Source organism: Luteibacter sp. KNZ12-1A (genome assembly GCF_056755675.1).
Genome location: NZ_JBPGXU010000012.1, coordinates 1 through 57671 on the forward strand (window position 1 = coordinate 1; position 57671 = coordinate 57671).

A 57671-nucleotide genomic window follows, 5' to 3' on the forward strand; every position below is an offset into this window, starting at 1 on the left:
GGGGTGGGGGGGCCTCTTGGGGGTGTTTGGGGGTTTCCGCCACCCCCCCCCCCCCAAGTGGGGGGGCTCCCACCGGTTGCGGGAACGGTGGCTCACGAGGCTTTCCTCGTGCGGTTGTGGAATTCGAAGGCTCCTAGCGCGAGCGACGCGATCGCCAGTGGCCCCAGCCCGTAGATCACGCGATAGGCGAGCAAGGCCGCCAGGACCTGGGCACGCTGTTCCTGTGGAAAGGCCGCCAGCGTCAACGCTTCGAATGCCCCGATCCCACCCGGCGTATTGCTGATGATGCCGGCGATGATCGCGCCGACATAGATCGGTGCGAAATCGAGGAAGCTGCCCGCGATCTCGGCGGGAAGCAGCAAGTACATGGCGGCGATGGCGCCGATCATCTCGAGCACGCCGATGACGATCTGCGCCCCGGCCGACCGGGCCGATGGCACGGGCGTGCTGAATTTCCAGACCCGCAGTTCGTCGTGCTTGCCCGCCAGCCAGCGTAGCAACAGGACGAAGAGGCTCACGAGCGCCGCGCCCAGCCACCGGCCCCAGCCGTGCGCTATCGACGGTTCCAGCATCAGGGCGATGGCCGTCACGGCGGCGAAGCCCATGGCCACGGCGAAACCGACCAGGCCGACCACCCGTGCCACGTCGGCCGCACTCACTCCGCGTGTCGACAGGATGCGATAGCGCAGCGCGGTACCGGTGATGGCGTGGAAACCGAGCGCGTTGCAGATCGCATGCGTGGTGGCGCCGGCGAAGATCTTCATGCGCATCGACACCTTGCCCGGCACCACGGTTTCCACGGCGAAGACGTCGTAGGCGGTGAGGCAGGCCCAGCTGAGCAGGGCCGCGGCGATGGAGCCGGCGACATGCCAGCGGGGAATCCGGTCGACGGCATCGCGTACGTCGTGCCAGGCCATGCGCGCGATATACCGATGCAGCAGGAAAGCGGCGACACCGAGGATCGCCACCATCACTACGTGCTTCGCCAGCCATATGGCGATCGTCCTCAGGGACCATTTCTTGTCGTTATGCGCCACCGCTCCACTCTTATCCCATCGGGCGTTCGCCCACGAACGGCGGGCATCATCCCACGACGAGGCTCCGGCGGGGCTAGACTTGCGCCCAGCGGTTTTTCCGGAGACATCATGCTTCGCTACGAAGGTTCGCTCTGGCTGTCCGACGGTGCCCGCCGCTGGGGCGGCGCCGATCGTGTCGAACTGCTCGCGCAGATCGGCGCCACCGGCTCCATCACCGCCGCCGCCAAGGCGGTGGGGATGAGCTACAAGGGCGCATGGGATGCCGTGGAAGCCATGAACAACCTGGCTGGCGAAACCCTTGTCCTGCGCGCCACCGGAGGCCGTGGCGGTGGTGGCGCCCGCCTCACGCCGCGCGCCGAACGCCTGATCGCCGCGTTCCGCGGCATCGATGCGGAGCACCGGCGTTTCGTGGAGCGTCTCGCGGCGCTCGGCGACGAAGCCATCGACGACATCCACCTGCTGAGGCGATTCACCATGCGAACCAGCGCGCGCAACCAACTGGCCGGCGTCGTTCGCGCCATCACCGCGGGCGCGGTCAACGACACGGTGCATATCGCCTTGCCGGGTGGCACGCCGCTCGCCGCCACGGTGACGAAGGAGAGCACGGCCACCCTGGCGCTGGCGCCAGGGCGCGCGGTGATCGCCTTGGTCAAGGCCAGTTGGGTCATGCTCGGCTTGCCGGACGAACGCCTGCGCCTATCGGCGTCGAACCAGTTGCCGGGCACGGTGCTGCGGACGACGCCGGGCGCGGTGAACGCCGAGGTATCCGTCGAACTCGATGGTGGGGGCACCGTCACGGCCATCGTCACCATGGAAAGCGCGAACGCGCTGGGGCTGGCCGAGGGCTCGGCCGTCCTCGCCATCTTCGATGCCTCATCGGTGATCGTCGGCGTGACCGACTGAAGGAACGGCTACACGATCCGGCCGTCGCGTACCTCGATCGTATGCCCGTCCAGCGCCTCGACATCCGCCGGGTCATGGGTGATCACCAGCAACGGCAGGTCGAGGCGCGCCTGCAATGCCATCAGTTCACCACGCATGCGTCCGCGCAGGGCGGGGTCGAGCGCGGCGAAAGGTTCGTCGAGCAAGACGAGGCGCGGCTCCACCGCCAGCGCACGCGCCAACGCCACCCGCTGGCGCTGGCCGCCGGAGATCCGCACCGGGTAGCTGTCGGCGACGGCGGCCAGTTCGAAGGTGTCGAGCCAGTGGCGTACACGGTCGTCATGCACGCGGCGGCGGGGATTGAGCCAGCGACGCGCGAGCCCGAAGCCGATGTTCTGCGCCACCGTGAGGTGGGGAAACAGCGCGTAGTCCTGGAACACATACGCCACCCCGCGATCGCGCGGCGGCAGGTCCACGCCGGCCGCGGTATCCAGCAGCGTGCGGCCGTCGACGCGGACGTGTCCCGCGTCCGGCGTGAGCAAGCCGGCCATCGCGCGCAGCGTCAGGCTCTTGCCCGCACCCGAGGGACCGAAGATGACGATGCGCCGATGCGACGATGTGAAGGCCACGTCCAGCTCGAAGCGCCGGTCGTCGGCACGCAGCGTCTTGCGGATGGCGATGTCGACCGTCATGGACGCATCCGCCGCAGATGGGGGGGCGCCAGCCAACCCGCCAGCAACAAGGCGACGACACAGGTCACCGAAGTGACCGCCACCATGATCCCCGCGGAACGATCGTCGCCTGCCTGCACGGCGGCGTAGATCGCCACCGACAAGGTCTGTGTCCGGCCGGGAAGGTTGCCCGCGATCATCAGCGTCGCGCCGAACTCGCCCAGCGCCCGGGCGAAGGCGAGCAAGGCGCCCGCGATGATGCCGCGCGCGGCGAGCGGCAGCGAGACGCGAAAGAACACGGCGGCCTCGCGCAGCCCCAGCACCCGCGCCGCGTCCTCGAGCTGCGGATCGACTGCCTCGAAAGCGGCGCGGGCCGCTTTCTGCACGAGCGGAAAGGCGACCAGGGTCGAGGCGATCACCGCGCCCTGCCAGGTGAAGACCAGTTGGATACCCAGGCGATCGAGCCACTCGCCGAACACGCCGCGGCGGCCCAGCAGCACGAGAAGGTAGTAGCCCAACACCGTCGGAGGCAGCACCAGTGGCAAGGTCAGGATCGAATCGACCAGTTCGCGCGCATGCGAGCGCCAGCGCGACAGGCCGAAGGCGACGGCCACGCCCAGCACGAGGTTGATCGCCGTCGCCCACAGCGCGACCTTGAGCGAGAGCGCGAGAGGAATCCAGATAGCGCCCACGGGAACTCAGGGCGCCAGGAAACCGAAACGGGCGAGGATCGCCCGTCCGTCGGCCGACTGTACGAAGGCCTCGAACCGGCCCGCCTCACGAGCCTGCTTCGAACCGGCGACGACGGCGATCGGATAGGTGATCGGCAGGGGCGTGGGCACGACGGCGGCCACCGCCACCTTATCCCTCACGAGCGCTGCGTCGGTGGCGAACACGAAGCCGGCATCCACCTCCCCGCGAGCGACGTAGTCCAGGCCTTGCCGCACGTTCTGCGCCAGCACGCCTTTCGCCGATACCACGTCCCAGAGCCCCTGCCGCTCCAACGCCGCCTTCGTATACCGGCCCACGGGCACGGACGCCGGATCGCCGTAGGCGACGCGCGTCACCTTCGGGTCCTTGAGGTCGGCGGTCCCCGTCACGCGGACGCGGCCATCCTTCGGCACGACCAGCACGAGCCGGTTGCTGGCGAAGTCCTGCCGCGTGGCAGGATCGATGGCGCCCACCGCCACGGCCTTGTCCATGGCGGCCTGGTCGGCCGAGGCGAACACGTCGGCCGGGGCGCCGCTGGAAATCTGGCGCAACAGCACATCCGACGCGGCGAAATTGAGGACCACGTGGGTTTCCGGATGCGCCGCCTCATAGGCCTTGCCGACCGCCTGGAAAGCATCGGTCAGGCTGGAAGCCGCCGAAACCACGAGATCGGCCGCGGCCGCTCCGGCCGGACCGGCAAGGAAGAACAGCGCGGCGACGAACGGCCGAAGGCGCATGGCGGATTCCGGGGGGGTGGATCACCGCAATATAGAAACCTACATAGCGGTTGGTCAATGACATTCCACGCGCCGCGCCCGCGCAGGAATCGCCAAGCAAACCGGTGGCGATCGGTGGCAGCTTGGACGCCGTATCGAGGGTGGAAGGGGCCGCATGAAACACGCGCTGCGCATCATCGGGGGACTGCTGGTGCTTGGCACGCTGGCGGTGCTCCTGTTCTTCTGGCTGGACCGCACTGAAACGACCACGGACGCCTACGTGACGGGACGTATCCATCCCGTGGCCCCGCGCGTCACCGGCACCGTGCAGGTGCTACGGGTGAACGACAACCAGCACGTGAAGGCCGGGGACGTATTGCTGGAGCTGGACACGCGCGATTTCGACGTGCGCGTGGAACAGGCGCGGGCGGAGATCGACCGGGCGAAGGGCCAGCTGGCCAGCGCGGAGGCGCAGATCGCCGAGGCCGACGCGGCCATCGTCGCCGCCGAGGCGAGCGCACGGAAGACCGCCCTGGATCTCCGGCGCACGGGCGAGCTGGTGAACGAGACGCCGCGTGGCGTGTCGCAACAGGAATACGACGCGGCGAAGGCCGCCGCCGACTCGGCCGTGGCCAACCGTGCCAGCGCCGGCGCGCGCAAGGTGGCCGCGCTCGCCGCCCGGGAATCGGCCAGGGCGCAGGTCGCCACCGGTGAAGCCTCGCTGCACGACGCCTTGCTGGCCTACGGCTACACCCGGGTGATCGCCCCGGTGAGTGGCTACGTGGGACGCCGCACCGTCGAGGTCGGCGCCCGGGTCAACGCGGGACAGACCCTGCTTTCCATCGTCTCCGACGAGGTGTGGGTCGTTGCCAACTACAAGGAGACCCAGCTGCACGGGATGCGCCGCGGTACCGAGGCGCGCATGACGGTCGACGCGATTCCCGGCGTGACCTTCGTCGGCCACCTGGACAGCCTCTCGCCGGCCTCCGGATCGCAGTTCGCCCTGCTCCCACCCGACAACGCCACCGGCAACTTCACCAAGGTGGTCCAGCGCGTGCCGGTGAAGATCCTCTTCTCCGCCGAAGACCTCGGCCGCTACCGCGAGCGGCTGGCACCCGGACTGTCGACCATCGTGAAGATCCGCGCCGAAGGAGAAAAGGCGCCATGACGGCGCGGCCGCTCGTGCTGGCCGTCCTCGCCCTCGGCCTGGCCGGCTGCGTGGTCGGCCCTGACTACCGGCGCCCGGACGTCTCCACACCCGCGGGCTGGCGCGATGCGCCCGCGCCCTCCGCGCAAGTCGCCGTATTGCCGGACGCGTGGTGGAACCTCTTCGGTGACGAGGAACTCGGCCGACATGTCGAAGCGGCCCTCGCCGCGAACCAGGACCTGGCCCTGGCCCTGGCCCGCTACGACCAGAGCCGCGCCCTGCTCGGCGTCGCGCGCGCCGACGAATTTCCCGATGTCGCCCTCGATCCCGCCTTCGCACGCGGGCGCACCTCGGCGAATGTGTCCAACCGGTTGCCCGAACTGGAAACCACGCTCTGGCGCGTGCCGGTCGACGTCGCCTATGAAGTGGACCTCTGGGGCCGCGTGCGGCGCAGCGTGGAGGCCGCCGGCGCGGACGTGGAAAGCAATGCCGATGCGGTGGCGGCGCTGCGCCTGAGCCTCGCGGCCACCACGGCGTCGACCTACCTGTCCCTGCGCAGCACCGATCGCGATATCGACGTGCTCGCGCGCACGGTGAGCCTGCGCGAAGACGCCCTGCGTCTGGCGGAACGCCGTGCGCACGCCGGTGTCGTCGGCGACCTCGACGTGCTCCGCGCGCGCGCCGACCTGACCCAGACCCGCGCGGATCTCGCCGATGCGCACCGCCGGCGGGACAACCTGGAACACGCGCTGGCGGTGCTCGAAGCACGCAACGCACCGGACTTCTCGGTCGACCATCGGTCGTGGACGCCGAACGTTCCCGAGGTGCCCTCCGGCTTGCCTTCCTCGTTGCTCGAACGGCGGCCTGACGTTGCCGGCAACGAACGATCTCTGGCGGCCGCGAGCGCGCGGATCGGCGTGGCGCGAGCCGCCTTTTTCCCGCAGGTGAAACTCACCGCCTCGGGCGGCGTCGCCAGCAATGGCCTGGGCGACCTCACCGCCGCCGACAGCCGCGCATGGTCCATCGGCCCATCCGTGCACCTGCCGATCTTCGAAGGTGGCCGCAACCGTTCTCGCCTGCAAGCCGCGGAAGCGGCCTATCGCGGCGCGCTCGCGAACTGGCGGCAAAGCGGCATCGTGGCCTTCCGGGAAGTGCAGGATGCGCTCGGCGATACGCGTTGGTTGCGCGAACGCGGCGCCGCGCTCGATGCCACGGTGGAGGCCGCCATCGCCACGGCGAAGGTGTCCCGTTCGCGCTACGACCGCGGCCTTGCCGGCTACTTCGAGGTGGTGGATTCCGAGCGCCAGGCGCTGGCCAGCCAGCGCGCCGCTATCCAGAACGACCAGCAGCGCCTGCTCGCCGCCGTATCGCTTATCAAGGCATTGGGCGGTGGCTGGCAGGAAGGCGACGGCGTGCCGAGGCAGCCCGTGGCGAGCGCGGCGGGCTCGCCGTGAACACGGTCGCCGGTACCACCGCGACCGCGGCTCCCGCCCCTCCCGCGAACCTGCCCTGGCTGGGTATCGTGGCCGTGCTCGTCGGCGCGGTGGCGACGACGCTCACCTCGCGCCTCACGTCCATCGGCCTGGCCGATCTTCGCGGTGCGATCGGTGCGGGATTCGACGAGGGCGCCTGGATTCCCACGGCGTTCTCGGCGTCGCAGATGATGATCGGTCCGCTGGCGATCTTCCTCGGCCGCGCGTTCACGCCGCGGCGCGTGCTGCTGGCGGGTTGCGTCGTCTATGGCGTGGCCGAATTCCTGATTCCGTATTCGCCCGACCTGCGTACCCTCATCGTGCTGCAGATCTTCGCCGGCCTCGGCTCGGGCACCTTCATCCCGCTGACGGCGTCGTTCATCCTGCTCAGCCTGCCACGCAACCTCTGGCCCTGGGGCCTGGCTGCCTATGCGATGAACATCATCCTGGGCCTCAACGTCGCCTCGTCGCTGGAAGGCTGGTACGTCGAGCACGTGACCTGGGACTGGATCTTCTGGCAGAACACCGTGGTGGCCTTTCCCTTGTTCGTGCTGTACTGGTTCGGCCTGCGCCGCCTTCCGATCGATCGCGAGTACCTGCGCGGCGGTGATTTCCGCGGCATGCTCATCGGCGCTTCCGGCTTTACCCTCATCTTCATCGGACTCGACCAGGGCGACCGCCTGGACTGGTTCTCGTCTCCGCTGGTGGTCACGCTGCTCGCCCTCGGCGTCGTCATGCTGGGCTTGTTCCTGCTCCACGAATCGACGCTGGACACGCCGAGCGTGGACTTCGGCCTCCTGGTCCGTCGCAACGTGTTCATCCTTATCGTGCTGGTACTCGCCACCCGTTTCCTGGTGACCTCGAGCAACACGCTGGTAGCCAACTATCTTATCCAGGTACGTGGCCTGCGCCCCCTGGAGGTGGGCAACGCGCTGCTCTGGGTCGCCTTGCCGCAGCTGATCATCGCGCCCACGGTGGCCTGGCTGCTCAATCGCATCGATGCACGCTTCGCCATCGGCACCGGCTTCGCCATCGCCACCGCCGGATTCCTGCTCGCCACCGGCATCACGTCGCAATGGGCGGAGGGAAACTTCAGCGTGGCGTTGCTCTTGCAGGCGGTGGGCGAAACACTGGAACTCACCGCGGTGATCTATTTCTTCGGCCACCATGTCGGGCCGGCCGATGGCATCACCTTCGGCGCGATCATCCAGACGGCCCGGTTGTTCGGCGGCGAACTCGGCACCTCCGTGCTGATCATGTTCACTCGCAAGGCCGAACAATGGCACTCGAACCTCATCGGCCAGCACGTCATCGCCGGCGACCCGGTCACCACCGAGCGCATCGCGGCGTACGCGCGCGTGGTGGGCGCGGCGAGCCAGGGCGCGGGCGAGGCGGAGGCGCGGGGCGCCGGCCTGCTCGCCACCGCGGTGCGTGCCCAGGCCTATACGCTATCCATCCTCGACGGCTTCCTCCTCGCCTCCTGCGTGGGCGTGCTCGGGGTGGCGCTGGTATTGCTCCTGCGCGAACCGCCGGTACTCGCCACGCCAGCCGCGGTACCGCCCCTGCCGCCGCCCTGAGCCGACACGAGGGCCAGCGACACCGTGTCGCATCGCCTTCACGCGATCTCGTGAGAAGATCCCTGGACCCATGTCCAGGGTTGCAATACAGGGGCGCTCCGGTGCGTCGAGCTCGGACAAGAAGCGGTTGGTTGGCATGGATGGCGCTCGTCGCCGTCTGGCTCACCGTGCTTGCGCCGACGGCATCGCGGACGGCGGAAGTCTTCGTCTTTCCCGACCTGGGCGCGTGGTGCGAAAGCGCCCCCGGCGAGCACCACGGCAACGGGCACGAAACACGCGATGCCGGCGCGGCTTGCGGCTACTGCACCCTGTTCGCCCAGCAACCCGCGCTCGCCGGATCGTTCTTCATCGGCCATGTGCACGCATCGTCCGCTCCCGCCCAGGCCATGCCACCGGCGGTTCGCCACGGTCCGGCACCGCTCACCATCCATGCGTCACCTCGAGGTCCGCCGTCCGCCGCGCACGCCTGATCGCTACCGATCCCGACGTACGCCAACGACCACGGACCCTGCTCCCATGCCCCTGCCTCACAACCATGGACGCGCGCTCGCGCGTGCCATCGCCTGCGCCATTGGCGCTTCCTCCCTTGCCGCCCACGCCACCGGCGACGACGATCCGCAACGCGCCACGACGCTACGCGAAGTACGTGTCTCCGCCGCGAGCCATGCCAGCACCATCGATCCCGACATGCCCTCGGCCGTGGAGACCGTCAGCGCCGCGCAGCTCGACCGGCTCAACATCGTCAATACCGAAGACGCCTTGAAGTACCTGCCTTCCTTCGGCATCCGCAAACGTTTCATCGGCGACGAGAACGCCACCTTTTCTGTACGCGGCACCAGCAACCAGCAGAGCGCGCGCGGCCTGGTCTACCTGGACGGCCTGCTGCTTTCCAACCTGCTCGGCAACAACTGGGCGAACCCACCCCGCTGGTCCATGGCGTTCCCGGAAAACCTCGCGCGCGTCGAGGTGATCTACGGCGCGTATTCGGCGTTGTATCCGGGGAACGCCATCGGCGCGACCGTGCTCATGACCACGCGCATGCCCGAAAAACTGGAGGTCACCGGCCATGTGCAGGCGTTCACCCAGCATGTCGACAGCTATGGCGTGGACCGCGATTACGGCGGCAGCCGGCAGAGCGCCACGATCGGCGACCGCTCCGGACGCTTCGCCTTCCTGATCGGCGTGGCGCACCTGCAATCGAATGGACAGCCACTGGTCTATGCGACGCAGAATCGATCCACCCGGCGTGGCACGGCGAACCCCGTCACGGGTGCCGTCGCCGACACCGGCGCCAATGGCTTGCCGCGCGAAGTGCTGGGCATCAACAGCGAAGGACAGGAAGCCACCCGCCAGGACGAAGCGCACATCCGCCTGACCTACGATTTCACGCCCGAGCTTACCGGCGCGTTCACCGCCGGCTACTGGAAGCAGGACCTGTCACATCGCACGGAAACGTTCCTGCGCGACGGCAACGGCCGTCCCGTCTGGTCGGGCCCGGTCACGATCGACGGCCGCCAATACACGCTCCCCGGAAATTTCTTCGCGCCCAGCACGCGGCAAAGCCGAAACACGCTCTACGGCATTTCACTGGGAACCCACCGGAGAAGCGGATGGAACATCGAGGCCGATGCCTCGCTGTTCGACATGGGCCGCAACCGCGACCGCGTGGCTTCCGGCGTGACCGACGATGGCGCGGGCCTGCTGACCGCGGGTGACGGCAGCCGCTGGCGCACGTTCGACCTGCGTGCAAGCCATACGCCCGATGCCCTTTCGCCGAACACGCATACCGTGAGCTTCGGCTACCACTTCGACGGCTACCGGCTCGACAACGCCAGCTACGCGCTCGCCCGATGGCGCACGGGCGGCGCGGGCGCGCTTACCGCCGCCAACGGCGGCAGCACGCAGACCCAGGCGGTATACCTGCAGGATGCATGGCAGCTCGATGAGCGCTGGCGCCTGACGGTCGGCGCACGATACGAGCAATGGCGGGCCTTCGGCGGTTCACGCGCGACAGGCACCGCATCGATCGGCTATCCGGCGCGCGATGAATCGCATACCTCACCGAAGGCATCGCTGGCCTGGAGCGCGACCGACTCGATGGTGGTGCGGCTCTCCGGCGCACGCGCCTACCGCTTTCCCACGGTCAACGAATTGTTCCAGGGCAGCTTCAACGGCATTTCGCTGGTCAACAACGATCCGAACCTGAAGCCTGAAAACGACTTCTCGCGCGAGCTGTCGGTCGAATGGTACCGGGCGAACAGCCTCACCCGTTTCACCCTCTACCGCAGCGACACCCGGGACACCCTGTTCAGCCAGACCGATACCACCGTGTTTCCCAACGTCACCAGCGTGCAGAACGTGGATCGGGTGCGCACGCGCGGTGCCGAAGTCAGCTACGACGGCCGCGATGTCTTCTGGCAGGGATTCGACCTGGTCGCCAATGCGGCGTATACGCAGGCGACGACGGTGCGGAACACGCGCAATCCCGCCTCGGAAGGAAAGCAGTTCTACCGCATACCGCGCTGGCGGGCGAACGTGGTCGCCACGTGGCGCGCCACGGAGCGGCTATCGCTGGTCCTGGCCGGGCGCTATTCGGGACGCCAGTACAACACGCTCGACCATAGCGACGTGAACCCGGACACGTTCGGCGGGGCCAGCGACTTCCTCGTCTTCGATGCGAAGGTGGACTGGAAAGTAAGTTCCCATGTCTCGCTCGGCATCGGTGTCGACAATCTCGCCGATCGGCGTTACTACGTGTACTACCCCTACCCGTCACGAACCTGGCTGATGGAAGCGACCTTCCACCTCTGACCGATGCGCGGCGGCGTTAGGGCGCCGCCGCGCATCGGTCAGGCCGCCACCTGCACAGCGCGCTCCCACGCGGCCGCAGGCATGTGCTCGTCGAGCATGAAGGACGCTGGGCCGCCACGCCAGAGACGGTCGAAGAACGCTCCCACGCCGGCGTTCCCCGTCGCCAGGTCGCAACTGAGGCGTAGCAGTTCCACGCCGGGTACGGCGAGGCCACCGGGACGGCGCACCAGGAACGGCTCGATGCCTCGCGCGACGCCATGCGCCGCCTCCTTGTAGATCGACGCGCGCTCGGGTAGCAGGACCGCGAGGTCCAGCAGCGTTTCGCCTATGCCGGCCAGGCCGTCATAGGCACCCGGCGATACGGCGTACCTGCGCAACAGGTCGCCTTCCGCATCGAGCACGATATCCCGGTAGCGGATGTCGCCCGTATACGCGAAAAAGCGTGCGACGACGGCGAGAATGCCGGCCGTGCCGTTACGCAGATAGGGAAACAGTGTCGCTCCGCCCACGTCCTTCGGCCAGCTCGCGGCACCATCGGGATTGATGCCACGTTGGGCGAGGTCGAAGGCGAGTCCGTCGCGCGCACCGCGAAGAAAGCGTTCGTCACCGGTGGCCACGTGCAGGTGGAGCAGGAACAGCGCGATGCCGGAGGCACCATGCGCAAGGCCCACGGGTTGTACGGCTCCGCGTGGCCAGTGCAGCATGCCATTGTCGATGCGCGAGTCGCGCAAGAGCATGTCGCCAGCGACACACGCGTCGGCGAGAAAGCCGGCCTCGGCCGTCTCGTGCCATGCCTTGATGCGTGCAAGGCCCCATCCCGCCATTCCATCGTACAGGCCGTGGCGCTCGCGGATGCCTTCGCCCGCCGGCCGCCCTCGCAGCAACGACGCCGCCGCCGCATTCGCACCCGCATCGAACAATACCCAGGCGATGCCGGCATCACCGTACATGAGGCTGTCACCCCGGTGATCCGGTCGTTGGCAGCCCTCCAGCACATAGGCGAGAAGTCCCGGAGGTGGCGTCCTGCCGCCGCGCAGATAGGCGTGAAGCACGCCCGCGGCGCCATGGGCCACGCCCCAGGGATGCGTCTCGAATACCTCGGGGCCGGCGGGCACGTAGCGGTCGGCGCGCGCGCCACGAGCTCGCTCATCGACATAGTCGAACAGCGCATCGGCGGAATCCGTGACCGCTTCCGTGGGGGATGCGAGGTACGGCACGGGCGCGGTGTCCCGCGGCAGGTCGGCGAGCGATGCGCGCAGGGATGCCATGGCCGCGACCGGCGGAGGCCTCCGGCTGGTGTCGGCGGCAAGCAACCGCTCCAGAACCTGGACGAAAGCCTCCGGATAACCCATGTCCGTCGACATGAGCCGCGCGAAGCGCAGCGCGGCGCCTCGGTCGAGCGGCAGCATGGCGTTCATGGGCATGATCGCCGCGGCGAGGTTCGCACCGAAGGCATAGACGTCCTCCGCGCGGGCGTCGACGGGCGCCTCGCGCCGGGACAGCGGCGACGCGAATCCTGGCGTACGTACGTCCACCGGATGATCGAGGCCTTCCTCGACCGCCGATTCCAGGTCGATCAGGCGGGTGCCTCCATCGGCGGTGACGATGCAGTTGTGGAACGACAGGTCGCCCATCGAAATGCCAGCCGCGTGCAGGCGTTCGAGGTTGCGGGCGATGCTGGTGAATACCTCCACCACCTCGTCGAGAAATCCGGCGACGTCGGCGCGGGTCGCTCGCGTCTTCAGCCAGGGATACCGGCGCGCCAGCCAGCTGCGCAACGTGTCGCCCTCGACGTATTCTTCGACCAGGTAGCTGTGCTCCCAATCCTGGAAGTAGGCGACGGGTGCCGGTGCGATGCGCAGGGATGCGAGCCGACGCAACAGCCGGTACTCCTTCCGCAACATCGACGTGGCGGCATCGCCACCCCCGATGAAGGGACGCGCTTCCTTCACGATCACGGCACGGCCTTCGTCGAGGTCGTCGGCCAGGTAGATGCCACCGGCGGCGGAGAACGACAACGAGCGCTTGATACGGTAACGGCCTGCACCCAGGAGCGGCGCGCCCGTCGACCCGCCCGCCTCCTCGCGCGGGAACGGATCGCGCAACCAGTCCGGAAGGTGGAAGTGCGGCTTGCGCTCATCCGGTTCCATCCGGCCGTCCGGCCGGCGCAGCAACCACTCAGGGCGGCTGTCCGCCGCGAGGCGATGCTCGCCGGCGATTCCGCCAAAGCGGTAGTAAAGGACACGCGAATCGCGATACCGCCGGTCACTCAGGACATAGGGCCCGGCGTATCCCGAAAGCGCGGCATGGAGATCGTCGATGATGCCGCGAAAGTCGGCGACGTCACGCGGATAGACGGTGATGAACTTGCCCGATCCACCGCGCGGCCAGCGTTTCCCGTTCACCGCGGATAGTATCCGGGCATCGGCGGCGAACTTGAACGCGATACCGGCGGCGGCCAGCATCGCCGCCGCGATCGAAAGGACGATACGAGCCGTCGAGGCAACGGACGAGACGTGGATCTTCCAGCCTTGTGCCGGCAACACGAGACCCGGCGGTGCGCAATGCATCCAGATGCCGGCGCGCCACATCCGCCAGTGTTCGGGAACGACCTTGCGAACCGGCTCGACGAAGTCGGCCGGATCGATGACATGCCGTCCATAGGGCTCGAAGAACTCACGGTCGATCGCCGTGTAGTGCAGCAGTTCCGTCCGTCGCTCCATGCCTCGGTGCTTCCTGTGAAGGGTTGCCGTCGTGGACCGGTCAGTCCTCGAATCCGTCCGAATTGGCGATCAAGCAGGCCCGATGACTGCAACTGCTGTAGTTGGTGCCCGTCACGTCCGCCGAGTCCGTCTCCACCATCAATCGCTGAAGATCCAGTATCCGATCCATGCCTTCCCTCCCGTGGATGATCCGTTCGCCTCCCGCGGTGCGCGGAGGCAGGGCGAATCTAGATATCGCAGCCAAGGCCTGGCAACAGTGGAAACACCTTCGCGCGGTTGTTTCGATCCGTGCGGCGCATGTTTCTCGGGTGGTCTATCGAAAGCGGGCGCCACCATGTCCGGAAATGGACGACGCTGTCCGTTTACGGACATGGCGATCCTCAGCCCCCAAGGGGAAGGCGAACCGTGGCGACGGCCCCCGGTGCATCGACCCTGGGTGAAAGTTCCACCGTGCCGCCATGCGCTTCGACGATCATCCGGGTGAGGCTGAGCCCGATGCCGGATCCCTCGGGCTTGGTGGTGAAGTAAGGGACGAACAGCGCGTCGCTGGAAGGTAGCCCGATACCTCCGTCCTCTATGACGACCCGGACGTACCGGCCCTCCACGCGCCAGTCCACCCGTACGGCGCCGGACACGGGAAGTGCCGCCTCGACGGCATTGCGCAGCAGGTTGATGAATGCCTGCGTCAACTGGTCTTCGTCCCCGTACAGGTTCAATGCCTCCGTGCCATCGATGGCGACGGGCAAGCGCCGATCGAGCATGGCCAGCCTGGCAAGCACACGGTCGAGACGGAACGCGCGGAGTTGCAGCGGTGGCAGTTGCGCCAGCTTGCCGTATCCGGAAAGGAACCGTGCCAGCGAGACGGCACGCCGTTCGATGACTTCCAGCCCGATTTGCAACTCCTCGCGCGTCTCGTCGACACCGCGTGCCGCGAGCAGGGTCGAGAGACTGCCCGCGAGCGAACCGATCGGCGTGAGCGAGTTGTTCAACTCGTGGCTCAGCACACGGATCAGACGCTGCCACGCCCGCCTTTCCTCTTCTCCCAGTGCGACACTGAGATCGCGCAGCATGAACAGCCTGTGCTCTCGCCCGTCGCTGTGCCACGCGGCGCGTCGTATCGACCAACGGCCACGCCCTCCGGGAAAGTGCCAGTTGAAAACGGCGTTGTCGGGCGCGGCCAGGGCTTCGGCGAGCCCGAGCGACTTCAGGTCCTGGCCTATGACCGCACTTCTCTCGGCGCCGATCAGCTTGCGGCCGGAAGGATTGATGAGCCGCAAAGTGTCTTCGTCGTCGACGACGAAGACCGGGTCTCCCAATGCGACGAGCGTCTTGCCGAGGAAGCGCGAGGTCTCGGTTCGTTTCCGCCGGCCTTCGCGAAGCTCGTCGGAGAGGAGGTTCACATCGGCGACCAGGTCTTGCAGGGGATCGTATCCTGGACGTATCCGTCCACGCATGCCGAAATCGCCCTCGCGCAACGCGCCGAGGAGATCGGATATCGCAGCCAACGTCCCCACCGCACGATGCCCGGCAAGCCAGCCCAGGACGAGCGTGGTCGCCAGTCCGACGAAGAACGTACACGCGCGGGCGGCCAGCGGCCACCCATCGCAAACCGCAAGGACGCCACCCGACGCCGCCACCGGCAGAAGTACGACGCACGCCCACGTCATGACCCCGAGACGCATCTTGTCGGGATGCCGGGTGTAGGCCATCCTCGCTAGTACCGGAGGACACGATGGTGGGTGCGGTTCATCCGGCCAACTCCGCACCTTTCGTCCGCTGCTTGCCGAGTCGGCGATAGAGTGCCTGACGCGAGATGCCAAGCGCGTCGGCCGCGCGTTGCAGGTTATGCTCGTTGCGCTCGAGCGCGTTGCGGACCATGAGCTCCTCGGCCTCGGGTAAGGTGAGGCCGTCGAGCGCCAGCGGCGTGTCGCTCGGACGGCGGAGCGCGAGCCCTTCCGCATCGATGGTGTCGTGATTGGCGAGAAGGGCGGCGCGTTCGACCGCGTGCTCGAGTTCACGCACGTTGCCTGGCCAGTCGTAGCTCCGCAGTACGCGTTCGGCGGAAGGTGAAAATGTCATGGCGCCGCGCCCGCGACGCTGGCAGTCGCGCAACATGAAGTGACGCGCGAGCGGCACGATATCTTCATGGCGTTCGCGCAAGGCGGGCAGACGCACCTGCATGGCGTTGAGCCGATAGAGCAGGTCCCGGCGGAAGCGATCGTTGCGGATGGCGGCTTCGAGATCGGCGTTGGTCGTGGAGATGATGCGCACATCGACGCGCCGCGTACGCATGGTACCGCCACGCTCCAGTTCGCCCTCCTCGAGCACGCGCAGCAGCTTCGCCTGTTGCAGGGGATGGATGTTGGTGATTTCCTCCATGATCAGGCTTCCGCCGTGGGCCAGCTCGAAACGGCCGGACCGTGGCACCGGCTTGTCTTCGCCGAACATCTCGTCGGCGAAACGCGCATCGGGAAGGCTGCCCATGTCGACGCGGATCGCCGGTTGTTCCGCTCGCTTCGACAGCGCGTGGATTTCCCGGGCAAACAACGATTTCCCCGTACCGTTTTCCCCCAGGATGAGCACGTTGGCGTCGCCGACGGCGATCCGCTCGATCAGGTCGACCACGCGCCGCATGGCGGACGATTCACAGACACGCAGCATGTCCCGGGATTGGCGGGCGAGGGCGGTTTCCGTGCGCAGCCGCCGGTTCTCTTCGCGGATCTCGCGCAAGGCGATCTGGCCGCGCAAGGCGTGGATCAACCTCGCGTTGTTCCATGGTTTTTCGATGAAGTCCGCGGCACCTAGGCGCATGGCCTGTACCGCCACGTCGATGCTTCCCCAGGCCGTCATGACCACCAACGGCAGTTCCGGTACTTCCTCCCGGATACGCACCACGAGTTCGATGCCCTCGCGTCCGGACGTGGTATCGGCCGAGTAGTTGAGGTCGACGATCGCGCAAGCGAATTCGCGTCGCGACACGGCATCCAGCGCCGCGGCCGGGGAATCGACCTCTACGGACGGAATGCCCTCGGAACGCAGGAGCACACGTATCGCCAGGCGAATGTCCGGATGGTCGTCGACGACGAGCACCGGCACCTGGACTGTTTGATCTAGGTACATATTTGTCCCTTTCAGTCGCTGCGCAGGACACGCCAGGGTTCCACCGCGGCCGCCCGCCATGCGGGCAACAGCACGGCAAAGATCGTGGCCATGGTCATCATTGGCACCACGGTGGCGAATACCCATGGGTCGCTCATGCGCAGGGCGGAGTCGGTCGTGAACAACCATCGATAGGCGGCGAGCGCGGCGAGCAATCCCGCGGCGATGCCGGGTAGCGCCCATGCCAAGGCCCGCCGCAACACGTGCGCCATGAGCTTCGCGGGTGTGGCACCCAAGGCGCCGCGCAAGGCGAACATGCGGCGGCGCGATATCACCTCGACAGCCTGCACCGAGTAGTGGCCTATGCAGGCGAGCGCCAGGGCGAACCCGGCGAAGCTGGAGAGAAGCACGGCATCGCGGCGCGGTTCCGCGTATGCCGCCTGCGCCACCTGGTCGAGCGCTCGCGCATTGTCGGGTGCGAGGGACGGCGCCATGTCCTCGACGATGCGTGCGAAGGCTTCCGCGGTCGCGGGGCCCACGCCAGGGCCTCGCAGCACGGCATGCATCGATGTCCACTGGCGAACGATGGCGAACGACACGGCATCGATTTGTGCGAGCGGAACGAATACGGCCGGTTCGACCAATGCCGAAACGCCCGCGAGTGGCGTATCGGCGACGACGCCGACGATACGCGCGGCAGGCCGACCAAACGCCGGGCGAACCGTCCCGTCCACGCCCCGTCCATCGACCTGCTCGAGGTAGGCCTGGTTCACCACCACGACGCGCTCCGAATCGTCCCGGTCGCCATCCTCCAGCCATCGTCCACGGGTCTTTTCCAGGCCGAGCGCCTCAAGCGCACCCGGTGTCACCACCACGTACTGCAGCCGCACCACGGCCCCTCCAGGACGAAGGAAGGGCATCACGAAGCCGTCGCCGACGGGAAGCTGGGTGGACCATCCCATGGTTTCGACGCCAGGCAATCGCAAGGCCCTGGTACGCAAGCCTTCGGCGAGCCGTTCGGTGGCGTCCCGCCCCGGATACCATGCCGGCGGCACGCGGACTTCCATCACCAGGGCGTTTGCGTGGTCGAAACCCAGTGGAAGCTGGTCGAGGCGCCACCAGCGCAATGCCGCCGCGGTCGAGGCGCACAGCAGCACGGTCGCCAGCGCGGTCTGCGCCAGGGCCATCGCCGAATACAGCCGGCGCGGCGCGAAAGCAGGCGCCGGATAACCGGGCGCGGCAAAATGCTGGTGGGCCACCGCACCGCATGTAGCCAACAGGGCGGCGAGCAGGACGCTGACAAGTACCGCCACCAGCACGTCGCTTCCGGGTGTCAACGGTCCGGCCGAGGCCAGCCAGCTATCCGGCACGAGAGGACGGACCGACATCACCAGGAGTGCCCCCACAGGCATGCCTATCGCCACCGCGAGCAAGGCGGTGATCACCGCCGCCGACAGTGCCGGAATCCAGGGGCGCCATCCCGTGGCTCCCAGTGCGAACAGCAAGGAGGTTTCCTGCCTGCGGTCCAGTGCGCGGGACAGCATGAGGTTGGAGACATTCATGGCGGCCACGATGAGCACGAGCAGTGCGCTTCCCACGCATAGCCAGACGGTCGTCCTGGCTCCCGGAGCCGTCAGTGCATCCAGGGATGTCGCGCCATACCATTGGCTGTCCGCCGGCTCCAGGTGCAACCTGGCGGCGTTACGTCCGACCGTGTCCGTGACGCTGTCGGAAAACGCCGCGATGCTTCCAGGCGCGAGGAGGGCCACCGCCGTCATGTTCTCCGTGCGATCGGCATCCACGGGCATGACCAGGGGCAGGATCAGGTCGACGTCGGTGAAGAACCGATAGTCCGCCGGCAGGACACCGCTTATACGCATCGGTTGGCCATCGACCAGCAGTACCCGCCCGACCGCCGCCGGGTCGGCCCCGAACCAACGGCGCCACAGGGAATTCGACACCATCACCTCCGCGCCCCCCGAGCGGGACGGCACGCGTTCGCCGAATGCGGGGACGACACCGAGCGTCGGCAGGAACCCCGCATCGACGCGTTGCGTCCGAAGCAGGCCTCGATGACGTCCATAAACGACGTTCATCGCCTCGGGCATGCGGGCGGCACCCCGTGAAAGCACGGGCGCCGGGCTTCCCACCATGCCGTAGAGACTCGGTGAGGCCGCGCGCATGGGATCGTCGGCCGTCCGTCCGCCGTAGACGGCGACACGGGCATGATTGGGCCAGGGTGGCGGACGGAGCAATACGGCTTCCATCAGCGTAAACGCGCCAGCCAGGGCGGCCGCCCCGATGGCGAGCGTCATCGACGCCAGCAAAAGGGAACCCGGCTGGCGCGGCGACGCTCGCCAGAAACGCACGATGTCCACGATCCGGTTCATGGGAACGATGCACTGTGCTGCCGTCGTTCCCCGAGACCCGAATCCGCCTCGCTCTGCAACTGCCGGAACGTGCTCTCGTCGACGACCCTGCCATCGAGGAGGCGAACGGTGCGATCGGCCATCGCGTTGAAACGGTCGTCATGCGTGACCATGCATATGGTCCGGCCGTCCATATGCAGGCTGTTCAACAAGCCCATCACGATTTCGCCGTTGTGCAGGTCGAGGTTACCGGTCGGTTCGTCCGCGAGCAGGATCGAAGGGTCGCCCGCCAACGCCCGTGCCACCGCCACCCGTTGCTGCTGGCCTCCCGATAGCTGGGCCGGGTAGTGACGCATGCGATGCGCCATGCCTACGCTGCCCAATGCGTCGACGACCCGCCGCGCACGATCGCGTGCCAGCATGTCCTTCCGGAAGCTCAGGGGCAGCGCGACGTTGTCCGCCACGTTCAGGTCGTCGATCAGGTTGAACGCCTGGAAGACGAAACCGATATGCAGGTTGCGCAGGCGTGCCCTCTCCGCACGCCCCATGGCGTGGGCCGATTCGCCACGGAAACGCAACTCGCCATGACTGGGTACGTCAAGGAGGCCCATCAGCGACAACAGGGTTGTCTTTCCACATCCCGACGGCCCGGCGATCGAGACGAATTCCCCCTGTCGTACCGTCAGGTGGATGTCGGTCAGCACCTGGCATTCCACCGATCCAGCCTGGAATACCTTGCCGATGCCATGCATCTCGATGATCGCTGGCCGCTTGGGCGCTTGCATCGCGGAACTCCGGTGCGGCGGTTCACCCAGCCTAACTGCACTCCATGGCGTTGTCCCGGGCGCTAGACCTTCCTGTGTCAAGAGAATGCCAACGCTGCCGGAAAGACGTAGCGATAACGCCCGCCAACGTCATGGATGGAGCGGGCACGTTGCCTCCACGATCGGCCCGATGACAGCTTTCACATATGTAAAGTCTTTGTGCCCCAACGGCGTAATCGTTTACATGTAACATCATTTACGTGCCCACTTCATCGTCCGATGCCAGTATCCTTGCCCGCCTGCCGTGCCTCCGTTCGCCGTCGCTCCGTCCCCAAGGCCTTGCCCATGAACCGTAACCCCCGCATCGAAGACCTGATCGCCCGCATGACCCTGGAAGAGAAGGTCGGCCAGCTGGGCGTGTTCGCCGATGCCGTGCGCCCCTTCGCACCCGATATCAACCCGGAGACCAATGCCCGTGGCGCCGCGGAGGTGCTTGAGCAGGTCCGTGCCGGAAGGGTCGGCGCGTTATTCAACGGGGTGGGCGCCACGGAAGGCCGCGAGGCGCAACGTGTCGCCGTGGAGGAGAGCCGCCTCGGGATTCCGCTGCTGTTCGGAGCGGATGTGATCCACGGCATGCGCACCGTCTTTCCGATTCCACTTGGTGAGGCGGCCAGTTTCGAACCGGGCCTCGCCGAGCGCACGGCGCGTGCCACCGCCGTGGAAGCCACCGCGGCGGGCGTCCACTGGACGTTCGCACCGGCGGTGGACATCGCGCGCGACCAGCGATGGGGCCGCGTGGCAGAAGGTGCCGGTGAAGACGTGGTGCTGGGCGCCGCGTTCGCCGTGGCGCGTGTACGTGGCTTCCAGGGCCCGGACCTGACGGCCGACGATGCCCTCCTTGCCACGCCGAAGCATTTCGCCGCCTATGGCGCCGTCGCCGGCGGCATGGAATACAACGCCGTCGACATCGCGCCACAGACGCTCCGCGATGTGCACCTGCCGCCCTTCAAGGCGGCCATGGACGCAGGTGCGCTCACCTTCATGAGCGCGTTCAACGACATCAACGGCGTGCCGGCATCGGCCAACCGCGAACTGATGACGGATATCCTGCGTGGCGAATGGGGCTTTGAAGGCCTCGTCGTCTCCGACTACACCGCCGATATGGAATTGATCGCCCACGGCTTCGCCGACGACGAACGCGATGCGGCGCGCCTGGCGTTCCTTGCCGGCGTGGACATGAGCATGCAGAGCGGCTTCTATGCGGCGCACCTGGCCGATCTCGTCGAGAAGGGCGACGTGCCGATGGAAGTGCTCGACGAAGGCGTGCGCCGTGTGCTCTCGGTGAAGCATGCCATCGGCCTGCTCGACAACCCGTACCGTTCGCTCGATCCCGCCGTCGAGGCGGATACCTCACGCAATGCCGCTCATGCGGCGCTCGCGCGCGATGCATCGCGTCGTTCCATCGTCTTGCTCAAGAACGACGGCGTGCTGCCACTGCGCAAGACCGGACAGAAAATCGCGCTGATCGGCCCGTTCGCGACCGACGTCGACAACCTCGAAGGGTGCTGGACGTTGTTCGGCGACAAGCGGCGCCACGTCAACATCGAGACTGGACTGCGCGCCGCCCTGGAGGACGAGAGCCTGCTCGACGTCGTCGTCGGCTGCGGCATCGAAGACCCCATCGAGGGTGGCATCGAGGCCGCCGTGGCCGCCGCGAAACAGGCGGACGTGGTGCTGCTTGCCATTGGTGAACCGCAGAATTATTCCGGCGAAGCGCAGTCGCGCACGCAGATCGTGGTCCCTCCGGCACAACAGGCGCTGGCCGAAGCCGTGGCGGCGACGGGCACACCGGTCGTGGTTCTCCTGAAGAATGGCCGGGCGCTGGCACTCACCGGTGCCGTGCGCGAGGCCAACGCGATCCTCGTCACCTGGTTCCTCGGCAGCCAGACCGGCCCCGCGATCGCCGATGTGGTCTTCGGCGATTACAACCCCTCGGGGCGCCTGCCCGTGAGCTTCCCTCAGGATGCCGGGCAGCAGCCCTATTTCTACAACCACCTTCGCACCGGGCGTCCGGAGTTGAACGACCAGCCACCGGCCTTCAAGTCGCGCTATCGCGAAGTCACGTTCGACGCGTTGTACCCCTTCGGCCATGGGCTCAGCTACACGAGCTTCGAGTACGGCCTCCCCCAGGTGAAGTCCACGGTGGGTTGGGATGAAACCATCGTCGTATCGGCCACCGTGACCAACACGGGAAAGGTCGCCGGTGAAGAGGTGGTGCAGCTGTATATCCACGATCGCGTGGCCAGCCGTGTCCGCCCTGTGCGCGAGTTGAAAGCCTTCCGCAAGATCGCGCTCGTCCCCGGCGCATCGGAGGAAGTGTCTTTCGAATTGACTCGCAAGGATCTTGCGTTTACCCATCGCGACGGCACCACGTTCGAAGCGGAGCCGGGCGACTTCCAGGTATGGGTCGCGGGTTCGTCGGCGGCGGGCATACCTGCGACGTTCGTACTACAGGGCAGCTGACGACATAGGCATAATCCCGCGCCAAGCAGGCAGGAAGACTACATAGCTGTCCTCGTCACCCGGTACCGGGGCCACCCGCCTTGTCATAGCGTACGCATCCCATGAAGGAGCGTACGATGAAGGAACGACATCGGATCTCGCGCCGAGCGGCCATATGCCGCGTGTGCGCAATCCTGTGCGCGGCGCTCGCGCCCCTGCCGTGCATTGCCGAGGCCGCACCCCCGCAACCCGGCGTCGCACCGATCGACTGGCGGGCCTGCACACCGGACCTGGTAAGTGAGCAATGGATCACCGTCCTGGGCGAACGGCTTGAATGCGGCAGCATGCTGGCTACACCCGACGAGGATGCCACCGGAAGTGGCCGGTTCAACGTGGGTCTCGTACGGCTCAAGGCAGGACGACCCGAGCAACGAGAAGCCGCCATTTTCTTCAATTTTGGCGGCCCTGGTGCCAACCCGCTGGATTTCCTTCCACCCACCGCCTACCTCTGGGCCTCACGCTCCATCGACCATCCATTGGATGGCGACAAGCGGCGCCTGGCCGACCGCTTCGATCTCGTCGCGGTGATTCCACGAGGATTGCGTGGTGGAACCCGCTTTGCGTGTGGACCTTATCCGGAATTCCTCTCGGGGAATGACCCGGCGGTCTCCCTGGCTGACTGGAACTGGCTCGGTTTCGTACGAGCCGCCAGGACGTTTGCGGGTACTTGTGGCGAGCATTCCCTGCATCCATACGTGGGCACGCTGCAACATGTCGTCGACATGGAACATGCCAGGCGCGCCCTGAACGAGCCCGTGATGCACTTCGTCGGTACTTCTTACGGCTCCTGGGTCGGCGCCTTCTACGCGTCGATGTACCCGCGGCACAGCGGACGCATCGTGCTGGATTCCGTCATGAACTACGCCGGGACGTTCGAGCAGCAGGTCACTGATTTTCCCCCCGAACGCCAGGCGCTGTTCGCACGAAACGCCTTGCGGCCGGCCCTCGCCCGGCCCGGTGTGTATGGCATCGGCAGCGATCCACGGGTGGCGATGTCCCGCTTTCGCGACATGCCATATCGGGCGCTTCGGCTGTGGCCCCTGGCGATAAACACGCCCCACCAACTGGCTGCGGCGTTGACCCTCGCGGATTGGATCAGGGCCGATATGCAGATATCCAGCGATCGTCTTATGGCGCGCTTGCGGAATCACCTCTTCAGTCCGGATACCGGCGCGAACGACGCGATCAAGGAGGCGGCGGCGGAACTGGCCTCCCGGCTGGACCAGGTGAACGATCCGACGCTGGACGACGTGATCGACCATTCCGTATACGTCGCCGTCGTTTGCGGCGACACGCCATGGCGGAGCGATCTCAAGGCGTGGCGCGCGCTGGCCAACCGGATAGGAGCGAACTACCCGGCCGCAGGGGGCGGATCGGTCACCATGGGCCTGATCTGCGCTCACTGGCCCTCGGCGCCCCGATGGAGCCCCACGCTGACGGAACTGGCGAAGGCACCGCCGTTGCTGATGGTTCAATCCGAGTTCGATCCGGTGACGCCGCTCACGGGCGCCATGAAGGCATTCGACGCATCGCCCGATGCGTACATCGTCCTGGCGCGTGGCTCGGAAATGCACGGGCTGTTCGGCCAATCGGCGACACCATGCGTCGAACGTGCCGTCGGCCGTTTCCTCCTCACCGGCGAACGGCCGGCCTCGCACCTGTCGAGCTGCGATTTCGTCGCACCGCCCGTGCGGCGAGACATCCGCGAGGTGAGCGACGCACCCACGGAAAGCGATACCCGCGACGAGCTACGGCGTCTCTATCGGCACATCTGACAGGGATGGCGCAATGTCATCGGGCCACCACGTACCTTGGTACGATGCGCCCGCCTATCGGCGACGCGCATAATCCGGGCAATCTCAGTCACGGGAATGCACACATGAACGACCTGACCGGCAAGGTCGCCCTCGTCACGGGCGCAGCCAGCGGCATAGGCCGTGCGATCGCCGCGGCCTACGCATCGGCTGGGGCATCGGTCGCCGTTGCCGACATCGCTCACGACAAGGCGAAGCAGGTGGCCGCCGATATGGAGGGACGCGCCATCGGTATCGCCATGGACGTAACCGACGAAGCACAGGTCGACGACGGCTTCGCCCGCGTGGAACATGAGCTCGGGCCGGTCGATATCCTGGTAAGCAACGCTGGCGTGCAGATCATCTCGCCACTGGTCGACCTTACTCTCGCCGACTGGAAGCGCATGCTGGCCATCCACATGGACGGTGCGTTCCTCACCAGCCGTGCCGCCATGCGCCAGATGGTGGCCTCCGGCCGGGGCGGATCGGTGATCCTGATGGGATCGGCGCATTCGCACGTGGCGTCGAAATTCAAGGCACCGTACGTCGCGGCAAAACACGGCTTGCTCGGCCTTGCCCGCGTGATCGCCAAGGAGGGCGCCGCCGATGGCATACGATCCAACGTGCTCTGCCCGGGGTTCGTGCGCACGCCTCTGGTCGAAAAGCAGATTCCGGAGCAGGCGCGCGAACTGGGCATCTCCGAGGAGGAGGTCGTCCGCGACGTGATGCTGCGCGACACCGTCGACGGTGAATTCACCACGCTTGAGGATATCGCCGAAGCCGCGCTGTTCCTCGCGGGTTTCGGGTCGAAGGCCTTGACCGGACAGTCGCTGGTCGTGACGCATGGCTGGCACATGCAATGATGGAACAAACGCGGGCGGCCCTGTCCAGGTGGTAGGCGCTTTCGGCGTTGTCCATCCTTTGCACTGAAGAAGTGCGGGTAAAGGGCCGGAGTCGCATCCGGCACGATCCGACAGATAGCGCGCGATGCTGCTCCTAAGGTGAAAGGACATTCCCTGAAAGGAGCTTCATCATGTACCGACGCCGCCTTCTCTGTGCCCTCCTCTGTCTGTTCGCGTATCCGGCCTCCACGTTCGCCGCGACGATCGATGCCGATGCCATTCCGTGGCGGCCGTGCACGTTCGATGAAACCGGCTGGAACGCTCCAGCCCTCGTCGATCGCCTGCAGTGCGGCACCATGCAGGTGCCGTTCAACCACCGCCATTCCGACGCCGGCGAGGTCGAGGTAGGGCTGATCCGCGTCCTCGCCGGAGATCCCGCGCGACGCGAGGGTACGATCTTCTTCAACTTCGGCGGCCCCGGCGGCAATCCTCGTAAGTTCCTTCCTTCCCTGGCGGACGGGTGGAACGCGCTCGATGCGAGCGATGCCGTCTTCGGCCTCCTGCGCACCGTGGCGGATCGTTACGACCTCGTCGCCGTCGTACCCCGAGGCCTCGCCGGCGGCCGTATCTACGATTGTCTTGCCGGCCGCGAGGGCATTCCGTTCAACGACCTCGCGGCGGATCAGGGCGAGGACAACTGGCGTTCGGCGGAACGGGATGCCCTGTCGTTCGCGGCCGATTGCACTAAGGACCCGTTCTTCCGGGTGGTGGATACGGAACAGCATGTCCATGACATGGAATATGCGCGCCGGCTGTTCGGTGACGCTCCACTCAACTTCTACGGCACGTCCTACGGCACGTGGGCCGGCGCATGGTATGGCGCGATGTATCCCGAACACGTGGGACGCATGCTCTTCGACTCCAGCATGGATGTCACGCGGGATTTCCAGGACGCGGTGTACACGCAAGTCGTGGGTTTGCACAATCTGTTTCTCGTCGACGCGGCACGCCCTGCGCTCGCCGCGCCGGAACGGTACGGGCTAGGGACCGATGAAGATGCGCTGCTCGACCGTGTTCGCACCATGCCGATGCGTGCACATGCCAAGTGGGCGACTTCGATCGGCAGTCCCGCCCAACTCGCCGCGGCGCTGACCATGGTCGATTGGCTCCGCGACGACCAGGCACTGGACGAACCCGCGTTGACTGCGCGCGTCACCGCGTACCGCTTTCATGCCGATGACGATACGAATGCCGAGATCCGTGACGCGGCGAACGACCTTCTGGCGTCTTACTTCTACGATGGTCCGAACCCCGCCGAAGCCTTCCTGGGCACCGATGGGCTCTCCGTCTACCGCGCCGTCACGTGTAACGACACCCCATGGACCTCCGGCTCGTCGTTCTGGCGTGCCCTGTCGCTACATACGGCGTCCCGCTTTCCCGGCGGCAGTTCCAGCGAGGCACATGGCGGGCTCACCTGCGCCAGCTGGCTCGCTCGCGGCAACATGCGTCCCGACATGGCCGTGCTGGGTACCATCCCGGCCTTCCTGATGATCCAGGCCGAATTCGATCCTGCGACCTCCCTTGCCGATGCAGACCATGTATTGGAAAGCTACGACAACGCACGCATGGTGCTGGCGAAAGGACTGCATGGTCACGGCGTGTTGATGAGCCTCGCGGCGCCGCGGTGCGTCGTGGCCGCGGCCGGCACCTATCTTCTGACAGGACGGGTACCGGATACGAAACGCGTGTCATGCGAGGCAGGGGCTACGCGAGTCCCACGACCGGCCGACGACCGGTCGCGTGCCATCGGGAAGCATCTCGAACGCCTGAGCAAGTTCATCTGATAGGGCTGCGCGCGGATCACGTTCCTGTCCGCGCGCAACAGGAAAGATCCGTCGGCAAGAGGGTTTCCACTGACGGTGACGAGGGCATGACACTGGTTCGATTCCTCGTCATTCACCGATCCGATAACGGAGGTAGTCCGCTACCGATCCTCGGCACCAACCAATAATTTGGTCGGCTGCCCCGCCCTATAGGACATCGATGAAACCTGTCTCTCTTGGCCTGCTCGCCATGGCCCTCGCCACCTCCCTCCCTGCCCCGGCGGAATCCGTTGTTCCGCTCACCTGGACACCCTGCGACAGCGTGCCCGCGGCGGCCGCCAACGTCGCGGCCCGCATGGAATGCGCACGCCTGGCCGTGCCGCGTGACCATGCCAACCCCGCGGCCGGCACGCTGGACCTGGATGTGGTGCGAGTGAGAGCCACTGCTGAACGGGGCGCGCGCCATGACGGCACCTTGCTCCTGGAGCAGGATGAATTCGCGGGTCCCTTGGACCAGTCCGTAGCGGCGATGGCCTCGAGATGGCTCGAAGGTGATGAGAACTGGCGCGACGTAGCGCGTCGCCTCGACCTGGTTGGCCTTGCACCACGCCTCATGGACGACGCAAGCGGGAACGACTGCCTGTCGGCGACCTCACGGCTGCCCCGCCATGCTTCATTGGGTGCCGACACGACCAACGCCAACTTCGCTGTCGCAGAAAATCTCGCCCGGGCCGTAGGCACGGCATGCCAGAACGACCCGATGCATTCGCATATCGGCATGCGGCCGCGCGTGGAGGACATCGACATGCTGCGCAACGCCCTCGGCCAATCCAGGCTGCACATCCTCGGTACCGGCTACGGCGGCTGGGTGGCGACGTACTACGCCGAACGTTACCCGCGGAACGTCGGCCGCCTGTTACTCGATAGCACATGGGATGCGGACGGCTCCATCTCCGAAGCGATGGAAGCACGCATCGCCGAACGCGGGCGGACGATCCGCCGGGCGATCTCGACCCTGGTCGGCACCCCCGATCGTCATGGCTGGGGTACCGATGCCAGCGACATCCATCGACGTCTCGGCATGCTTCCGGCTTCGGCACATGCCGTTTGGATGCGCAACGTGGATGGCGCCCACGAACTGTCGGCCGTGCTCGCGATGGGACGCCTGTGGGAGCGTGATCCCACGCTTTCAACCAACGCGCTTCGCGGCTCCCTCGCAACGACGCGATTCGCGGTCGATGCCAAGGACGATGGCGCCATCCGTGCCGCGGCGGAACGCCTGCTCGATCGGCTCGATGCCGAAGGAAACGGCGATTCTTACGGTTTCGGGCCCCGGGCCGACGGCATCCCACCCTCGGTCGTGGCCAGTGCCTTCGCGGCACGCTGCAACGACGGTTCGTGGGGCACGCGTCGCCGATACTGGCGCGACCGGACGCTTGAACTGAGAGAAGCATGGCCAGCCGGCGCCGGCAACGAGACCTTCCAGGGCATGGTCTGTAGCGAATGGCCGGGCGCCTTCGAAAAGATCATCTCGGCGCCCATGCTCCGCGACGTGCCACGGTTCCTCATGCTGCATGCGGAATTCGACGAAGAAGCACCGTTGCGCAACGCGGCGATGATGCTCAACGCGCATCCGAACGCCACCATGGTCGTGGCACGTGGCCTGCGTGCGCATGGCGTGGTCACACGCACGGACCGTCCCTGCGTGTCGGCCGTGGCCGGCCGGTTCCTCGCGGACGGCCTGCTCCCCGCCAACAAGCTGACCAATTGCAGGCTACCCGACGCTTCGCCCGCCCCCTGACGCATGGGTCAGAACATCACCTGTGCGCGCAACTCGACTATCCGGGGATCGACGCGTACGTCGCGTCGATCGCTGATGGCCCGGACATAGTTACCCTGGAACTTGAGGTACTTCGTGAGGTACCAGTTCGCACCGAAGGTCCAGTCGTGTTCGGTGCCGCCCAGCGTGGGGCCATCGTCCAGGTCGAGCGTGCTGTAACGGAGCACGAATTCCAGCGCGCCCCAACGGCCCTTCGGCACCACGTCGGAAACATTGCCCGCGCTGTACGAGCGCGACTCGCCCGTAGCCACCCAACTGCCGAATGCGTACCAGCCGTGCGCCTTATAGGCAGGCTTGTTCTCCAGCTTTACCCTGGCATCCAGGTATTCGCCCTGCACCGACCATGGTCCACCGATCCACAACGCCTCGAGTCCGCGGCGGTCCACGTGCTCGGCCACGCTCAGCGCACCTGAGTCGATCAGGCGCCGGGTGACAAGCCCTGCTTCCGGCAACGCTCGCAAGCGGACGCTCGGTGGCGTATAGCGGCCACGGCCGTCGCTCGTTCCATAGGGCGTTTCACGCGACAACGATCCGCCGATATGCAGGACGTCGCCCGGCGTGTTCAGCGGTGTCCACGCCGCGCGGCCGGCCACCATGTGGCCGTCCAGGTCACCCTGGAGGTTGCCGCCGTTGTAGTAGCCCAGCTGCACGAGATAGGCCTTGCGCGTAAGCGCCCAGTCGATACCCAGGCGGCGGTTTGCATAGATGGCCTGCATGGGAAGCGACGTTTCCAGGAAGGACGTGCTGCCCGTGCTGGTATTGCCCTCGAAACCGACAGGGGTCTTCATGAAACCGATGCGCACCGCACCGGCGTCGCTGCCCAGCACGGCCTTGCTCTGCAAGCGGAAGAACACGTCCAACCAAGTCCTCGCCTGGAAATCGAATACCGCCGTGGCGTCGTACACGCCCTTCTTGCGGACGAAGAAACCGAATTCCTTGCGGCGGTTGGTCTGCGCGTCCTCGTAGATGCCCTGGTCGTGCGAGAAGCGGTCCAGGTCGTACTGGTACTTCACCGATAGGCCCACGTCGGTGCCATCGGCGAACACGTAATGGGTCGGCCAGTTGGTGCGCCAGTCGTAAACGTTGCGTGCGACATCGGCCGCCTCCGCGAGCACGGGGGCGATCAGCGCCACGGCGCCGAGGATGAACTTCTTCAAGCGGGTACCCCTTCCAAAGGCAGGCGGCGGCGCCGGCTGCGATATGAACCTGACTATACAGCGGGCATGAGAAACGACTCAACGCCCTGATACATCATCGGCAGGACACGCAAGGGCTTGAAAGCCACCGGACTTTGCCCTTCCCGATAGGAGGCGCGCCCAGGGCGGAGGGGACTAGCGGATAAGCCGGATCTCGAACAAGGAGGGCCAGCGCTTGCCGGTCACGAACAGACGGTCGTGCACGGCGTCGTAGGCGATGCCATTGAGCACGTCATCGCCGGGATCGTCGAGCCGGGTCGTATCCATCAAGCCCTTCAGGTCGATCCAACCGACGACGTGACCCGTGGCGGGGTCGATGCGGGCGATGCGGTCGGTCTGCCAGATATTGGCGTAGATCTCGCCCTTCACCCATTCCAGCTCGTTGATGTTCCGCACCGGAACGCCGTCCGCGGTCACATCGATGGACCCGGTGCGATCGAAGTTGGCCGGGTCGAGGACACGAATGGTGGGCGTGCCGTCGCTCATGTAGATGTGCGCCGCGTCGCGGGTGAACGCCCAGCCTTCGCCGGAATAGCGGAAGCCCCCCACCAGCCGGAAGCTGGCCTTGTCGTAGACGAAGGCGACGCCCTCCTGCCAGGTCAGCTGTACCAGCTTCGTGCCCGTGGCGACGATGCCCTCGCCGAAATAGCCCGGCGGCGTGTCCAGCCGCTGCACCACCTCGCCCGTCGCCGGCTTCACCTTGCGGACGGTGGACATGCCACGCTCGCCGGTGCTTTCGTAAAGATAGCCGTCTTCATAGAACAGCCCTTCGGTGAAGGCTTGCGGGTCGTGCGGATAGGTATGCACCACCTTATAGCCATACACGGGGATGGTTCCGGCCGAGACGTGCGCGGCGAAGGAACCCGCGACCAGCGCGAAGAATGCGAATGCGGCGATCTTGTTCAAGGGAAGGACTTCCACGATGCGGTGATCATCGTCGACACCACATCAGGATCGACAGGCGAGGGTATGATTCTCGCATGACGACGACGCCGATTTCGCCTGCCCGCATGCCCGCAAGCCGGGGGGACACGTTGACCGGCATCGCTTGCGGCATGGGAGCGGGCGCGTTGTGGGGACTAGTGTTCCTCGCTCCCGAACTGGTGCGCGAGTTCGGGCCGCTGCAACTGAGCATCGGCCGATACCTCTGCTACGGACTGATCGCGGCGACACTCATCGCACCGCGATGGCGCTCGCTGACCGCCTTGATCGGCCGGCGCCAATGGCTGAGCCTCATATGGCTCGCCTTCGCGGGCAACACGCTCTACTACATCCTGCTATCGGCCGCCGTGCAGGTCGGCGGCATCGCCATGACGTCACTCGTGATCGGTTTCCTGCCGGTGGCGGTCACGGTCATAGGCAGCCGCGACGAGGGTGCCGTGCCCCTCACGAAGCTCCTGCCATCCCTGCTGCTATGCGCGATGGGGGCCGTCTGCATCGGTTGGCAGACACTGGCCGGGCCATCTGCCGGCTCGATCGGCCGACAGATGATCGGACTGGCTTGTGCCATCGGCGCGTTGGCGTCATGGACCGCGTATGCGATAGGCAATGCGCGCTGCCTGGTTCGCCTCGAACATGTTTCGGCGCACGATTGGAACCTGCTCACCGGGATCGTCACCGGCGCACAAAGCATCGTCCTGGTTCCGCTCGCGCTCGTCCTTGAAACGACAGGTCACAGCCGTGGCGACTGGATGCGCTTCGGCATGGTCTCGGTCGGCGTCGCCGTCCTCGCCTCCATGACGGGCAATGCGTTGTGGAACCGGATGAGCCGCCTGCTGCCGCTGACACTCGTCGGCCAGATGATCCTCTTCGAGACCATCTTCGCCTTGATCTACGGCTTTCTCTGGGAGTGGCGCTTGCCAACGGCGTTGGAACTGGCGGCGCTGGTCCTGGTGGTCATGAGCGTCGTCTCATGCCTCGCGGCCCATCACAGGCCCGCGGACGCTCGACGGTATCCGAATCGATCGATTCAAGCGCTCCCGCGAGACGGGAGCGCTTGACGATCGATCAACGCGATATCGATCGCAGGATCAGATCGCGTAGTACATCTGGAACTCGAGCGGGTGCGTGCTCGCGCGATAGCGCGTCACTTCCTGCATCTTCAGCGCGATGTAGCCATCGATGAAGTCGTCGGTGAACACGCCACCGGCCTTCAGGAAGTCGCGATCCTTGTCGAGGGCGACGAGCGCCTCGTCGAGGCTGGCGCAGACCTGCGGGATCTTCTTCTCTTCTTCCGGCGGCAGGTCGTAGAGATCCTTGTCGGCCGGCGCGCCCGGGTCGATCTTGTTCAGGATGCCGTCGAGGCCAGCCATCATCAGCACGGTGAAGGTCAGGTAACCCGACTGCATCGGATCCGGGAAACGGATCTCGATACGACGCCCCTTCGGGCTCGACACGTACGGAATACGGCAGGAAGCCGAGCGGTTGCGTGCCGAGTAGGCCAGCATCACCGGCGCCTCGAAGCCCGGGACCAGGCGCTTGTAACTGTTCGTGGTGGAGTTGGCGAAGGCATTGATCGCCTTGGCATGCTTGAAGATGCCGCCGATATACCACAGCGCCGTCTGCGAGAGGCCACCGTAGAGGTCGCCCGCGAACAGGTTCTCGCCGTTCTTCGACAGCGACTGGTGCACGTGCATGCCCGAGCCGTTGTCGCCGACGATCGGCTTCGGCATGAAGGTGACGGTCTTGCCGGCCTGGTGGGCGACGTTCTTGATGACGTACTTCATCGTCATCAGTTCGTCGGCCTTCTTCACCAGGGTGTTGAAGCGGGTACCGATCTCGCACTGGCCGGCGTTGGCCACTTCGTGGTGATGCACTTCGACCACCTGGCCCAGCGACTCCAGCACCTTGCACATGTCGGCGCGCAGGTCACCCAGGCTGTCCACGGGGCTGACCGGGAAATAGCCGCCCTTCACGCCCGGGCGATGGCCGGTATTGGTGCCGTCGTACTTGTAGCGCGAGGACCAGGCGGCTTCTTCCGAGCCGATCTCGTAGAACACGCGGCCCATGTCGTTCTGCCAGCGCACCGAGTCGAAGATGAAGAACTCGGGCTCCGGGCCGAAGAACGCCGTGTCGGCGATGCCGGTGGACTTCAGGAAGGCTTCGGCGCGCTTGGCGATGGAACGCGGATCGCGGCCGTAGGCCTGCATGGTGCTCGGCTCGAGCACGTCGCAATGCATGATCAGCTGCTTGTGGGCGCTGAACGGGTCGAGGTGCGCCGTTTCCGGGTCCGGCATGAGGACCATGTCCGATTCGTTGATGCCCTTCCAGCCGGCGATCGACGAACCGTCGAACATCTTGCCGTCTTCGAAGGTGCCCTCGTCGATGGCATGGGCAGGGAACGTGACATGGTGGTGCTTGCCGAGGATGTCGGCGAAGCGCAGGTCGACGAACTCGATTTCCTCGTCCTGGATCAGGTTCAGCACTTTGGAAGCGGCGGACATACAAACCTCGAATGGGTATGGGGCGGAGTGCATTTAGCAATCGCTATGCCAGCGTTTCCGCCATCGACGGACCGGCCTGGGGCAAGCCTCGGCATCATAGAACGGGTCAACGCCTCGTGTGCAAATGCACCATATTGGTGCGTCTACTGTCCCAATGCACCGTTCTGGCCGCCTTTCAGCGTTTTTCGCGACGACCGGCCTCATCGTTTACCCTGCGTCGCGGCCTGGGCCGCTTCCCACCACGCTGCTTCCCATCCCCAGGCGGCGGCGCATCTTCATTTCGGGTAATGGCATGACGAACGAACACGATGACGACACCCTCGACACCGGGCGACGCCGCCTGCTCGGGGGCATGGCCACCACGGGCGCGTTGCTTGCGCTGGGTGGGCTGCAGGAGGCCGTCGCCGACGGCAGGACTCCCACGGCACGGCCCGGTGGAAAGGACCTGGATGCCCTCCTCGACAAGCACATCCAGACCGTCGTGGTGATCTATGCGGAGAACCGCAGTTTCAACAACCTGTTCGGCGACTTCCCGGGCTTGCAGCAACCACTGAGCGCGGTGCCCCAGGAGCGGTACATCCAACGCGATCGCGACGGAACCGTCTTCAAGACGCTTCCGCCGATCTGGGGTGGCATGGTGCCCCATGAACAGGTCGTCGATCACAAGAGCTACAAGATCGTCGAGAAAGATATCGCCGGCTTGCCCAATGCACCCTGGGCCTTGCATACGGGCGACGGCACGCCGCTGCCGCATGGCCTGGTCACGCGCGACCTCGTGCATGCCTTCTACAACAACCAGCTGCAGATCAACGGCGGCAGGAACGACGGCTTCGTGGCCTGGGGCGACAACGGCGCGCTCACCATGGGCTACTACGCCAGCACGCCCGTGCACCTGCGCCTCTGGCGCCTCGCCGAGCAGTTCACCCTCTGCGACAACTTCTTCATGGGCGCGTTCGGCGGCTCATTCCTCAACCACCAGTACCTCGTGGCCGCGCAGCCGCCTTTCTATCCCGATGCCGACAAGAGTCCCGCACAGTTCAACATCGCGGTGACCGAAAGTGGCGACCCCAAGGATCACCGCCTGAAGATGGCCGAGGATTCGCCGGCCAGCGCCATGCAGGGCAAACCGAAGTTCGCACACCACAATTCGCTGACGCCGGATTTCTGGGCCGTGAACACCATGGGTCCGCCCTACTCGCCCGGCTTCAACGTGGACCGCAAGAATCCCCTGCTGACCGATGCGACCAGTGCGAATACGCTGCCGCCGCAAACGCACAGGCACATCGGCGACCTGCTGTCGGACAAGGGTGTCGACTGGGCGTGGTACGCGGGTGGCTTCCAGGCCGCGCTCGATGGCAAGGGCGATGGAACGGATGGCGCTTTCCCGCAGACGCCGAACTTCCAGGCCCATCACCAGCCGTTGAATTACTTCGTTTCCCTCGCTCCTGGCAGCGAGGCGCGCAAGCGGCACCTGCGTGACGGCGGCTTGGGCGAGACATCCGCGACCAACCGCTTCCTTGCCGACGTGGACGCGGGCAAGCTACCGGCGGTGACGTTCTACAAGCCGCAAGGCAACCTCAACATGCACGCGGGTTACTCCGACGTGGAAGCGGGCGACCGTCACATCGCCAACGTGATCCACCACCTGCGCAAGAGCGCGCAATGGAAGAACATGCTGGTCATCGTCACCTTCGACGAGAACGGCGGCTGGTGGGACCACGTCGCGCCACCCAAGGGAGATCGCTGGGGCCCGGGCACGCGCATTCCCGCGCTGGTGATATCGCCCTACGCGAAGCGCGGACACGTGGAACACACGGTCTACGACACCGGTTCCATCGCCCGCTTCATCACGCGACGGTTCAAGCTGGAAACCCTGCCCGGCCTGAAGATGCGTGACGACGCGATGGTCGCCGCCGGTGGGCCGGCACCTGGTGACCTGACCGAGACGCTGGACTTCAGCCTGAAAGCATAGCCACCCGCTTCGTCGGCGCGGGTTCGCGCCAGAGGGGCACGCATCGGAAGTTCCTGCGATCAGGCGGTCGCATGGCATCGCGTGACGGGGCGGGGTGACCTGCGGCTAAGCTATGGGGCCGTCCCCCATCGGAAAGTCCCCGACGTGAACGACCTGATCAGCGCCATCCTCCTCGGCATCGTCGAGGGGATCACCGAATTCCTGCCCATCTCCAGCACCGGTCACCTGCTTATCGCCGAACGTTGGCTCGGTGCCCGTTCGGACCTGTTCAACGTGGCGATCCAGGCCGGCGCGATCCTCGCGGTCACCTTCATATACTGGCGCACGTTGTGGAGCCTCGCCATGAACTGGCGCAGGCCGGAGACGCGCGACTACGTGCTGAAACTGCTGGTCGCCTTCCTGATCACCGCGGCACTCGGCCTGGTCGTGGCCAAGCTCGGCTTCAAGCTGCCGGAAACCGTGACGCCCATCGCCTGGGCGCTCATCATCGGCGGCATCTGGATGATGGCCGCCGAAAAGCTTGCCGCGCAGCGGCCCGAGCGCGCCTTCATCACCTGGAAGGTGGCGATCCTCGTCGGCCTGGCGCAGATCGTCGCCGGGATCTTCCCCGGAACGTCCCGCTCGGCCGCGACGATCTTCATCGCCATGCTCGCCGGTACGAACAACCGCGCCGCGGCGACCGAGTTCGCGTTCCTCGTCGGCATCCCCACGATGTACGCGGCGACCGGCTATGAATTGCTGAAGACCTTCCAGCACGGCGGCGCCGCCGGAGAGGACTGGACCGGCCTGGGCGTCGCGTTCGTGGTATCCACCATCGTCGCCTTCGTGGCCGTGAAGTGGCTGCTCGGCTACATCCGCTCGCATCGATTCACGGCGTTCGCGATTTATCGCATCGCGCTGGGCATCGCGCTGTTGCTGCTCCTGCCAGCCGGCGGCTGAGACCCGCGACAGCCGCCCACATGGACAAGGTGACCCGCTACCGCTTGCTCGACCTCACGATCGACCTCGCGCGACAGCGGGTCGAACGCGACGGCACGCCGCTGGACGTGGCGGGGCTGAGCTTCCAGCTGCTCGCTTGCCTTGTCGAGCGCGGCGACCGCGTGGTGGGCTTCGACGAGCTGATGTCGGAGGTGTGGGCACCCGCCGTGGTGAACGAGGAAACCGTGACCCAGCGCGTGCGCCTGCTTCGCCAGGCCCTGGGCGACGATGCTCGCCAGCCCCGCTACATCCGCACCGTGCGCAGCCGTGGTTATCAACTGGGTGCGCCGCCGGAACCGCTCACGGGGACCGCGCGACGCCGGCGCACGCTGTGGCCGGCGGTCGCCGCGGTCGGCATCCTCGCCGCGACATCGGTCGGCGTCGGCTTCCTCGCCCGCGAACAGAAGCCCGTGGCCGGAGCGCAACGCGACGTGCTGGACCGCGCGCGCTGGTATGCCGCCATGGGCCAGCGCGACAACAACGAACGCGCCCTCGACCTGTACGACCGCGCCCTGCGCGAAGCGCCGGACGACGTGGAAGCACTATCGGGCGCCAGCCGTGCGCGCTCGGCGCGCAGCTGCCTGTACAACGCCGGCCCGGCGGAAGCGCGCGATGCGCTGCGGCTCGCCACGCGCGCCGTCGCCGTGAGGCCCGACAGCGCCACGACGTGGTCCGCGCTCGGCTATGCGCGTGACTGCCTCGGCGACATTCCCGGCGCCATCGCCGGTTACGAGCGTGCGGTGCGCCTCGACCCCACCGACGACCCGAGCCGCGCCTCCGCCGCCTACCTCTACCAGGAGCAGGGCCGCCTGGCCGACGCCCTGCATGCGAACCTCGACATGCGCGGGGACCCTTCCCGCGTGCGATTCCGTGACGTGCAACTCGCCCGCGAATACGAGCTGCTGGGTTTCGACGCCGTCGCGGAGACCCGTTACAAGCGTCTCTTCGACCTCGCGCCGGACAACGTCTTCGGCAACATCGGCTGGCCCGCCTTCCTTTTCGCCCATGGGCGTTTCGAGGAAGCGCGTGGCGCGCTGGCACAGGCGCGCGCGCGTGGCACCTCGCGCGCCGAGCTGGCCCAGCTGGACGGCGAACTGGCCTTGCGCCGTGGCGATCACGCGGCCGCCGTCAACGCGTTCGCGGAAGCCCGGGCGCTGCGGCCCGACGCCTCCTTGCCCACCACGCTGGCGGTGCTGCATGGCGTGGCGCCGGTCGATCCGGCGTGGCTGACGCAACGCATCGCGGCCACCCGCTCGGCGCTGGCGGATGACCCCTGGCCGGCGACCCGGCTCGAACTCGCCCTGCTGTTGCAAGCGGCGGGCGATCGGAGAGGCGCGGTCGAGGCCCTCTCCGATGCCGTGGACAAGGGCTGGCGCGACGCCGGTTACCTGCGCGCGTCGCCGCTGTTCTCGCCGCTGGCCGGCGACCCCGGCTTCGACGCGGTGCTCGACACCATTGCCCGCCGCGTCGAGGCCGAACGGAACCGTGTCCTTCAAGCGCCCTGGCGGCCGCCCGACCTCGGCGCTTCCGCGCGTTAAGGCAACGACTTCAGCACGATGTCGCGGAAGATCGCCTGCGACTGGGCATGTGCGTAGCCCTGGTTATAGGCCTGGCTGGTGATCACCGCGACCAGGCCACGCTCGGGCAGCACGAAGACATAGTTGCCACCATTGCCCCCCATCGCCCACACCTTCGTCTCCACGCCGGCGACGGGGAAGCGGAATTGCCACCAGAGGTAACCGTAATCGGCGTCGTCCCGCGCCTGTACGTGCGGCGTCAGCATTTTGGCCACCCACGCGGCTGGCAGCACCGCTTTCCCCTGCCAGCGGCCCCCGTCCGCGGCGAGCTGGCCGAGCTTTGCCAGGTCGCGCGAACGGTAGCGCGTTCCGCCACCGCCCATGCCGATGCCCTCGCTCGACACGTTCCACTTCACCTGGGAGATGCCCAGCGGCGCCTCCAGCACCTCATGCGCGAACGACGCCAACGGCTGCTTCGTCGCCCGCTCGACCACGGCCCCCGCGACGAACACCCCCGCCGTGCAATAGGAGAACGTACGGCCGTAAGGCGAATCCTTGGGCCGGCTCACCCACGGCGCATACCCGCGTACCGGCAGGTTGAGCGCGAAATCCAGCCAGCGCTCGGACACGTACATGCGCTCTTCGTTGCCCGTGGAGAACGAATTGTCGTCGTCGCACTCCCAGACCGAACTCATCGTCAGCAGGTCTTCGAGTGTGATCGCCTCGCGGCGGGGGTCCGGACGGTCCAGGTGGATATCGGGAAAGAACGCGTACACCGGTGCCGTCACATCGCGGATCGCGCCGCGCTGGATGGCCGCTCCCACCAGCATGGCGGTCAGGCTCTTGGTCGCCGAACGGACATCGTTGAGCAGGTCGGCGGCACCGCCGTTGAAGTAACGCTCGTAGACCAGGCGGCCGTGGTCGGCGACGACCACGCTGGTGATCTTCTTGTACGTCCCGTCGGCGATCTTGTCCTCGACGGTGGCGAGGGTGGCGGTCTTCCAGCCGAGCGCGCCGGCGTCGGCCGTGGGCCAGCCATCGTCCGCCTGCTTCGGTGGCTGGTATTGAGCCGCGCTGGTGGGAAAGGCGATGGCGAACGCCAGCGCCGCAACGGCGCGGCGCATGCCGGGGAAGGACGGACGAGTGGTGGTGCGGCGCATGGTCGGGCTCCCGTGGTGGAGCCCCGAGTGAAGCGCCAGGCACCGTGAAGCGCCTGAAGTGCGGGTGAAGATTTATGAAGCGGGGCGGCGCCTAGGCGACCGCCGCGATTTCCAGTGGCTGGGCCTTGCGCATGCGGGCGAGTTCCGCCTGTTGCTGTTGCACGAGCTTGCACTTCGGCTCGCTGGTGCGCTGGAACAACTCGCTGGTCCACTCGATGAAGGCTTGCACCCTCGCCGAGAGATGACGCTTCTGCGGGTAGACGATCCACAGGTTCGATCCCGTGGAGATCGTGTCGGTCATGATGATCTCGAGCAAGCCCTTCTCCAGGGCGCTCGCCGCCAGGCAATGCGGAGCCTGGATGATGCCCAGGCCGGCGATCGCCGCCTGGATCACCGACTCCCCGTCGTTGATCAGCATGTGCGCGTCGACGTCCACCGACACGCGGCCGCTCGGCGAATCGAACTGCCACTGGTAAGGCTTGCCCGTGCTCGGATGGACGAAATTCACCGAGCGGTGGTTCTTCAGGTCCTCGATCGAGGTCGGCATGCCGTGCCGCGCCAGATAGGACGGCGCCGCGCACAGGACATTGCTGAAATGGCCGATCTTGCGCGCGATCAGGCTCGAATCGGCCAGTTCGCCCATCCGGATGGCGCAATCGAAACCTTCCTCGTTCAGGTCGAACGGGAAGTCGCACATCGTCAGTTCGAGGCGGATATCGGGGAATTTGTGCTCGAACTCGGCGAGGTTGGGGATCAACGCCGCGCGGCCGACCGCCGACGAAGCCGCCACGCGCAACTTGCCCGCCGGCTTGGTCTTGGCGTACCCAAGAGCCTCCGTGGCCTCGGTCAGGTCGGCCAGGATCTCCTTGCAACGCGTATAGAAAGCGGCGCCATCGTCGCTCAACCTCAGCGAACGTGTCGATCGGAAAAACAGCCGGGCGCCCAGGCTTTCCTCAAGCCGCGAGATGGCCCGGCTGACCCCCGACGGGGTCATCTGCAGGTGTTGCGCGGCGGCGGAAAAGCTCTTGGCTTCCACCACGCGGACGAAAACGCTGATCGCGGAAAAGTCTTCCATCGTCGACTCCGGGGATTGCATTCATGACTGAGCGTCACAGGCGGAATGATTGTAGACCCATTTTTCGCTTGACGAGCAAGACCTAGATTTCGCCACCTGCGACGGACCGACTTGACCTCAACCAACGTTGAGGCCGCACGCTGCGCGGCCGCCGAAAGATCTTGCATCCCCCTCGACACTCCAGGACCCGTCATGAAGAAGAAAATCCTGTTCGGTTCGACCGCCCTGGCGGTCGCCGTCGCCTCGGCGATCTGGCTGAGCTCCGGTGGCACGCCAAGCCATGCCGCCGAACCCGCCGCCGCGCCGCCGGCTCCCGAAGTGACCGTCGCCCAGGTGCTGCTGCGCCCGGTGTCGGACACCAACGCCTTCACCGGCCGGATCCAGGCGGTGGACACGATCCAGATCAAGCCGCGTGTCAGCGGCTACGTCGATTCGATCCACTTCCGCGAAGGCGCGACGGTGAAGAAGGGCGACCTGCTCTTCACCATCGACCCGCGCCCGTATCGCGCCGAAGCGGACCGCCTCGCCGCCAATCTCGCCCAGGCCAGGGCCGAAAGCAGGAACGCCGACGCCAACGCCGCCCGCGGCGCCAAGCTAGTGGAACAGCATGCGGTGTCGCGCGAAGAAGCCGACCGCCTCGATACCGCCGCCGCCAGCGCCAAGGCGCAGGTGGCCTCGGTGCAGGCCGCGCTCGATAACGCCCGCCTCAACCTGTCGTTCACCGAGGTGCGCGCCCCTGTCGACGGCAAGGTAAGCAATGCCCAGATCACCCCGGGCAACCTGGTGACCCCCAGCGACACGCTGACCAGCGTGGTTACGGTCGACCCGATGTACGTCTACTTCGATGTCGACGAACAAACCTTCCTGAAGCTGGACCGCCTGCGCCGACAGAACGGCCGTGCCCCGGAAGTGGAAATGGGCCTCGCCGACGAGCAGGGCTACCCGCACGTCGGCAAGATCGACTTCGTCGACAACCAGGTGCGTGCCGGGGCCGGCACGATCCGCTTGCGCGCCGTGTTCCCGAACGCCGACGGCGCCTACACCGCGGGCCTCTTCGCACGCGTGCAGCTGCGTAGCGGCAACATGCAGCCGCGCGCGCTGATCGACGACAAGGCCGTGGGCACCGACCTCGGCAACAAGTTCGTCTATGTCGTGGGCAAGGACAAGAAGGTCGAGTACCGCCGCGTCGCCACCGGTGCGCTGGTGGATGGCCTGCGCGTGGTCGATTCGGGCCTCAACGCGGACGACGTGGTCGTGGTGAACGGCCTGCAGCGCGTGCGCCCGGGCGTGGAAGTGAATGCCAAGCGCGTGACGATGGCCTCGCTCGTACCGGACACCGCGCGCGGCGTCGCGGCGGCGCGCCCGGCCGGCATCGACAGCGTGGCGCAGAACCAGGACTGATTCCACCATGAAAATCGCTCAATACTTCGTAGAACGCCCGATCCTCGCGGGCGTGCTATCGGTGCTGTTCCTGATCGCGGGCGGTATCGCCGTGTTCAAGCTGCCGATCAGCGAATACCCGGAGGTCGTCCCGCCGACCGTCGTGGTGAAGGCGACCTATCCGGGTGCGAACCCGAAGGTCATCGCCGAAACCGTCGCCACGCCGCTCGAAGAGCAGATCAACGGCGTGGAAGGCATGCTCTACACGTCCTCGCAGGCGACCAGTGACGGCTCGATGACCCTCACGGTCACGTTCGCCCTGGGCACCGACCTCGACAACGCGCAGGTGCAGACGCAGAACCGCGTCGCCCAGGCCCTGCCGCGGCTGCCGGAAGAAGTGCAACGCCTCGGCGTGACGACGACCAAGAGTTCGCCCGACCTGACCATGGTCGTGCATCTCACCTCGCCGGATAACCGGTACGACATGCTGTACCTGTCGAACTACGCCCGCACGCGCATCAAGGACCAGCTCGCCCGTCTCGACGGCGTGGGCGACGTCCAGCTGTTCGGCGCGGGCGAATACAGCATGCGCATCTGGATGAACCCGGAGAAGCTGGCAATCCGCAACCTCACCACGGGTGACGTGATCAAGGCGGTGCGCGAGCAGAACATCGAAGTCGCCGCCGGTGCGCTGAACGCGCCGCCCGGTCCGAATACGAATGCTTTCCAGGTCAACATCAATACGCGTGGCCGCCTCGTCACCGAGGATGACTTCCTCAATATCATCGTGCGCAGCGACCCGACCGGCTCCGTCACGCACCTGCGCGACGTCGCGCGCGTCGAGCTGGGCTCGAACAACTATGCCCTGCGCAGCCTTCTGAACAACCGCGAAGCGGTGGCCATCCCGATCTTCCAGCGTCCAGGCTCGAACGCCATCGCCATTTCGGACGAGGTCAGGGCGGAGATGGCCTTGCTGAAGAAGGACTTCCCGCAAGGCGTCGACTACACCATCGTCTACGATCCCACGGTGTTCGTGCGCGGCTCCATCGAAGCCGTCGTGCACACGCTGTTCGAGGCGATCGTCCTCGTCGTGCTCGTGGTGATCCTGTTCCTGCAGACGTGGCGTGCGTCCATCATCCCGCTCGTGGCCGTGCCGGTGTCACTCATCGGTACATTCGCGGTGATGTACCTGGTCGGGTTCTCGCTCAACGCGCTGTCCTTGTTCGGACTGGTGCTCGCCATCGGTATCGTCGTCGACGATGCGATCGTGGTCGTGGAGAACGTGGAACGCCATATCGAGCATGGGCTCGATCCGAAGATGGCCACGCGCCAGGCCATGACCGAAGTGACCGGCCCGATCGTCGCGACGGCACTCGTGCTGTGCGCGGTGTTCGTCCCGGCCGCCTTCATCAGCGGTCTTACCGGCCAGTTCTATCGTCAGTTCGCCCTGACCATCGCCATTTCGACGGTGATCTCCGCCTTCAATTCGCTCACCCTCAGCCCCGCGCTCGCCGCGCTGTTGCTCAAGGGCCGCGATGAGCCGAAGGACAAGCTCACCGTCTGGATGGATCGCAGCCTCGGCTGGCTGTTCCGCCCGTTCAACCGCACGTTCGAACGCGCTTCGCATGGCTATGTCGGTGGCGTGCAGAAGATCCTGCGCTTCTCCGCCGTGGTGCTGTTCATCTACGCCGGCCTCGTCGCCCTGGGTGTCTTCGGTTTCATGAGGACGCCGACAGGTTTCGTGCCGCCGCAGGACAAGCAGTATCTCGTCGCCTTCGCGCAGCTGCCCGATGCCGCGTCGCTCGACCGCACCGAAGCGGTGATCCGCCAGATGGGCGATATCGCCCTGAAGGACCCGGGTACCGCCAACGCCATCCAGTTCCCCGGGCTGTCGATCAACGGTTTCACCAACAGCACCAACTCGGGCATCGTCTTCGTCGCGCTGAAGCCGTTCGAGGAACGCCGTTCGGCCGACCTCTCGGCGGATGCGATCGCTGCCCGCCTCAACGCCCAGTTCGCGTCGATCCAGGGTGCGTACATGGCGATCTTCCCGCCACCGCCGGTTAACGGCCTTGGCACGATCGGCGGTTTCCGCATGCAGATCGAGGACCGTGGCGACATGGGCTTCGAGGAACTCTACAAGCAGACCCAGGGCATCATCGCGGCCAGCCAGAAGACGCCGGAACTTGCGCACCTGTTCACCAGCTTCCAGGTGAGCGTGCCGCAGTTCGACGCCGACGTGGATCGCGAGAAGGCCAAGTCGGAAGGCATCGACCTGGGCGACGTGTTCCAGACGCTGCAGGCGTATCTCGGCTCGCTCTACGTGAACGACTTCAACCGCTTCGGCCGCACCTACCAGGTGAACGTGTCGGCGGAACCGTCCTTCCGTCACGAGCCGTCCGATGTGGTCGGCCTCAAGACCCGCAACGCCGCCGGCGACCTCGTGCCGCTCGGTTCCTTCCTCACCATGCGCCAGACCAACGGCCCCGACCGCGTGCAGCACTACAACGGTTATCCCACGGCCGAGATCAACGGCGGCGCGGCGCCGGGGTACAGCACGGGCCAGGCACAGGAAGCCATGGAGAAGCTGGTCACCTCGAGCCTGCCCAACGGCATGAGCTACGAGTGGACCGAACTGACCTACCAGCAGATCCTCGCCGGCAATACCGCGGTGCTGGTGTTCCCGCTCTCGGTGCTGCTGGTGTTCCTGGTGCTGGCCTCGCTGTATGAAAGCCTGAGCCTGCCGCTGGCCGTGATCCTGATCGTGCCGATGGTGTTGCTGTCCGCCATTACCGGCGTCATCGCCACCGGTGGCGACAACAACATCTTCACCCAGATCGGCCTGATCGTCCTCGTGGGCCTCGCCTGCAAGAACGCCATCCTGATCGTCGAGTTCGCCCGCGAAGCGGAGATCGGTGGCATGAACCGCATCGACGCGGTGCTGGAGGCCGCCCGCCTGCGACTTCGCCCGATCCTGATGACCTCGTTCGCCTTCATCATGGGCGTGGTGCCGCTGGTGACCTCGCACGGCGCGGGTGCGGAGATGCGCCACGCGATGGGCGTGGCGGTGTTCTCCGGCATGCTCGGCGTGACCTTCTTCGGGCTGATCTTCACCCCGCTCTTCTACGTGCTGATCCGCGCATGGAACGAGCGTTCGGAGGCTCGCCGCCAGGCGCGCCGCGAGCGTCGTCTCCTCGCCCATGCGGCCCGGGAGTCCTGATATGAAAATCGTTCTTCGCAGTACCGCGTTGTTCGCGGCCCTCGTCCTCGCCGGTTGCGCGAGCGTGGGCCCCGACTACCACGCACCCAAGGAAGCCCCGGTGACGTTGCAGGGCGTCGATGCGACGCACCAGAACAACGGCGACGTCCAGGCACGCTGGTGGAAGCAGTTCGGCGACCCGACCCTCGACGCGCTGATCGTCCGCGCGGCGCAGGGCTCGCCGGACCTGAAGATCGCGGTGGCGCGCCTCAACCAGGCGCGTGCCGCGCTCGGCACGGCGAAGTCGCAGCAGATCCCCGACATCGAAACCGGTGTGTCCTATCAGCGTAGCCGCGAGCAGCAGCCGGGCTTCAGCGACCAGCGCCAGACCATCACGGCCTACCAGGCCGGATTCGACGCCTCGTGGGAGCTCGACCTGTTCGGCGGTATCCGTCGCTCGGTCGAGGCCGCACGCGCCGACGCCGCCGCTGGCGAGGCGTCGCTGCAGGATGCGCAGGTCACGTTGTTCGCCGAAGTGGCGCGCAACTATTTCGACTTGCGCGGCACGCAGCTGCGCATCGACGTGGCGAAGCGGGACATCGCCAACCAGCAGGATTCGCTGAAGGTGATCGCCGCGCGCGTGGAGCTTGGCACGGGGGCCGAGCAGGACCTTGCCAGCGCGAAGGCGCGGCTCGCCTCCGTGGAAGCGCAGTTGCCCGTGCTGCAGACCCAGGCCAGCGCCGACCAGTTCCGCATCGCGGTACTGCTCGGCGTGCGCCCGGGCGAACTCGACATCGACCTCTCGCCGGCGACCTTCAAGCCCATCGACGTCAGCCTCGCCATCGGCGGTGCCGACGAGGTGTTGCAACGGCGTCCGGACATCCGCATCGCCGAGCGCGAGCTTGCCGCGGCGAACGCCCGCATCGGCGTGGCCAAGGCCGACTACTTCCCGCACATCACGCTGGGCGGATTCATCGGCTTCCTCGCCGGCCGCAGCAACGATTTCGGTGGCGCGGATTCGCGTGCGTGGTCACTCGCCCCGAGCATCTCGTGGTCGGGCCTGAACGTGCAGCGCGTGCGATCGGGCGTGAAGGGTGCGGAGGCACGTGCCGACGAGGCCCGCGCCAACTACGAGCGCACCGTCCTGGCGGCGCTGGAGGATGTCGACAATTCGCTGGTCGGCTTCAACCAGCAGCGTGAGCGTGTCGAGAAGCTGGTGGTGCAGGCGACGGAAAGCCGCCGCGCGGCCGACCTCGCGAAGATCCGTTACGACGCCGGCCGCACCGATTACCTCGAACTGCTCGACGCCGAACGTACCCAGCTGTCGGCGGAAGACCAGTTGGCCGAGGCCGAGGCCGCCATCAACACCCGCGCGGTGCAGTTGTACAAGGCGCTCGGTGGCGGTTGGCAGGCATGTGGCGACAACGCGTGCAGCGAGGTTGCGAAGGTGCCATGAGTGCCGCCAAGGTTCATCGCCTGCCCGTACAGGCGAAGCGCAGCAGCGCGATGGCCGTCGAGCCGCCACTCACCCAGCGCGTCGCCCTGGTGAGTGGCGCCAATCGCGGCATCGGGCTGGAGGTGTCGCGCCAGCTCGCCTCGCTCGGAGTCACGGTCTTCATGGGTATGAGGGAGCCCGGCAAGGGCGAGAAAACCTCCCGGGCCATCCGTGACCTCGGCGGCGACGCCTATGCGATCAAGCTCGATGTCACCCGCCAGGGCGACATCGAGCACGCCATCGCCCACATCGACGGCCGTTTCGGGCGACTCGATATCCTGGTCAACAACGCGGGTGGCTATTTCGATCACGACGCACGTATTTCGGTACCGGAACTGGACGTCATCCGGGGCGCGCTCGAAGTGAACCTGCTCGGCGCGTGGTGCCTCACCGCGGCCGCGCTGCCGTTGATGCACCGGCACGGCTATGGCCGGATCGTCAACGTATCGAGCGAGTGCGCCGTGCACAACATGTGCAGCGACAAGGCGCCGGCGTACCGCATCTCGAAGGCGGCACTCAATGCGTATACGCAGGTCACGGCGCGTGAACTCGCCGGCAGCGGCATCCTCGTCAATGCCGTTTGCCCGGGTTGGACCGCCACCGCGCTGGGCGGCAGCGGCGGCCGGCCGGCAGCGGAGAGTGCCGAAGGCATCGTATGGGCGGCCTTGTTGCCGGAACGGGAAGCCGCCACCGGCGAGTTTTTTCGCGACCGGGTGAAGATCGGCTGGTAGGTGGGCGGAGTCAGCGCGAAATGATATGCGCGAACCACTGCCAGCCACGCAGCTTCGCGGTGATCAGCTTCACGCAGGTGAGCATCGGCACGGCCAGCAGTGCGCCGGGCACGCCCCAGAGCCAGCCCCATACCAGCAGCCAGAGCAGGATCGCCACCGGACTCAGTCGTGAGCGGCGCCCCTGCAACATGGGCGTGATCATGTTGCCTTCGACCGCCGTGATGCCCGCGAACGTGGCGGCTGGGAGCAAGGCGGGGCCAAGCTCCTGGAAGTGCAACGCGCCGACGATGGCGAGCACGGTCGTGGTGGTGATGGCGCCGACGTACGGAATGAAATTGGCGATCGTCGCCACGGTGCCCCATAACAGCGGATCGGGCACGCCATACAGATAGAGCATGCCTGCGGTGACCAGGCCGAGCGTGACATTGATCGCCGCCGTGAGCAGGAGGTAACTCGACACCTCCACCTGGATGCTGCGCACGATGCTTACGGTGTGTCGCTTATAGGCGAAGGTGGGCGATATCTCGACGGCGCGCCGAAGGATCTCGTCGCCATAGACGAGGAAGAAGAACACCAGCAAGGCGACCGTCAACACGCTCGCGAGTACCTTCGGCGCGCCCGCGAGGATGTCCCATGCCGTGAAGGCGAAACTGTTGGGGCTCTGCGGCGCGTTGCGTACCACCGTGCCGCCCACCAGGTTCTGCGTCGCCCGGCTGGCGGCCTCGATCTGCTGGGTCAGCGGCTTGATCTTCGGCGCGAAGGCGCGCATCGCCGTCGGTGCCTCGTGGAACCAGTTGAGCGCGGGCCCCGAAAGCGTCGTCACGGCCGATACGAGACCGAAGCCGAGCAGCACCATCACCGTCACCGCCGACAACCAGCGCGGTATGCGCAAGTGCGCGGCGGCGGCGACGATGGGATTGAGCGCAAGGCCGATGAATCCCGCGAGCACGAGCGGTACCAGCAGCGACTTGCCGATGGCCACCGTGTAGATCGCTGCCAGCAGGACGAGGCAAGTCAGCGAAATACGGATCGCGCGAAGGTTGCGCGACATCCGCCGGCTGCTTCGGCCGCTGCCGGGCTTCCGGCGAGAGGGCACGGCGATCGTGGAAACGGCGGCGCCGGGTGCCGCCGTCGAAGGGACCGGCGTGGGCAGTGGACTGGGAAAGTCGCTCACGGTGCCTCTTCGGCCGTGTCCGCGACATCGCCGGCCATCTTGCCGAGGAAACTTCCGGCGGCGATGGAAACGATTTTGCCGACGAGGTCGGCGCTACCCGCCGCCACGAGGCCTGTGACCCCGGGCACGGCGAGCGGATTGAACTTGACCTTGCTGAGCAGGAAACCGGAGCCGGCGGCCACGCCAAGCGCCGTGAGGGGGTGTTCGTAACCACGCGCTATCAAGGCGGCGGCCGGTTCCACGGTTTCCCGCCGTGCCGCCGCGACCCGGGCCCGGGCGGCGGTGACTTTCGCCATGCTGCTGAAAATGCTCATGCCTGCTCTTCCGCCTGCTCGCTTTCCGCCTTGCCTCGTTTCGCGGCTTCCCTTGCCAACGTGGAGAGTTCGGCGCGCGTGGCGGGGAGCGTAAGCCAGTGCATGCCGCGGCGGAAGACGAGGATCGCGCCGACCAGCAGCACGAGTTGCAGCGCCGCCAGCACGGTCAATGCCCACGCCCAGGAGCCGAACCACTGGGCCAGGCCCCACCCGGCCAACGCCAGCAGGGTGAATCCCAGCGCCACCGCGAAGACAATGGCGGCCAGCCCCATGAAGAGCATCATGACGATGCCGCTCCGGGCCAGGCCGATCTCCGCGCCGATCAGCTTCAACTGCGCAGCGAAGAGTTTCTTCAGCCCGGCACCCAGGCGGCGGACATCCCCGACCCAGGCGGGCATGGCCAGCCTGGGATCGGCCGTCGCGTCCGCCGGCGCCGTTCCGTCCGCGTCGTCTTGCCCCGAAGGGCCGTCTTCCAGCATGTGTCGCGCCCCTGGAAGATAAGGATCAGTTGCGCAGGATACGGCCGGCCAGCCAACCCGCGGCCAGGGCCAACGCGATGGACTGTACGGGTTTCTCGCGGACATACTCGCGGGCCGTGTCCAGCCAGTCGTTCGCGGTCTCCACGGCCTCGCCATAGGCTTCCTTGCCGCGCAGCTTGGCTTCCTCGGCCTTTTCGGCCGCGCGCGTGGCGCCATGGGCGGCCTTGTCGGTGGCGTTGTGCAGCGTGTGCTCCACCTTGTCGGCGGCGCGGTCGACCACTTCCTTGGTCCGGTCCACGACCTCGGAGGTGGCCTGCTTCACTCGCTCGGCACGTGCATCGATGCGCTCGGCGGCCGAAACGGTGTTCGCGGCGGCGGTCGCGGCGTTGGCGACGGGGTCGGCAGGATTGTTCATTTGAGGGTCTCCGGGGCTGGGATTGAACAAGGTACGGCAAAAAGGGTGACGCCGTGGTCTATACGTTACGGCCGCGGAAGAAGGAGATGATCGCCAGGATCAGGAAGATCACGAAGAGGATCTTCGCGATGCCGGCCGCCGTACCCGCGATGCCGCCGAAGCCGAATACGGCCGCGATGATCGCGATGACGAGGAAGACGAGGGCGTAGTGCAACATGGTGGTTTCTCCGTGGGTAGCGCGAGACCATTTAGTCCCGCGCGCCGCGCATGCCGCGTGAAGCCCGCTGGCTTCGCTCAATACGCATTCAGCCAGTACCCTTCACCTCGCCCTCACGCCTTGACCTTCGGGTTCAGCGAATAGGTTCCGGTGATCGTCGCCTGGTCCACGACGTGCCCTTCGATCACGTCGCGAAACTCGGCCAGTGAAAAGCCGGTTTCCAGCGGCACGCTCTCGACGTCCAGGGCATAGACGTGAAAGTGGTAATGATGGGGGATGGTGTCGTTCCACGGCGGGCAGGGGCCATCGTAGCCATGGTAGTGGCCCTCCATGTCGCGGTCGCCCTTGAACCAGCCCGTGTAGTCGTTGAGGCCCTGCACCGAGCCGGGCGGGCCCACCGGGTCCTTCTTTCCACGGGGCACGATACCTTCGCCGCAGGCACCTTCGCCCAGCTCGCGGCATTCCAGGGGAATGTTGGCCATCAGCCAGTGCACGAATTCCACGCGTGGCAGGTCACGGCGTACTTCACGGCCCACGACGTTCACGTCGTCCGGCTTGGAAGGCACATCGGTGTCGATGACGGCGATGGCGAAGGATCGCGCGCCGGCGGGAACCTCGGTCCAGGCCAGGTGGGGCGTCACGTTGCCGGCAGGCTTGATCGGGTCGCCGGCCTCCATGAAGGCGAAGTTCGGGGGAATGGGCTTGCCATTCTGGATGCTGTCGCTGTTGAGGCGCATGGGGACTCCTTATGGCTTCTTATAGGTCACGCGATAGATGGCACCGTTGTCGTCGTCGCTGATCAGCAGGCTGCCATCGGGGAGCGGTTGTACGTCGGCTGGGCGGCCGGACACCTTTTCATCGACGAGGAATCCTTCGACGAGCGGCTCGTAGCTGGCCGCCTTGTTGCCGTTGAGGCGCACGCTCATGACCCGGTAACCGGATTTGGCGGTGCGGTTCCACGAGCCGTGCTCGGCGACGATGAGGGCGCCATGGTAGGCGGCGGGAAATTGTTTTCCGTCGTAGAAGCGCATGCCGAGTGCCGCCACGTGGGCACCCAGTTTAAGCACGGGCGGCGTGAAGTCCTTGCAGTTCCTGCCCTTGCCGAATTCCGGATCGAGCGTGTCGCCCTGGTGGCAGTAGGGATAACCGAAGTGCTCGCCGGGCTTGGTCACATGGTTGAGTTCGTCGCTGGGCATGTCGTCGCCGAGCATGTCGCGGCCGTTGTCGGTGAACCACAATGACTTGTCCGTGGGGCGCCAGTCGAAGCCCACCGTGTTGCGGATGCCACGCGCCACGGTCTCGACACCGCTGCCGTCGGGATTCATGCGCAACAGCTGGGCGAAGCCTTCGTCACCGCGATCGCAGATGTTGCACGGTGCGCCGACCGGCACGTACAGCTTGTTGTCCGGACCGAAGGCGATGAACTTCCAGCCGTGGGCCGTCTCGGTATGCAGCTTGTCGGTGATCAGTTCAGGCTTCGGCGGCGCATCGAGGTGATTCTCGATGTCGCGGATCACGTAGATCCGGCTGATCGCGGACACGTAGAGATCGCCGCCGTGGAAGGCCACGCCCACCGGAAGCTGCAGGCCGCTGGCGATGGTGCGTACCTTGTCCACCTTGCCGTCGGCGGCGTAGGTCACGGCGAATACCTTGCCCGCGTCGCGCGATCCCACGAACACCGTGTTCTTCGCCCCGAGGGCCATCTCGCGGGCGTCCGGCACCTGGTCGGTCCAGACCGCGATCTGGAAACCAGGAGGTAACTTCAACGACTCCAGGGGAGGAGTGGCGGCAAAGGCCGGGGCGGCGAGGAGGGCCAGGCCGAGGACGAAGGCGCTACGCATGAACGGACTCCCAGTTGAGGCCCGTCTGTTCCTGTCCGGGTGTGGAAGGTTCAACGGGTGATGGCGTCGAAACGGGCTGCGATGTAGTCGTCGGTGAAGCTGGTCATGCTGAAATCGCGGATGAAGCCGCAATGGCCGCCATAGGTCGCGATATCCAGCTCGATGTTCGGCGGCACGCGCAACTGGTCGAACGCGCCGACCGGGATCACGGGATCGTCGCGGGAGGTGAGGATGGTTGCCGGAAGGTGCAGGTCCATCAGCCGGTCGCCGGCCACGGAGTAACCGTCGAGGTAGGCTTCGAGCGAACCGAAGTCGGTATGCCGCAACACCAGCGAGCGGGTGAGGTCGCGCATGTTCTGGCGCAGTTCCTCGAGTTCGAAGTACGTCGCATGCGGAAACGCCTGCTGCTTGAGTTGCAACGAGCGGCGCCACTTGCGCATGAAATAGGCCTGGTAGAACCAGGGCGCCTCGCTCTCCAGGGAGAACAGGCCTTCGCTGGGGTCGATGATCGGGCAGACGGCCAGCACGTAGTCCAGCGAGACGCCCTGCCTGGGCGCCAGCATGCCGGCGCGCAGCGCGAAGTTGCCGCCCAGGGAAAACCCCGCCACGCCCACGGCCTTCGCCGGGAACATCCTGACGATCTCACCGAGGGCGGTCACCACCTCGTCGATGCGGCAGGAGTGGAAGAGGGCTTCATTGAGACCGTGGCTGTCGCCGTGGTCGCGGAAATTCAGGCGGAAGACATCCCAACCTTCCTCGAGCAAGCGGCTGCCCGTCTGCAACACATACGTGGAATCGACGCTGCCCTCCCAGCCATGGAACAGGATGGCCAGGCCACGCGACTCACGCCCCGTGCGCTGGGCGGTGAAACGGCCGCTCAACCGGTCGCCACGGCCGACATCGATCAGCACCTCTTGCGCGTTCACCTGCACCTGGTGCGCCCGTTTCGGCAACAGGCGGCGGCGAATGCCGCTGGAGGAAAGCATGGTCTGGATGTGCCCGCTGCGCAGCGGGAACGGCGGCAGGAAGTCGGAACCCCGCGGCAGGCTCATGCCGGGGTGTCGGTATCCAGGGCCTGCGCGATGCGTTCGCGCGAGGCCTCCGCCATGCGGCGGCGTCCGTCGGCCGAGACCGGAACCGGCTCGAGGAAATGCACTTCCACGTCGAGCGGCGGCTCGCCCAGCAAGCGCAGGAAATTGCCCATGAAGCTTTCGCCTTCGCGGAACCCGGCATCGATCAGCCGCTTGCCGTGACGGGCGAAACGCAGGGCCACCGGCTGCACCGGCACCCCGGCATCGAGGGCGGCCTGGAAGATGCGCGCATGGAACACGCGCAGCACGCCGTTGTGGCCCGTGCCACCCTCGGGGAACACCGCCACGGAGCGCCCTTCGCGCAAGCGCTCCACCATCGAGGCCATGACCGAGGCCAGCGAGTGGTTGTTGCCGCGGCGGTGGAAGATGGTGCCGCCGCGCGCGGCCATCCAGCCGACCAGGGGCCAGCTGGCGATCTCGGCCTTGGCGACGAAACAGGCGGCACGCTGCGAATGAAGCAGCTCGATGTCCAGCCACGACGTATGGTTGGCCACGAACAGCACCGGGTCGGGCAAGGGCCGGCCGAAGCGGCGGCTGCGGAACCCGAACACGCGCAACAGCATGGTCGACCACATGCGGATGGTTCGGTGGGCCAGTGGCTCGCGCCCGTTCTTCATCACCCCGCCTGCCCAGCTGAGGATCAGCGTGCAGATGACGATGCCGAACAGGACATGGAGCACCAGCAACGGCACTCGCCACACATAGCGCAGCGGACGCAGTCGGTCGCGTGGGGTCGGGTTGGCGGAGGCGGCTTCCATCGAGCGCACAAGATTAACGATGGGCGGTCGCTGCCGCTAGGGGAAGTTGTCTTTATTCTTAAGACACGTGGGCTTGCGCCGCGCTAGCTACGGATATTCCCGAGGGGAAGGGCCGTGGAAGCCTTCACGGTGCGCAGGACGAAGCTGGTATTGACGTCCGCCACGCCCGCCGCGTTCAACAGGCGATCGAGCAGGAACCGGGAAAATCCGTCCAGGTCGGCCACGTATACCTGGAGCAGGTAATCCATGTCGCCGGTCAACGCGTAGCAGGACACCACCTCCTCCCATTCGGCCACCCGCTCGGTGAAGGAGTCGATGGCCTCGGATTCGTGCCGGCTCAGCTGTACGCGGACGAAGGCCTGCAGGCCCAGGCCCAGGGAGCGTGGTTCCAGCCGGGCGCCATAGCCGGCAATGACGCCATCGGCCTCGAGCTTCTGTACGCGTCGCAGGCAGGCCGAGGGGGACAGATTCACCTCCGCGGCGAGTTCGGCGTTGCTGATCCTGCCGTTCGCTTGCAGCGCGGCGAGGATCCGCAGGTCGATACGGTCGAGGTTGGCTTGCACGATTCTTCTGTCCACTGGCTTACTTTCAATGAATCATTGCACATATGACCGTCTTTGACGCAACAAGGCAAGCTTATTGCGCGCCTTCCTCGCTATGCTGTTGCTCAGCGATCAACCACAGCCCAAGGAGCCCGTCATGGACACCCCCCGTCGCGTCGAACACCAGCAGACCGACCGCGGATACGTGCCCGTCTATGCGACCGGCACCGTGGAGCAGCCATGGGCGAGCTACTCCAAGGTCGATCACGAGGTTTGGGACACCCTGTACCGCCGCCAGCGCCAGCTGCTGCCGGCTTACGCCTGCCAGGAGTTCCTCGACGGCGTCGACCGCTTCGGCCTGGGCGATGGCGGCATTCCCCGCTTCGACGAGCTGAACAAGGTGCTCGGCAAGGCCACCGGGTGGGAAGTGGTCGGAGTGGAAGGATTGTTGCCGGACGAGGTCTTCTTCGATCATCTCGCCAACCGCCGTTTCCCGGTGAGCTGGTGGATCCGTAAGCCCGACCAGCTGGATTACCTCGCGGAGCCGGACCTTTTCCACGACCTGTTCGGCCACGTGCCGCTCCTGCTCAATCCGGTGTTCGCCGATTACATGCAGGCCTACGGAAAGGGTGGCATGAAGGCCCATGCGATCGGCCCGGACGCGCTGATGAACCTCACGCGCCTCTACTGGTACACGGTGGAGTTCGGCCTGATCCGTACCGACGCGGGCCTGCGCATCTACGGCGCGGGCATCGTCAGCTCGAAGGGCGAATCCATCTATTCCATCGATTCGCCGGCGCCGAACCGGATCGGGTTCGACCTGGAGCGGGTCATGAATACCCGGTACAAGATCGATACCTACCAGCAGACCTACTTCGTGATCGACGACTTCGAGCAACTGTTCGACGCGACCCGGCCGGATTTCACCCCGATCTACGCCAGGCTCGCGGGCGGGACGCCCGTGGCGGCGGAGGACGTGCTGGCGACGGACAAGGTGTATCAGCGCGGTACGCGCGAAGGCTTCGTTTCCGGCGCAGACAACTGAAACTCAACGACGGCCTAACGAGCGGGCCTCTACCATGGCCCCAACTCCAATGAACAGGGTGGGTCCATCGTGGTCGTCTTCGACATTCCGTTCGAGTCCGTCGGTCCCGGTCTTTGGTTGTTGCAGAAAAACGAGTTCGAGTACGGGGAATTCTGCTCCCGCGACGACGCGCTCGAGTGCGCCTTGCAGGAGGCCCGCCGCATCGAGGCGGCCAACGCGGCGTCGGACATCGTGCTGAACATCGAAGGCAACGACGGCGTGTGGCGGGCGTTCGACACGTCGATTCGACCCTATGCGACGCGGGTGCATCACGTCTGACGACAACTCATGAGGTCGCCCGGGCATCGCCGACGAAGTCGGCTCCGACAGGTGCGATGAGGGCGGGTTGGCCGAAAGGCTGGCCCGCCCTTTTTCTTTGGTGGGGCCATGCTTTGGTGGCTGCCTTCGTCTTTGGTGGAATCTTTTTCGCTGGTGACAGCCTTTCTCCAGGAACCTTTGCTTGGTGGGAGCCGACCTTGTCGGCGATCCCGCGGCAGCGGGCCATGTCGAGGCAAGCACCCATCGCCGACAAGGTCGGCTCCCACAAGGGGTGCTCCCACACATGGGTTGCTTCCACACGAGTTGCTCCCACAGGAGCGGCTCCACAGGGCGGCTTCTATCGGGGAAAAGTCAAAAATCAGACAAAATAAAACCCCGGCAGCCAGGGGAGGAGCTGCCGGGGTCGCGTCGGGTCCAGGCTATCAGGGGAAATAGCGGGACCCGGGACAACTGGCGAATCAATCGCGCCTGTTGCCAACAGGTCGCCTCTCGGCGATCGAATACTTAGATAGGGGCGGAGCCGTGAAGTTCCCGTATCACTTCGTGGCTGCGTTTGGGTCCCGTTTAACTTCGGCCGCCGCGGCGTGCTCCGCCAACCATGGGCGTACCTGCGCGACCCACAGCGCATAACCTTTCGGATTCATGTGCAGGCCATCGCCAACGAAGAGTTCCTGCTTCGGCTGTCCGTTCGCATCCAGCATCGCTGGCGCCACGTCGAGGAAGGCGACGCCCTTCTGCGCCATCGACCAGTCCCTGATCAGCGCGTTGGCCCTTTCGATATTCGACAGCAGGTTCATGCGGGCCACGCTGGGCTTGATCGAGATGAAAGCGATCGGTACCTCCGGCTGGTCCTGGCGTACCTTCGTCACGAAGGCGGCGAAGTCATCGCGGACCTGTTCCGGCGTGTCGCCGTTCTGCAAGTCGTTGTCCCCCGCATAGATCACGATGGCCACCGGGTGGTACGGCTTGACGATGCGGTCGGCGAAGGCGGTGGCATCGTCGAGATCGGACCCTCCGAAGCCGCGGTTGATGACGCGGTACTCCGGAAAATCGGCCGAAAGGCTCGCCCACAAGCGGATCGAGGAACTACCGACGAACAACACCGCATGGGCCGGTGGCGGGTTGCTCCGGTCCGAGGCCTCGAAAGCCTGGATGTCGTGTTCCCACTGGCTGTGGTCCGGGCCCTTGGCGTGGGCGGCGAAGGAAAGGGCAAGCAGGGTGAAGAGGAGCGTCAGGCGTTTCATTCCGCGCACCGTAACCCCTTACGGACGCCGGGGTAAACCCTGCCGCTCGACGGGCGTCACCTTGAGCACCGCTTCGATCCGGCTGCCATTCCAGCGGTAGATGAAATGTTCGGCCTGCACGCAGGGAGCGACGAGGTCGGGATAGAACACCGCGACGCATTCGCCACCGGCATGGCGCGCGCTGTCGTAGACGATGCCATTGGAGCCCTGCTCGCGCAGCGTCCGCGCCAGCTTCACGCTGGCCGCGTAGGAATCGGGATCGTGCTCGGCGGGCCAGCCACCGCGGATGTCATGGAAGCGCCCGGAGATGGAGGTCTTGTAGCAGCGTACCTGCACGTCGGTGGGTGGCTCGTGCGTGGCGGCGAGGAAGGCTTCGCGATGGAAGACGGTTTCCTCGATCGCCGTCGGCACGCTGTGCGCGGCGTAGAACACGCCCCAGTGGCCGTCGCTGAAACGGCTGCCTTCGGGCGGGATATGGGTGAAAGCGGCCATGATCGGCGAGGTGCCGGGGCCGGAGACGCGGCGCTCCGGCGGGGTGAGCCGGAGTGCGCCCATTTCCTCGCGCAGGCGTGGATTGGTCAGCGATTCGATGGCCATGACCGCGTCGATGTCCTTCGGCTCGGCGATGCGATCGAACAGACCCACGGGCGGGAACCGGCTGGGCACGATCCGGTAGGCCTGGCTCCAGCGGATCCGGCGCAGCGGTGGCGCGGGGCTCATCCGTTCCAGCCGCGTTGGGCGTCCAGGTATTGGCGGACGACGTAGAGGTCGGCGACATTGCCGGAGAGCATCCGCTCCAGGGCCGAATGGCCACCGAAGAGCGGCGCGTCGTTCGGCTTGCGTACCCAGGCATCGGCCTGGGCCGGATCGGGGAAGAGGATCTGCAGGTCTTTCCAGATGCCGAGCAGGTAGCTGATCCGCTCGATCACGTCGCGGGAGAGCGCGCCGTCCTGCTGCTTCTTCCATTTGAAATAGGTGGATTCAGGCGGCTCGCCGAGCAGGGTTCTCTGCTCGGCGGCGCGCAGTTTCCAACGCTCCGCGAGGGCGAAGAAGGCGCGGAGGGCGGGACCGCCAAGGTCTCCGGCGTGGATCGGTTCGGCGTGGATGGCTGGTTGCATCGTGGCTTTACCTGTGGAGTTGTGATGCAGTTTACTCCACTTATGGAGAAATTGGAGTAGCAACCTACGATTTCTTCGAGGCGATCCAGGCGTCCACATGCTGTTCGAGCACCGGCAACGGCACGGAGCC

Annotated in this window: 50 protein-coding genes (1 of these 50 running past the window's edge); 21 read left to right on the forward strand and 29 right to left on the reverse strand. The window is 66.2% G+C overall.

The features are described 5' to 3' along the window. Window positions 1–92: 92 nt before the first annotated feature. Complete coding sequence (locus ACR9ZJ_RS04655; RefSeq protein WP_481287020.1) at window positions 93–1037, reverse strand: lysylphosphatidylglycerol synthase transmembrane domain-containing protein; 945 nt, start codon at window positions 1035–1037, stop codon at window positions 93–95. A gap of 108 nt (window positions 1038–1145) precedes the next feature. Here ACR9ZJ_RS04655 and ACR9ZJ_RS04660 point away from each other — a divergent pair, with 108 nt between their 5' ends. Beyond that, window positions 1146–1940, forward strand: coding sequence for a TOBE domain-containing protein (locus tag ACR9ZJ_RS04660; RefSeq protein ID WP_481287021.1), 795 nt, complete (start codon window positions 1146–1148; stop codon window positions 1938–1940). An 8-nt stretch (window positions 1941–1948) separates the two neighbouring features. On the opposite strand, the gene ACR9ZJ_RS04665 is transcribed toward ACR9ZJ_RS04660, so the two are convergent. From ACR9ZJ_RS04665 to modA, 3 genes are read right to left on the reverse strand one after another with little or no spacing between them, the layout of a single operon-like run. Then, window positions 1949–2611, reverse strand: a complete 663-nt coding sequence (locus tag ACR9ZJ_RS04665; protein ID WP_481287022.1) for an ATP-binding cassette domain-containing protein — start codon at window positions 2609–2611, stop codon at window positions 1949–1951. Then, window positions 2608–3282, reverse strand: a complete 675-nt coding sequence (gene modB / locus ACR9ZJ_RS04670; protein WP_481281939.1) for a molybdate ABC transporter permease subunit — start codon at window positions 3280–3282, stop codon at window positions 2608–2610. The genes ACR9ZJ_RS04665 and modB overlap by 4 nt, the downstream gene beginning before the upstream one ends. A gap of 6 nt (window positions 3283–3288) precedes the next feature. Then, window positions 3289–4038: a molybdate ABC transporter substrate-binding protein gene (gene modA, locus ACR9ZJ_RS04675; RefSeq protein ID WP_481287023.1), complete on the reverse strand. Its 750-nt coding sequence runs from the start codon at window positions 4036–4038 to the stop codon at window positions 3289–3291. 154 nt (window positions 4039–4192) lie between these two features. Between modA and ACR9ZJ_RS04680 the strand changes: the two genes are divergently transcribed. The 5 genes from ACR9ZJ_RS04680 (at window position 4193) to ACR9ZJ_RS04700 (ending at window position 11024) form a co-directional block, all read left to right on the forward strand. After that, the gene (locus tag ACR9ZJ_RS04680) at window positions 4193–5185 is read left to right on the forward strand and encodes an HlyD family secretion protein (protein WP_481281941.1); all 993 of its coding nucleotides are present in this window, start codon (window positions 4193–4195) and stop codon (window positions 5183–5185) included. Further along, window positions 5182–6618, forward strand: a complete 1437-nt coding sequence (locus tag ACR9ZJ_RS04685) for an efflux transporter outer membrane subunit (RefSeq protein ID WP_481287024.1) — start codon at window positions 5182–5184, stop codon at window positions 6616–6618. Before ACR9ZJ_RS04680 ends, ACR9ZJ_RS04685 begins: the two co-directional genes overlap by 4 nt. Beyond that, entirely contained in the window at window positions 6615–8213 is a 1599-nt protein-coding gene (locus ACR9ZJ_RS04690; protein WP_481281943.1) for an MFS transporter, read from the forward strand. Before ACR9ZJ_RS04685 ends, ACR9ZJ_RS04690 begins: the two co-directional genes overlap by 4 nt. 140 nt (window positions 8214–8353) lie before the next feature. Further along, window positions 8354–8683: a DUF2946 family protein gene (locus tag ACR9ZJ_RS04695; RefSeq protein ID WP_481281944.1), complete on the forward strand. Its 330-nt coding sequence runs from the start codon at window positions 8354–8356 to the stop codon at window positions 8681–8683. 46 nt (window positions 8684–8729) lie between these two features. Then, window positions 8730–11024 carry a TonB-dependent receptor gene (locus tag ACR9ZJ_RS04700; protein WP_481287025.1) on the forward strand — a complete coding sequence of 765 codons (2295 nt, stop codon included), beginning with the start codon at window positions 8730–8732 and terminating at the stop codon, window positions 11022–11024. 38 nt (window positions 11025–11062) lie between these two features. Here the strand turns inward: ACR9ZJ_RS04700 and lanKC are convergent, their stop codons facing one another. The 6 genes from lanKC to ACR9ZJ_RS04730 all read right to left on the reverse strand — a co-directional run bounded on the left by lanKC (window position 11063) and on the right by ACR9ZJ_RS04730 (window position 20000). Further along, the gene (lanKC, locus tag ACR9ZJ_RS04705; RefSeq protein ID WP_481287026.1) at window positions 11063–13747 is read right to left on the reverse strand and encodes a class III lanthionine synthetase LanKC; all 2685 of its coding nucleotides are present in this window, start codon (window positions 13745–13747) and stop codon (window positions 11063–11065) included. A 40-nt stretch (window positions 13748–13787) separates the two neighbouring features. After that, the gene (locus ACR9ZJ_RS04710; protein ID WP_481287027.1) at window positions 13788–13916 is read right to left on the reverse strand and encodes a hypothetical protein; all 129 of its coding nucleotides are present in this window, start codon (window positions 13914–13916) and stop codon (window positions 13788–13790) included. Between the two features lie 211 nt (window positions 13917–14127). After that, entirely contained in the window at window positions 14128–15456 is a 1329-nt protein-coding gene (locus ACR9ZJ_RS04715) for a sensor histidine kinase (RefSeq protein WP_481287028.1), read from the reverse strand. 37 nt (window positions 15457–15493) lie between these two features. Continuing rightward, entirely contained in the window at window positions 15494–16867 is a 1374-nt protein-coding gene (locus ACR9ZJ_RS04720) for a sigma-54-dependent transcriptional regulator (RefSeq protein WP_481281949.1), read from the reverse strand. Window positions 16868–16878: 11 nt separating this feature from the next. Beyond that, window positions 16879–19236, reverse strand: a complete 2358-nt coding sequence (locus tag ACR9ZJ_RS04725) for an ABC transporter permease (RefSeq protein ID WP_481287029.1) — start codon at window positions 19234–19236, stop codon at window positions 16879–16881. Continuing rightward, a complete protein-coding gene (locus ACR9ZJ_RS04730; protein ID WP_481287030.1) occupies window positions 19233–20000 on the reverse strand; it encodes an ABC transporter ATP-binding protein in 768 nt (255 codons plus the stop codon). Before ACR9ZJ_RS04730 ends, ACR9ZJ_RS04725 begins: the two co-directional genes overlap by 4 nt. A 324-nt stretch (window positions 20001–20324) precedes the next feature. On the opposite strand from ACR9ZJ_RS04730, the gene ACR9ZJ_RS04735 reads away from it, so the two are divergent. From ACR9ZJ_RS04735 to ACR9ZJ_RS04755, 5 genes are all read left to right on the forward strand, one after another. After that, window positions 20325–22502, forward strand: a complete 2178-nt coding sequence (locus ACR9ZJ_RS04735; RefSeq protein ID WP_481287031.1) for a glycoside hydrolase family 3 N-terminal domain-containing protein — start codon at window positions 20325–20327, stop codon at window positions 22500–22502. A gap of 116 nt (window positions 22503–22618) precedes the next feature. Beyond that, complete coding sequence (locus ACR9ZJ_RS04740; protein ID WP_481287032.1) at window positions 22619–24316, forward strand: alpha/beta hydrolase; 1698 nt, start codon at window positions 22619–22621, stop codon at window positions 24314–24316. 104 nt (window positions 24317–24420) lie between these two features. Beyond that, window positions 24421–25197 (forward strand): 3-hydroxybutyrate dehydrogenase, encoded by a 777-nt coding sequence (locus tag ACR9ZJ_RS04745; RefSeq protein WP_481287033.1) that lies wholly within the window; start codon window positions 24421–24423, stop codon window positions 25195–25197. A gap of 170 nt (window positions 25198–25367) precedes the next feature. Next, window positions 25368–27020, forward strand: coding sequence for an alpha/beta fold hydrolase (locus ACR9ZJ_RS04750; RefSeq protein ID WP_481287034.1), 1653 nt, complete (start codon window positions 25368–25370; stop codon window positions 27018–27020). 199 nt (window positions 27021–27219) lie between these two features. After that, a complete protein-coding gene (locus tag ACR9ZJ_RS04755) occupies window positions 27220–28800 on the forward strand; it encodes an alpha/beta fold hydrolase (RefSeq protein ID WP_481287035.1) in 1581 nt (526 codons plus the stop codon). An 8-nt stretch (window positions 28801–28808) separates the two neighbouring features. On the opposite strand, the gene ACR9ZJ_RS04760 is transcribed toward ACR9ZJ_RS04755, so the two are convergent. Both ACR9ZJ_RS04760 and ACR9ZJ_RS04765 read right to left on the reverse strand, forming a co-directional pair. After that, the gene (locus ACR9ZJ_RS04760) at window positions 28809–29996 is read right to left on the reverse strand and encodes an OprO/OprP family phosphate-selective porin (protein WP_481287036.1); all 1188 of its coding nucleotides are present in this window, start codon (window positions 29994–29996) and stop codon (window positions 28809–28811) included. Between the two features lie 174 nt (window positions 29997–30170). Beyond that, window positions 30171–30941, reverse strand: coding sequence for a glutaminyl-peptide cyclotransferase (locus ACR9ZJ_RS04765; RefSeq protein WP_481287037.1), 771 nt, complete (start codon window positions 30939–30941; stop codon window positions 30171–30173). A gap of 74 nt (window positions 30942–31015) precedes the next feature. On the opposite strand from ACR9ZJ_RS04765, the gene ACR9ZJ_RS04770 reads away from it, so the two are divergent. Further along, window positions 31016–32035, forward strand: a complete 1020-nt coding sequence (locus ACR9ZJ_RS04770) for a DMT family transporter (protein ID WP_481287038.1) — start codon at window positions 31016–31018, stop codon at window positions 32033–32035. Window positions 32036–32065: 30 nt separating this feature from the next. Here ACR9ZJ_RS04770 and glnA read toward each other — a convergent pair whose 3' ends face one another. Continuing rightward, window positions 32066–33478 (reverse strand): type I glutamate--ammonia ligase, encoded by a 1413-nt coding sequence (glnA, locus tag ACR9ZJ_RS04775; RefSeq protein WP_481281960.1) that lies wholly within the window; start codon window positions 33476–33478, stop codon window positions 32066–32068. Window positions 33479–33770: 292 nt separating this feature from the next. Between glnA and acpA the strand changes: the two genes are divergently transcribed. The 3 genes from acpA to ACR9ZJ_RS04790 all read left to right on the forward strand — a co-directional run bounded on the left by acpA (window position 33771) and on the right by ACR9ZJ_RS04790 (window position 37966). Continuing rightward, window positions 33771–35450 (forward strand): acid phosphatase, encoded by a 1680-nt coding sequence (gene acpA, locus ACR9ZJ_RS04780; RefSeq protein WP_481287039.1) that lies wholly within the window; start codon window positions 33771–33773, stop codon window positions 35448–35450. 144 nt (window positions 35451–35594) lie between these two features. Beyond that, the gene (locus ACR9ZJ_RS04785) at window positions 35595–36389 is read left to right on the forward strand and encodes an undecaprenyl-diphosphate phosphatase (RefSeq protein ID WP_306848447.1); all 795 of its coding nucleotides are present in this window, start codon (window positions 35595–35597) and stop codon (window positions 36387–36389) included. 20 nt (window positions 36390–36409) lie between these two features. Further along, window positions 36410–37966 carry a winged helix-turn-helix domain-containing protein gene (locus ACR9ZJ_RS04790; RefSeq protein ID WP_481287040.1) on the forward strand — a complete coding sequence of 519 codons (1557 nt, stop codon included), beginning with the start codon at window positions 36410–36412 and terminating at the stop codon, window positions 37964–37966. Here the strand turns inward: ACR9ZJ_RS04790 and ACR9ZJ_RS04795 are convergent. Together ACR9ZJ_RS04795 and ACR9ZJ_RS04800 are read right to left on the reverse strand one after the other, a co-directional pair. Beyond that, a complete protein-coding gene (locus ACR9ZJ_RS04795; RefSeq protein ID WP_481287041.1) occupies window positions 37963–39105 on the reverse strand; it encodes a serine hydrolase domain-containing protein in 1143 nt (380 codons plus the stop codon). The two genes, ACR9ZJ_RS04790 and ACR9ZJ_RS04795, sit on opposite strands and share 4 nt — an antisense overlap. 91 nt (window positions 39106–39196) lie before the next feature. Next, window positions 39197–40180 (reverse strand): LysR family transcriptional regulator, encoded by a 984-nt coding sequence (locus ACR9ZJ_RS04800; RefSeq protein WP_481287042.1) that lies wholly within the window; start codon window positions 40178–40180, stop codon window positions 39197–39199. 192 nt (window positions 40181–40372) lie between these two features. Here ACR9ZJ_RS04800 and ACR9ZJ_RS04805 point away from each other — a divergent pair, with 192 nt between their 5' ends. From ACR9ZJ_RS04805 to ACR9ZJ_RS04820, 4 genes are read left to right on the forward strand one after another with little or no spacing between them, the layout of a single operon-like run. Continuing rightward, complete coding sequence (locus tag ACR9ZJ_RS04805; RefSeq protein WP_481281965.1) at window positions 40373–41581, forward strand: efflux RND transporter periplasmic adaptor subunit; 1209 nt, start codon at window positions 40373–40375, stop codon at window positions 41579–41581. A 7-nt stretch (window positions 41582–41588) separates the two neighbouring features. Next, entirely contained in the window at window positions 41589–44780 is a 3192-nt protein-coding gene (locus ACR9ZJ_RS04810; protein ID WP_481281966.1) for an efflux RND transporter permease subunit, read from the forward strand. Between the two features lies 1 nt (window position 44781). Beyond that, a complete protein-coding gene (locus ACR9ZJ_RS04815) occupies window positions 44782–46215 on the forward strand; it encodes an efflux transporter outer membrane subunit (protein WP_481281967.1) in 1434 nt (477 codons plus the stop codon). Beyond that, window positions 46212–46985, forward strand: coding sequence for an SDR family NAD(P)-dependent oxidoreductase (locus tag ACR9ZJ_RS04820; protein ID WP_481287043.1), 774 nt, complete (start codon window positions 46212–46214; stop codon window positions 46983–46985). Before ACR9ZJ_RS04815 ends, ACR9ZJ_RS04820 begins: the two co-directional genes overlap by 4 nt. 10 nt (window positions 46986–46995) lie before the next feature. On the opposite strand, the gene ACR9ZJ_RS04825 is transcribed toward ACR9ZJ_RS04820, so the two are convergent. The 10 genes from ACR9ZJ_RS04825 to ACR9ZJ_RS04870 form a co-directional block, all read right to left on the reverse strand. Continuing rightward, window positions 46996–48159 (reverse strand): AI-2E family transporter, encoded by a 1164-nt coding sequence (locus ACR9ZJ_RS04825; protein WP_481287044.1) that lies wholly within the window; start codon window positions 48157–48159, stop codon window positions 46996–46998. Then, the gene (locus tag ACR9ZJ_RS04830; RefSeq protein WP_481287045.1) at window positions 48156–48473 is read right to left on the reverse strand and encodes a hypothetical protein; all 318 of its coding nucleotides are present in this window, start codon (window positions 48471–48473) and stop codon (window positions 48156–48158) included. The genes ACR9ZJ_RS04825 and ACR9ZJ_RS04830 overlap by 4 nt, the downstream gene beginning before the upstream one ends. After that, complete coding sequence (locus ACR9ZJ_RS04835; RefSeq protein ID WP_481281971.1) at window positions 48470–48952, reverse strand: ABC transporter ATP-binding protein; 483 nt, start codon at window positions 48950–48952, stop codon at window positions 48470–48472. The genes ACR9ZJ_RS04830 and ACR9ZJ_RS04835 overlap by 4 nt, the downstream gene beginning before the upstream one ends. Before the next feature lie 25 nt (window positions 48953–48977). Further along, entirely contained in the window at window positions 48978–49367 is a 390-nt protein-coding gene (locus ACR9ZJ_RS04840; protein ID WP_481287046.1) for an ElaB/YgaM/YqjD family protein, read from the reverse strand. A gap of 58 nt (window positions 49368–49425) precedes the next feature. Next, window positions 49426–49584, reverse strand: coding sequence for a DUF1328 domain-containing protein (locus ACR9ZJ_RS04845; protein ID WP_306848471.1), 159 nt, complete (start codon window positions 49582–49584; stop codon window positions 49426–49428). Window positions 49585–49697: 113 nt separating this feature from the next. Further along, a complete protein-coding gene (locus ACR9ZJ_RS04850) occupies window positions 49698–50321 on the reverse strand; it encodes a YbhB/YbcL family Raf kinase inhibitor-like protein (RefSeq protein WP_481287047.1) in 624 nt (207 codons plus the stop codon). A 9-nt stretch (window positions 50322–50330) separates the two neighbouring features. Further along, on the reverse strand, window positions 50331–51425 hold the full coding sequence (locus ACR9ZJ_RS04855) for a PQQ-dependent sugar dehydrogenase (RefSeq protein ID WP_481287048.1): 1095 nt from the start codon (window positions 51423–51425) through the stop codon (window positions 50331–50333). Between the two features lie 50 nt (window positions 51426–51475). Further along, complete coding sequence (locus tag ACR9ZJ_RS04860) at window positions 51476–52477, reverse strand: YheT family hydrolase (RefSeq protein ID WP_481281975.1); 1002 nt, start codon at window positions 52475–52477, stop codon at window positions 51476–51478. Then, window positions 52474–53274 carry a lysophospholipid acyltransferase family protein gene (locus ACR9ZJ_RS04865; RefSeq protein WP_481287049.1) on the reverse strand — a complete coding sequence of 267 codons (801 nt, stop codon included), beginning with the start codon at window positions 53272–53274 and terminating at the stop codon, window positions 52474–52476. The genes ACR9ZJ_RS04860 and ACR9ZJ_RS04865 overlap by 4 nt, the downstream gene beginning before the upstream one ends. Window positions 53275–53357: 83 nt before the next feature. Beyond that, window positions 53358–53837, reverse strand: coding sequence for an Lrp/AsnC family transcriptional regulator (locus tag ACR9ZJ_RS04870; RefSeq protein WP_481287050.1), 480 nt, complete (start codon window positions 53835–53837; stop codon window positions 53358–53360). A gap of 136 nt (window positions 53838–53973) precedes the next feature. Here ACR9ZJ_RS04870 and phhA point away from each other — a divergent pair, with 136 nt between their 5' ends. Together phhA and ACR9ZJ_RS04880 are read left to right on the forward strand one after the other, a co-directional pair. Then, the gene (gene phhA, locus ACR9ZJ_RS04875) at window positions 53974–54861 is read left to right on the forward strand and encodes a phenylalanine 4-monooxygenase (protein WP_481287051.1); all 888 of its coding nucleotides are present in this window, start codon (window positions 53974–53976) and stop codon (window positions 54859–54861) included. Between the two features lie 69 nt (window positions 54862–54930). After that, complete coding sequence (locus ACR9ZJ_RS04880; protein ID WP_448095807.1) at window positions 54931–55179, forward strand: hypothetical protein; 249 nt, start codon at window positions 54931–54933, stop codon at window positions 55177–55179. A 536-nt stretch (window positions 55180–55715) separates the two neighbouring features. Here the strand turns inward: ACR9ZJ_RS04880 and ACR9ZJ_RS04885 are convergent. The 4 genes from ACR9ZJ_RS04885 to ACR9ZJ_RS04900 form a co-directional block, all read right to left on the reverse strand. Beyond that, window positions 55716–56423 carry an SGNH/GDSL hydrolase family protein gene (locus ACR9ZJ_RS04885; RefSeq protein WP_481281979.1) on the reverse strand — a complete coding sequence of 236 codons (708 nt, stop codon included), beginning with the start codon at window positions 56421–56423 and terminating at the stop codon, window positions 55716–55718. Window positions 56424–56441: 18 nt separating this feature from the next. Further along, entirely contained in the window at window positions 56442–57143 is a 702-nt protein-coding gene (locus ACR9ZJ_RS04890) for an RES family NAD+ phosphorylase (protein ID WP_481281980.1), read from the reverse strand. Continuing rightward, on the reverse strand, window positions 57140–57541 hold the full coding sequence (locus ACR9ZJ_RS04895; RefSeq protein ID WP_371023509.1) for an MbcA/ParS/Xre antitoxin family protein: 402 nt from the start codon (window positions 57539–57541) through the stop codon (window positions 57140–57142). Before ACR9ZJ_RS04895 ends, ACR9ZJ_RS04890 begins: the two co-directional genes overlap by 4 nt. Before the next feature lie 64 nt (window positions 57542–57605). Further along, a protein-coding gene (locus ACR9ZJ_RS04900) for a DUF885 domain-containing protein (RefSeq protein WP_481281981.1) crosses the window boundary here: on the reverse strand, window positions 57606–57671 show its final stretch. 1665 nt of this gene lie beyond the right edge of the window; only the last 66 of its 1731 coding nucleotides appear in the window; its start codon lies beyond the right edge, outside the window; the stop codon is at window positions 57606–57608.

Coding starts and splice junctions, on each gene's coding strand:
- ACR9ZJ_RS04730 (WP_481287030.1), bottom strand. CDS start 20,000: ATGCAAGCGCCCAAGCGGCCAGCGATCATCGAGATGCATGGCATCGGC.
- ACR9ZJ_RS04745 (WP_481287033.1), top strand. CDS start 24,421: ATGAACGACCTGACCGGCAAGGTCGCCCTCGTCACGGGCGCAGCCAGC.
- ACR9ZJ_RS04890 (WP_481281980.1), bottom strand. CDS start 57,143: ATGAGCCCCGCGCCACCGCTGCGCCGGATCCGCTGGAGCCAGGCCTAC.
- modA (WP_481287023.1), bottom strand. CDS start 4,038: ATGCGCCTTCGGCCGTTCGTCGCCGCGCTGTTCTTCCTTGCCGGTCCG.
- ACR9ZJ_RS04735 (WP_481287031.1), top strand. CDS start 20,325: ATGAACCGTAACCCCCGCATCGAAGACCTGATCGCCCGCATGACCCTG.
- glnA (WP_481281960.1), bottom strand. CDS start 33,478: ATGTCCGCCGCTTCCAAAGTGCTGAACCTGATCCAGGACGAGGAAATC.
- ACR9ZJ_RS04660 (WP_481287021.1), top strand. CDS start 1,146: ATGCTTCGCTACGAAGGTTCGCTCTGGCTGTCCGACGGTGCCCGCCGC.
- ACR9ZJ_RS04810 (WP_481281966.1), top strand. CDS start 41,589: ATGAAAATCGCTCAATACTTCGTAGAACGCCCGATCCTCGCGGGCGTG.
- ACR9ZJ_RS04715 (WP_481287028.1), bottom strand. CDS start 15,456: ATGGCCTACACCCGGCATCCCGACAAGATGCGTCTCGGGGTCATGACG.
- ACR9ZJ_RS04695 (WP_481281944.1), top strand. CDS start 8,354: ATGGCGCTCGTCGCCGTCTGGCTCACCGTGCTTGCGCCGACGGCATCG.
- ACR9ZJ_RS04665 (WP_481287022.1), bottom strand. CDS start 2,611: ATGACGGTCGACATCGCCATCCGCAAGACGCTGCGTGCCGACGACCGG.
- ACR9ZJ_RS04790 (WP_481287040.1), top strand. CDS start 36,410: ATGGACAAGGTGACCCGCTACCGCTTGCTCGACCTCACGATCGACCTC.
- ACR9ZJ_RS04850 (WP_481287047.1), bottom strand. CDS start 50,321: ATGCGCCTCAACAGCGACAGCATCCAGAATGGCAAGCCCATTCCCCCG.
- ACR9ZJ_RS04720 (WP_481281949.1), bottom strand. CDS start 16,867: ATGTACCTAGATCAAACAGTCCAGGTGCCGGTGCTCGTCGTCGACGAC.
- ACR9ZJ_RS04795 (WP_481287041.1), bottom strand. CDS start 39,105: ATGCGCCGCACCACCACTCGTCCGTCCTTCCCCGGCATGCGCCGCGCC.
- ACR9ZJ_RS04855 (WP_481287048.1), bottom strand. CDS start 51,425: ATGCGTAGCGCCTTCGTCCTCGGCCTGGCCCTCCTCGCCGCCCCGGCC.
- acpA (WP_481287039.1), top strand. CDS start 33,771: ATGACGAACGAACACGATGACGACACCCTCGACACCGGGCGACGCCGC.
- ACR9ZJ_RS04685 (WP_481287024.1), top strand. CDS start 5,182: ATGACGGCGCGGCCGCTCGTGCTGGCCGTCCTCGCCCTCGGCCTGGCC.
- ACR9ZJ_RS04740 (WP_481287032.1), top strand. CDS start 22,619: ATGAAGGAACGACATCGGATCTCGCGCCGAGCGGCCATATGCCGCGTG.
- ACR9ZJ_RS04725 (WP_481287029.1), bottom strand. CDS start 19,236: ATGAACCGGATCGTGGACATCGTGCGTTTCTGGCGAGCGTCGCCGCGC.
- ACR9ZJ_RS04755 (WP_481287035.1), top strand. CDS start 27,220: ATGAAACCTGTCTCTCTTGGCCTGCTCGCCATGGCCCTCGCCACCTCC.
- ACR9ZJ_RS04845 (WP_306848471.1), bottom strand. CDS start 49,584: ATGTTGCACTACGCCCTCGTCTTCCTCGTCATCGCGATCATCGCGGCC.
- ACR9ZJ_RS04835 (WP_481281971.1), bottom strand. CDS start 48,952: ATGCTGGAAGACGGCCCTTCGGGGCAAGACGACGCGGACGGAACGGCG.
- ACR9ZJ_RS04805 (WP_481281965.1), top strand. CDS start 40,373: ATGAAGAAGAAAATCCTGTTCGGTTCGACCGCCCTGGCGGTCGCCGTC.
- ACR9ZJ_RS04710 (WP_481287027.1), bottom strand. CDS start 13,916: ATGGATCGGATACTGGATCTTCAGCGATTGATGGTGGAGACGGACTCG.
- ACR9ZJ_RS04895 (WP_371023509.1), bottom strand. CDS start 57,541: ATGCAACCAGCCATCCACGCCGAACCGATCCACGCCGGAGACCTTGGC.
- ACR9ZJ_RS04815 (WP_481281967.1), top strand. CDS start 44,782: ATGAAAATCGTTCTTCGCAGTACCGCGTTGTTCGCGGCCCTCGTCCTC.
- ACR9ZJ_RS04820 (WP_481287043.1), top strand. CDS start 46,212: ATGAGTGCCGCCAAGGTTCATCGCCTGCCCGTACAGGCGAAGCGCAGC.
- phhA (WP_481287051.1), top strand. CDS start 53,974: ATGGACACCCCCCGTCGCGTCGAACACCAGCAGACCGACCGCGGATAC.
- lanKC (WP_481287026.1), bottom strand. CDS start 13,747: ATGGAGCGACGGACGGAACTGCTGCACTACACGGCGATCGACCGTGAG.
- ACR9ZJ_RS04885 (WP_481281979.1), bottom strand. CDS start 56,423: ATGAAACGCCTGACGCTCCTCTTCACCCTGCTTGCCCTTTCCTTCGCC.
- ACR9ZJ_RS04860 (WP_481281975.1), bottom strand. CDS start 52,477: ATGAGCCTGCCGCGGGGTTCCGACTTCCTGCCGCCGTTCCCGCTGCGC.
- ACR9ZJ_RS04750 (WP_481287034.1), top strand. CDS start 25,368: ATGTACCGACGCCGCCTTCTCTGTGCCCTCCTCTGTCTGTTCGCGTAT.
- ACR9ZJ_RS04830 (WP_481287045.1), bottom strand. CDS start 48,473: ATGAGCATTTTCAGCAGCATGGCGAAAGTCACCGCCGCCCGGGCCCGG.
- ACR9ZJ_RS04770 (WP_481287038.1), top strand. CDS start 31,016: ATGACGACGACGCCGATTTCGCCTGCCCGCATGCCCGCAAGCCGGGGG.
- ACR9ZJ_RS04700 (WP_481287025.1), top strand. CDS start 8,730: ATGCCCCTGCCTCACAACCATGGACGCGCGCTCGCGCGTGCCATCGCC.
- ACR9ZJ_RS04865 (WP_481287049.1), bottom strand. CDS start 53,274: ATGGAAGCCGCCTCCGCCAACCCGACCCCACGCGACCGACTGCGTCCG.
- ACR9ZJ_RS04800 (WP_481287042.1), bottom strand. CDS start 40,180: ATGGAAGACTTTTCCGCGATCAGCGTTTTCGTCCGCGTGGTGGAAGCC.
- ACR9ZJ_RS04840 (WP_481287046.1), bottom strand. CDS start 49,367: ATGAACAATCCTGCCGACCCCGTCGCCAACGCCGCGACCGCCGCCGCG.
- ACR9ZJ_RS04680 (WP_481281941.1), top strand. CDS start 4,193: ATGAAACACGCGCTGCGCATCATCGGGGGACTGCTGGTGCTTGGCACG.